This window comes from Nocardia rhizosphaerihabitans (assembly GCF_014646295.1).
In the GTDB taxonomy this organism is placed as follows: domain Bacteria; phylum Actinomycetota; class Actinomycetes; order Mycobacteriales; family Mycobacteriaceae; genus Nocardia; species Nocardia rhizosphaerihabitans.
Genome location: NZ_BMNE01000004.1, coordinates 57,672 through 111,709, shown reverse-complemented (window position 1 = coordinate 111,709; position 54,038 = coordinate 57,672). Strand labels below are relative to the sequence as shown.

Sequence of the window (54,038 nt, the reverse complement as noted above, 5' to 3'; positions counted from 1 at the left end):
CGACCGGCTGGTCGTCGTCGGGACCGGCGACGACATGGACGCCCTCGGCGGTACCGCCTGATGGACAAGCTCACCAAGGTCCTGCACCAGATGTTCGACATCGGCACCACCGCCGACCTGCTCAGCTACGACTTCGTGCAGCAGGCGCTGCTGGCCAGCGCGCTGCTCGGTCTGCTCGCCGGGCTGATCGGGCCGCTGATCGTCAGCAGGCAGATGTCGTTCGCCGTGCACGGCACCAGCGAGCTCTCGCTGACCGGCGCGTCGGCGGCGCTGCTGGCCGGTGTCGGGGTCGGGATCGGCGCGATCGCCGGCTCGGTGGTCGCGGCCGTGCTGTTCGGCTGGCTGGGTTCCCGTGCGCGCGAGCGTGATTCGGTGATCGCGGTGGTGCTCTCGTTCGGGCTCGGCCTGTCGGTGCTGTTCCTGTGGCTCGCGCCCGACCGGGCCGGATCGAAGTTCTCGCTGCTGACCGGGCAGGTCGCCAGCGTCGGCTACGACGGGCTCGCGCTGCTGGTCACCTGCACCGCGGCCGTGCTCGCGGTGCTGGCCGTGGTCTACCGGCCGCTGCTGTTCGCCAGTTCCGATCCCGAGGTCGCGATCGCGCGCGGGGTGCCGGTGCGGGCGCTGTCGGTGGTGTTCGCGGTCCTGCTCGGTATCACCGCCGCGTTCGGCGTGCAGATCGTCGGGGCGCTGCTGGTACTCGCGCTGCTGATCACCCCGGCCGCCGCCGCCGCGCAGCTGACCGCGAGTCCGCTGCGGGCGACGGTGCTGTCGGTGATCTTCGCCGAGGTGTCGGCGGTGGGCGGGTTGCTGTTGTCGCTGGCGCCGGGCGTCCCGGTGTCGACCTTCGTCACCGGGATCTCGTTCACTATCTACCTGGTGTGCCGGTTCGTCGGATACCGCAACCGGCAGCTGGCCGGCGCACGCTGACCCTGTCATGATCGGCCGACTGGGCGCCACCCGTCTGATTCCGGGCTGACGATAGTCCCAAACAGCCGCGACCTGCGCACGCTCGCGCGCAAAATACACAGCATGATCGACTTCAGTGTTCCGGATGATCTGGCCACGCTGCGGGATCGGGTTCGGGCCTTCGTCGCCGAGCAGATCGTTCCGTTCGAACGCGATCCGCGCCTCACTGCGCACGGGCCGACCGACGAACTGCGCGCCGAACTCGTCGAACTGGCGCGGGCGGAGAAGCTGCTCACGGTGCAGGCGCCGGTCGAGTACGGCGGGCTCGGGCTGTCCCATGTCGAGCAGGCGCTCGTCTACGAGGCCGCCGGCTGGTCGACGCTCGGCCCGGTCGCGATGAACTGCGCCGCACCCGACGAGGGCAATATGTTCCTGCTCGGCAAGATCGCCGACCCCGACCAGGTCGACCGGTATCTGATGCCGGTGATCCGGGGTGAGCAGCGCTCGGTGTTCGCGATGACCGAACCCGGCGGCGCCGGCTCCGATCCCGGTCAGCTGAGCACCGAGGCGGTCTTCGATGGGGAGAACTTCGTCGTCAACGGGCGCAAGTGGCTGATCACCGGCGCCGACGGGGCCAAGACCTGGATCATCATGGCGCTCCTTGCCGAGAACCCGCACCTGCCCGCCGGGCCGACGCTGTTCCTCACCGACGGTGACACCGAGGGCATCGTCATCGAGCGGATCATGAACACGATGGACCGCAACTACGTCGGCGGGCACGCGGTGGTGCGGTTCGAGAACCTGACGCTGCCGCCGTCGGCCGTGCTGGGTCGCACCGGGCAGGCCCTGCGCTACGCCCAGCTGCGGCTGGCACCCGCCCGGCTCACCCACTGCATGCGCTGGCTCGGCGCGGCCGAACGCGCCCAGAGCATCGCGCTGGACTACGCGCGCACCCGCACCGCCTTCGGCAAGCCGATCGGCGAACACGAGGGAGTGTCGTTCATGCTCGCCGACAACGAGGTGGCGCTGCACCAGTGCAGGCTGACGATCTGGCACAGCTGCTGGCTGATGGATCAGGGGCAGCAGGCCAGGCACGAATCCTCGATGGCCAAGTCCTATGTCTCCGAGGAGCTGTTCAAGGTCACCGACCGCTGTGTGCAGGTGCTCGGCGGGATCGGGATCAGCGACGAGACGGTCGTGGAGATGCTGTTCCGGGACATGCGCGCGTTCCGCCTCTACGACGGCCCGACCGAAGTCCACAAGTACGCCATCGGGAGACACTTGCTGCGCGAGTGAATCCACTACCACTACCATTCGATCCCATGAGTTCGGAACTGCTCGTCGATGTCTCTGCCGGGGTCGCCGTGCTCACGCTCAATCGTCCGGCGCAGCAGAACGCAGTCACCGAGAAGATGGCGGCCGAGCTGAGCGCCGCGCTGCACCGCTGCGACATCGAGGACGCGATCCGCGCCGTCGTCATCACCGGCACCGCGCCCGCCTTCTGCGCCGGCGCCGATCTGTCGGCCCGCGCGGGCGAGGTGAGCGCCACCCTCGATCCGCCGCCGTGGCAGGTCCGCAAGCCGGTGATCGCCGCCGTCAACGGCCACGCCGTCGGGATCGGCCTGGCGCTGGCGTTGCAGTGCGACCTGCGGTATTTCGCCGCCGACGCCGTCTACGGGCTCAGCCAGGTGCGCCGGGGCGTGCTCGCCGACGGCTACGCGCACTGGACGGTGCCGCGGCTGGCCGGGCTGGCCAATGCCGCCGACATCATGCTGACCGGGCGCACCTTCGACGGCGACGAGGCCAAGTCGATGGGCCTGGCCAATGCCAGCCTGCCCGCGGGCGAGGTGCTGCCGACCGCGCTGTCGGTCGCCCACGACATCGCCAACGGGCCCGCGCCGCTGCCGGTCGCGCTGACCAAGCGGCTGATCTGGGAGAGCCTCGGCATGACGCCGGCCGTCGTCGGGCAGCTCGAGACCGAGCTCAACACCCACGTCGCCAAGAGCGTCGACGGCGGCGAGGCGATGGCCGCGTTCAAGGAACGGCGTCAGCCGAAGTGGACGGGCCGCGTCAGCACCGAATGGCCTGCCTGGGACGTCCCCGAGGAACGTCCCAGCCTGGACTGACGGTCAGAAGTTTCCGTTGCAGGATCCCGCCAGATACAGCAACGCGAACATCACCATCAAGATGGTGCCGATGATGCCCGCGATGTACCCGATCATCACCTGGGAGCGCCCGGACAGCGCGCCGTAGGACTCGTCGATCTGATTGAGCGCCCGCTTGCCGAGCACCCACGCGACCGGCCCGAAGATCCCGCAGCAGAACGGGCTGAGCAGCCCGAGCACGAGGATCAGGTTGGCCTGCGGGTGCTCGACCGTCTCACCGATCGGCTGGTTGGGTATCGCCACGCACCGAATTCTACTGTGCACGAGGGCCACTGACGCCGCACTACGCGCGCAGCGGCAAAACAAACCTGGCCGAGCACGCCCCGACCTCGAGGAGGGGCAGGCCGCGAAGCGGCCGTCGCGGCCGTCCCGCCGGTCAGGCGCCGTTGCGCAGGCGACGAAGGAGCAAGCAACGGTGCCTGACCGGCGGGACGCGAGGGGCCGCGACCTCGAGCGCGCCAGCGCTCAGAAAATTCAGCCCAGACGGCGCTGTCGGGCGATGTCGGCGAGGACGACACCGGCGGCGACCGAGGCGTTGAGCGACTCGACCGGGCCTGCCATCGGGATGCTCAGGATCGAGTCGCAGTTCTCGCGAACCAGGCGCGAGAGGCCCTTGCCCTCGGAACCGACGACGACGACCGTCGGCATGCTGCCGTCGAATTCGTCGAGGGGGGTGTCGCCGCCCGCGTCGAGGCCGACGATCTGGAAGCCCTGCGAGGCCCAGTCCTTGAGCGTGCGGGTCAGGTTGGTCGCCCTGGCGACGGGCAGCCGGGCCGCGGCGCCGGCGCTCGTGCGCCACGCCACCGCGGTGACGCTGGCACTGCGGCGCTGCGGAATCACCACGCCCTGACCGCCGAACGCGGCCACCGAGCGGATGACCGCGCCGAGGTTACGCGGGTCGGAGATGTTGTCCAGGGCGACGAGCAGCCCCGGCTCGCCGGAGGTCTTCACCCGGTCCATCAGGTCGTCCGGGTGGGCGTAGCGGTACGGCGGCACCTGCAGGGCGACGCCCTGGTGCAAACCGTTGGCGCTCAACCGATCCAGATCGGTGCGCGGCACCTCCAGGATCGAGATGCCGAGATCGGCGGCGCGCTGCACGCTCTCGGAGAGCCGGTCGTCGTTCTCGGTGCCGACGGCCACGTACAGCGCGGTCGCCGGCACCTCGGCGCGCAGGCACTCGAGCACCGGGTTGCGGCCGAGTACCAACTCGGGACCGTCGTCGGACTTGCGGCCGACCCGCGGCACACCGGCCTTGCCGGACGGACGCGACTGCGCCGCTTTGGCTTTCGCGGCGGCCGCGGCGCGCTTGGCGGCGGGATGCTTGGTGCGGGCCTCGGCGGGCGGGGTCGCGCCCCGGCCCTCCAGTCCGCGACGGCGCTTGCCGCCGGAACCGACGACGGCACCCTTCTTGGTGCCGCCCTTCCTGATTGCTCCGCGTCGCTGTGAATTGCCTGCCATCAGTTCGCCTTTCCGCTCGATGCGCCCAGCGACCATTCCGGCCCCTGCGGGGTATCGGTGACCTCGATACCCGCTGCGACGAGCCGATCCCGTGCGGCATCGGCTTCTGCCCAGTTCTTGTCCGCCCGCGCGCTCGCCCGGCGATCCAGCTCGGAGCGGACCAGCACATCGAGTGCGTCGAGCGCCGCCGAGTTGTCGGCGGGGGTGTACCAGTGCGCGTCGAGCGGGTCGGCCCCGAGGATGCCGAGCATCGCGCGGACCTGGCCCGCCAGCTCGGCCGCGGTCTCGACTGCGCCTGCCTCCAGCGCGCGATTGCCCTCGTGCACCACGTGGTGAATTTCGGCCAGCGCCTTCGGAATCGCCAGATCGTCGTCGAGCGCGGCGGCGAATCCGTCGGTCCATTTACCGACCGGGACCTCGCCTGCCCGGTCGAGCACGCGATGGACGAATGCCTCGATGCGCTGATACGAGGCGACCGCGTCGTCGAGCGCTTTGTCGGAATATTCGAGCATCGAACGGTAATGCGCGCTGCCCAGGTAGAAACGCAATTCGACCGGGCGGACCCGGCTGAGCACATTCGGCACCGAGAGCACATTGCCGAGCGACTTCGACATCTTCTCCCCGCCCATCGTCACCCAGCCGTTGTGCAGCCAGTAACGCGCGAATCCGTCGCCGGACGCCTTGGACTGAGCGATCTCGTTCTCGTGGTGCGGGAATATCAAATCCATTCCACCGCAGTGGATATCAAATTCGGGGCCGAGATAGAACTCGGCCATCGCGGAGCATTCCAGGTGCCAGCCGGGGCGGCCGGGGCCCCACGGCGACGGCCAGCTCGGCTCGCCCGGCTTGGCGGCCTTCCACAGCGTGAAGTCGCGGGGGTCGCGCTTGCCGCGGGTCGGGGTCTCGCCCTGGTGCACGTCGTCGAGTTTGTGGCCGGACAGTTCGCCGTAGTTCGGCCAGCTCAGCACGTCGAAGTAGACGTCACCGTCGGCGGCATAGGCGTGCCCGCGTTCGATCAGCCGCTCCATCAGCCCGACCATCTGGGTGATGTGGCCGGTGGCGCGCGGTTCGGCCGAGGGCGGCAGGACGCCGAGCATCTCGTAGGCGGAGTCGAAGGCGCGCTCGTGCGTGGCGGCCCACTCCCACCACGGCCTGCCCGCCTCGGCGGCCTTGTTCAGGATCTTGTCGTCGATATCGGTGACATTGCGGATGAACCACACGTCGTAGTCGTGCGCGAGCAGCCAGCGGCGCAGCACGTCGAAGGCGACGCCGCTGCGCACATGCCCGATATGGGGCTGACCCTGCACGGTGGCCCCACACAGATACACCGAGGCACGGCCGGGGACCAGCGGGGTGAATTCCCGCAGGGTCCGCGTGTCGGTGTCAAAAAGGCGCAAGGTCACGGCATTCGATCCTAGTCGGTGGGATGGGCGTGAGGATGACCGGCCGGTTCGTGGCTCGCAACGATTCGCCGAGCGCGGGAAGCGGCGTTGATCAGGCGGAGAATTCGCGGCCCGTCAGGGCTGCGGACACTCCGCCAGCAGACAGGTGGCGATGGCGGCGACACCCTCACCACGGCCGGTCAGGCCGAGCCCGTCGGTGGTCGTGCCCGACACCGAAACGGGTGCGTCGAGTAATTCGCCGAGCACCTTCTGCGCCTCGACGCGGCGCGGGCCGATCTTCGGCCGATTGCCGATGACCTGCACCGCGGCATTGACGACGGTGAAACCTTCCCCGGCCAGCAGCCTGCGGACCTCGGTGAGCATGGCGGCGCCGGTGACACCGGCCCATTCGGGACGGCCGACGCCGAAGACCGCGCCGACATCGCCGAGGCCCGCGGCCGACAGCAGCGCGTCGCAGAGGGCGTGCGCGGCGACGTCACCGTCGGAGTGGCCCGCGCAGCCGTCGGCGTCGGGGAACAGCAGGCCCGCCATCCAGCAGGGGCGGCCCGGCTCGATGGGGTGCACGTCGCTGCCGATGCCGACTCTCATCGCGCGACCGCCTGGTCGGCGTCGGCGCGCAGTGATTCGGCGAGGCGCAGGTCGAGGGGGGTGGTGATCTTGAAGGCCAGGGGCTCGCCCGGGACGGTGCGCACGGCGACGCCGAGGCGTTCGACCAGGCCCGCGTCGTCGGTCGCGCCGACCTCGGTGGCATAGGCACGGCGCAGCAGATCGGCGGCGAAGCCCTGTGGAGTCTGGATGGCGCGCAGGTGGGCGCGATCGGGGGTACCGGTCACCACGCCCGCGTCGTCGACCGCTTTCACGGTGTCGACGACCGGCAGGGCGGGGACGACGGCGGGACTGCCCGCCTGCAGCTCGGCGGCCACCCGCGCGATCAACTCCGGTGGAGTGAGCGCGCGAGCGGCATCGTGCACGAGATAGAACGCGGCATCGGGCGCGGCCGCGATCCCGGCGCGCACCGAATCGGTGCGCTCGGCGCCGCCAACGACGACCTGCACCGGCACAGGGGGCATCGAACCGCCGGTCAGTGAGGTGGTGGACAGCAGAGCGGACGCGGCATCGACCAGATCGGCGGGCACGACCACGACAACCCGGTGCACCGCACCGGACGCGATCAGCCCGTCGACAGCCAACCGGACCATAGGTGTGCCGCCGACCGGAACGAACGCCTTCGGGGTGGATTCACCCAGGCGCACGCCACGACCGGCGGCAGGGACCAGTGCTACGACAGGTCGCACTCTAGGAAGCCGCGGCGAGGACCTCGTCGAGCAGCGATTCGGCCTTGCCGTCGTCGGTGCCCTCGGCGAGCGCGAGCTCACCGACGAGGATCTGACGAGCCTTGGCCAGCATCCGCTTCTCACCGGCGGACAGGCCGCGATCCTGCTCACGACGCCACAGGTCACGCACGACCTCGGCCACCTTGTTCACATCGCCGGAGGCGAGCTTCTCGAGGTTGGCCTTGTAACGGCGGGACCAGTTGGTCGGCTCCTCCGTGTGTGGCGCGCGCAGCACCTGGAAGACGCGGTCGAGACCCTCCTGGCCGACGACGTCACGGACGCCGACATATTCGGCGTTCTCTGCGGGAACCCGAACGGTCAGGTCGCCTTGCGCGACCTTCAGGACCAGATACTCTTTCTGCACACCCTTGATGGTGCGGGTCTCGATTGCTTCGATCAGCGCCGCTCCGTGGTGGGGGTAAACGACGGTGTCTCCGACCTTAAAAATCATGTGTCCCGTGCCCCTTTCGATGTTCACAGTTTAACATGCGACTCGATAACGGCGCGATCAACTGTGCAGGTCAGGGCCACAACGAGGCCATCGTAGGGGTTGACAACGCGGAATTGTTGTGCATTGCGTTGCGCCAGAACGGGTTAACCACCAGCACAGCGAGCCGTCATCGCGCCGCACGCGCCCGGCATCGATCGGGCAACCCCGCTCCGGACACCGAACTGTTACTTCCACGCCCGCGCGTCGCGAGCCCGGACGCCACGCGCGCGAAGCGAACTACTACGCTGCCTAGTTACTACCCTCCGTCGCTGTGTGGACGGAGTGAGCCCGGTCGACATGGAGGACAAACCGTGACTGCCCTGAAAGCTGTGACCGCCCCGCAGGCGCGACGTCGCATGGTGACGGTTGCCGCGCTCGCCGCTGCCGCGGGCATCGCCCTGACCGGCTGCAGCGCCGGCCAGCACACCCAGACGTCGTCGCAGGCCGCCGCCATCAACGGCAACCACGCCGATGTGGGCGCGATCTCCCTGCGCAACGTGCACATCGTGTACCCCGAGGCGACCGCCGAGCACGACAAGGGTGGCAAGGCGGTGATCGCGCTGTCGATCATCAACAACAGCGAAACCGTCACCGACGAGCTGACCAGCGTGACCACCGACCTCGGTCAGGTCAAGCTCACCGGCCCGGCCGGCGACGCCAAGTTCGTGCTGAAGCCGCAGCAGACCGTCGTCGCGGGCCCGGTCAAGGTCGCCGCCGCCGAGTCGGACGACCACCACGGCGCGGGGCCGACCACCACGGCCGCCCCGACCACGACGGCAGCGCCGACCACCACGGCGGCCCCGGCGGGCGACAAGCCGTCCATCGATCCCGAGGCCAAGCCCGGCACGATCGAGATCACCGGCCTGTCCGAGGAGATCCACCCGGGTCTGACCTACAACGTCACCTTCAACTTCAAGGACGCGGGAACCGTGCAGGTGGCCGTCCCGGTCGACGCCGCCTCGGTCGAGCGCATCCAGAACGAGAAGTCCGGCCCCGCCCCCGAGGGCAGCGGCGGGCACTGATTTTCGGTGCAGCAGGAAAGCCGTCGCGGTGATCGCGGCGGCTTTTCTTTTTGTCGGAGCCGATCCGTAGGGTGCGCGTGTGGCCAAGACCAAAGCTGTCTTCCGGTGCACCGCGTGTTCGCACGAGGTGTCCAAATGGGTGGGGAAATGCCCCGAGTGCGGCGCCTGGGGGACGGTGAACGAGACCGCCGCGTCCGCGTCCGCCGCGGCACCGGGGCGGCGGGCGATGCTGCCGACCACGGCGGCGGCCCCGCTGTCGCAGATCGACGCCAAGGTCACCCAGGCGCGGTCGACGGGGGTCAGTGAGCTGGATCGGGTGCTCGGCGGCGGTGTCGTCCCTGGTTCGGTGGTGCTGCTCTCGGGTGAGCCGGGCGTCGGCAAGTCGACCCTGTTGCTCGAGGTCGCCCACCGGTGGGCCGCCCAGCGCAGCGAGACCTCGCTCTATGTGACGGCCGAGGAATCCGCGGGGCAGGTGCGCCTGCGGGCCGACCGCACCGGCGCCGTGCACGACCGGGTGTACCTGGCCGCCGAATCGGACCTGTCGATCGTGCTCGGGCACGTGGAACAGGTGCGGCCGACGCTGCTGGTGGTCGACTCGGTGCAGACGATGCTGGCGCCCGAGGTGGACGGCGTGATCGGCGGCGTCACCCAGGTTCGCGCGGTGACCGCGGCGCTGACCTCACTGGCCAAGGCCAGCGGGATCGCCGTGCTGCTGGTCGGCCATGTCACCAAGGACGGCAATGTCGCCGGCCCGCGCACGCTCGAGCATCTGGTCGACGTGGTGCTGCAGTTCGAAGGCGACAAGAACTCCGCGCTGCGCATGATCCGCGGCATCAAGAACCGCTTCGGCAGCGCCGACGAGGTGGGCTGTTTCGAACTGCACGAGGACGGCATCGCCTGTGTCGACGACCCGTCCGGGCTGTTCCTGCACCACCGCACCGACACCGTGCCAGGCACCGCGGTCACCGTGGCGATGGACGGTAAACGCCCGCTGGTCGCCGAGGTGCAGGGCCTGACCGTCAAGACCGAGATTCCCCAGCCCCGCCGTGCCGTGAGCGGCCTGGACTACAACCGGGTGGCGATGGTGCTGGCCGTGCTGCAGAGCCGCGGCCGGGTGTTCCTCGGCAAGCACGACGTCTACGCCGCGACCGTCGGCGGCATGCGCCTGGTCGAGCCGACCGCCGATCTCGCCATCGCCCTGGCGATCGCCTCCGCCGAGGCCGATATCGCCCTGCCCGCGGGCTGGGTGATCCTTGGCGAGGTGGGCCTGGCGGGCGAAGTCCGCAAGGTCACCGGCCTGGGCAGGCGGCTCGCCGAGGCCGAGCGCCTCGGCTTCACCACCGCCCTCGTCCCGCCCGGTTCGGAGAAAACCAAGATCGGCTCGATGCGCATCCACGAGGTGGGCGACCTCCGCTCGGCGCTGCGGCTGGCCGAACTCCGCAAATCCCGCGCACCCCGCGACCCCGTCCCGGTGGAATAGCCCCGGCAAACCACGGATTTCGCCGAAATTCGGTATTTCCGTGCCAATAACCATTGACGCGCGCATCGATCATGCGAAGGCTGCAAATCGCCTCGAGTTGAACATGTGACTTACAGCGCACCCGCACAATGCACGGTCCGCACCCGGCGCCGGCCGCTCGGCCCGGTCACGCCGCCAGGTTGAACGGCTCGGCCGCGCTGCGAATAGCGCCGAGCTGCGCCACCACCATGTAGGCGCCGGCGGGCACCTGCAATCGCTCCCCGGCGCACTGGGGCTGCGAGGTGGTTCCGAACCAGGTGCCCTTGTAGGACAGCTGTTCGCCCGCCCCGAGCGTCTTCATGTCAGGCGGGCCGTCCGGGTTGCAGTCGTTGCTCGCCCACAGGCGCCGCTGCCCGTCGAGCGTGTACACCAAGAACTGCGGACCCGGCCCAAGATCCCGCGAACACGGCGCCGACGAGATGTTCGTGATGACAGTCCCGAACGCGGGCTGATCCCCCACCCGATAGGTCGGCTGCCCGACCGTCACCTTCAGCGCCAGCGACTGATCGCCGCACGGCGCAGCCGCGGGCTGAGCCGCCGCCGAACTGGCCGCCGGGGCACTGGACGTGGCGGTCGCCGAGCTGCTGCCCGCCGTCGTCGAGCTCGACTCGGCGGAACTGCTACTGCTCGTCTCAGCGGTGGTCGTAGTCGCCGCGGCGGTATTCCCGGACGAGTCCCCGCCGCGCGCGACCATGGTGACGAGCCAGATCACGATCGCCAGCGCGACGACGATGACGCCGATGGCGAGTGCACGGCGACGCCAGTAGATCTCCGGAGGCAGCGGTCCATTCGGTTCCAGCACGCCTCAAAGGTAAGCGCACCGCGCGGGCCCGCGCTCGATGACCTCGGCGTGTCGGCGGCCCAAACGGGTCGATACCCCGGTTCAGACCACCTCGCCGATGTTTCCGACGGCCCGGCGCAGGTGCGCGCGGCCATCGGCCAGCTTGTAGGTGACACTCGCGATCGCGAGCTGACCGGTGGCCACCCGCTGGGAGATGATCATCGACCGCTGCATGAGCAGCCTGCTCGTCTCCTCGACGTGGCGCGCCTCGAACTCGTCGATCGAGGTGAGGCCTTCGCGGCGGCCGACAAGGATCGACGGGGTGACCCGCTCGACGACGCTGCGGATGAACCCGCCGGGCACCTCGCCGCCGTCGAGCGCGTCGATCGTGGCCTTCACCGCGCCGCAGCTGTCGTGGCCGAGGACCACGATCAGCGGCACGTCGAGCACCTCGACGCCGTATTCGATCGACCCGAGCACCGAGCTGTCCACCACGTGACCCGCGGTCCGGACGACGAACATGTCGCCGAGGCCCTGGTCGAAGATCAGTTCGGCGGCGACCCTGGAGTCGCCGCAGCCGAACAGGATCGCGTGCGGATGCTGGCCGCTGAGGAGCTTGGCTCGATCCGCGGCACCCTGGCTAGGATGCAGCAGGTTGCCGTTGACGAAGCGCTCATTGCCTTCGCGCAGTGACTTCCAGGCGCTTATCGGATTGGAACCAGGCATACCGACCATTGTGCACACGCCCTTGGTTACCAGCGAGTCCGCCGCGTTACGCGTCGGCAAATACCGCCTGGCGGAGTGGGAACGGGAGCAGTGAGTATCGACGCCGAAGCCCTGATGGATTGGTTCGCCGACACCGCGCGCGACCTGCCGTGGCGCAAGCCGGAAGCCACCGCGTGGCACATCCTGATGAGCGAGATCATGCTCCAGCAGACCCCGGTCGTGCGCGTAGAGCCGATCTGGCGGGAGTGGGTGGCGCGCTGGCCGGTGCCCTCGGCCATGGCGGCGTCCTCGCAGGCCGAGGTGCTGCGGGCGTGGGGCAAGCTCGGGTACCCGCGGCGGGCGTTGCGGTTGCACGAGTGCGCGCGGGTGCTGGCCGCCGAGCACGGTGACGTGGTTCCCGCCGATGTCGACGTGCTGCTGAGCCTGCCCGGCATCGGCGCCTACACCGCCCGCGCGGTGGCCTGCTTCGCCTATGGTCAGCGAGTTCCGGTGGTGGACACCAATGTTCGCCGAGTGGTCGCGCGTGCGGTGCACGGACGGGAGCCGGGCAATCCGTCCTCGCGCGATCTCGCCGAGACCGAGGCGCTGCTGCCTGTCCCGGTGCCGCGCGCCGCGAAGTTCTCGGCGGCGCTGATGGAATTGGGCGCACTGGTGTGCACGGCCCGCAATCCCGACTGCGCCCACTGCCCGCTGCCTGCCTGTGCGTGGGTCGAGGCGGGCAAGCCTGCCGCCGAGGTGGCCCGCAAGGTGCAGAAGTACGAGGGCACCGACCGTCAGGCGCGTGGACGGCTGCTCGATGTCCTGCGCGACGCGTCCGGGCCCGTGGAACAGGTGCGCCTCGATCTGGCGTGGACGCGCGATCCCGGCCAGCGGGCGCGCGCCCTGGATTCGCTGCTGGTCGACGGGTTGATCGAGCAGACCGAGGACGGGCTGTTCGCCCTGGCCGGTGAAGGTGGCGCAGCGGGATAACCCGCGCGGTTCAGAGCACGCGACGCAGGAAGCGGCCGACGTGCTCGCGATAGGCCTCGGGTTGTTCGTCGTGCACCAGATGCCCGGCCCCGGCGACCCGCACATACTCCGCACCGGGATGCACGTCGGCCATCGTCCGCATCTGACCGGCCGGGGTGATGGTGTGCTCGCCCTCGATGAGCAGCGCGGGCACCTGCAGCGACTTCCATTCGGTCCAGAAGTCGCGCGTGCCCCACTCCTCGGAGATCGCCCGGAACGTGTCGACCTCGCCGTGCAGCCGGTAGCCGTCGGGCGCGGCGGTGAAGGCGCGCAGGAAGTACGCGCCCGCGACCGGTCCGAAGTAGTCGAGCACCGCCTGGTCGTCGGCGAAAGGCTGCGGCCAGGAGTGGATCAACTCGGCCCAGTGCGCGGCGGTGCGGCCGGTGAAATCGGGCGCGATGTCCTCGACGACGATCGCGCGCACCCGCTCGGGATAGGTGGCGGCGAAGACCCAGCCGTGGATCGCCCCCATCGAATGCCCGACGATCACCATCGGTTCGGTGATCTCGGCGGTGAGTGCGGCGAGATCGGCGACGAACGCCTCGGTGCTGAGCTCGGCGGGCGGCACCCGGCCGTGACCCGCGGCGTCGACGGTGTAGACGTGGCCGAATTCGCGCAGCCACGGCAGCTGATCTGTCCAGGTGCGCGCGCTGCCCATCAGCCCGTGCAACAGCAGGATCGGGACGCCGGTCCCGCCTTCGTCGTACAACACCCTGACGATTGTGCCCCAGAGCGGGATGTTTCCCGCGCGGTCGTATTGTCGGCGCTATGGCTGTTGTGAAGATCAATGCGATCGAGATCCCTGAAGGCGCGGGCCCCGAGCTGGAGAAGCGCTTCGCCGCCCGCGCGCACGCGGTGGAGAACTCCCCCGGTTTCCTCGGCTTCCAGTTGCTGCGCCCGGTGGCCGGCGACAACCGGTATTTCGTGGTGACGCAATGGGATTCGGAGGAATCGTTCGCCGCGTGGCGCGACGGTCCGGCCCGCGCCGCGCATGCCGGACACGGTGGGGAGGGCGAGCGGCCCAAGCCGGTGTCGACCGGTGCCTCGCTGCTCGAGTTCGAGGTCGTCCTGGACGTGCCCGCGAAGGCCTGACGACGGCGTTTCCGCTGGACATGCGGATGCGCGTATTGACGCGGGCGCCTCGCGACTGTCACAGTTCGAGGGAACACAAGCGAGGGTGCGCGGTAATTCCGGTGAGATTCCGGAGCGGTCGCGCCACTGTATCCAAGTACCGGGTTCCCGGTGCCGGAGAGCCAGACACCGGCACCTTCGCACCACACTTCGACCGTGGGACGCGTATCCCTGAGGAGGACCCGAATGGCCATCGCGCATTCACCCAGCCGGGAGACCGGCCTTGACACCCTGGCAACCGTGCTCGTCACGGTCGGTGTCGTTCTGCTTGCACTGCTCACCCTGTACCTGGTCGGGTTCGACCAGGGGGCCGTCTCGCGTAGCGGGATGTACCTGCACGAGCTGATGCACGACGGACGTCACCTGCTCGGTGTCCCGTGCCACTGACCGGATCACTCAAGACCCTGCTGCTGCGCGGCCTGCTGGCCGGCCTGATCGCCGGTCTGCTGGCCGCCACAGTGGGCTACTTCATCGGCGAACCCCAGGTGGACGCCGCCATCGCGATCGAAGAGGCCGCCGCGGCACCGGCCGAGCACGGCCACGACGCGGCAGAGCCCGCCGGCCATTCCCATGGTGGCGAAGACGAACCGCTGGTCAGCCGGTCCGGCCAGAAGGCTGGACAGTTCCTCGCGCTCGGCCTGGCCGGAATGGCGTTCGGCGCGCTGTTGGCGGCGGCACTGAACTTCGGACGCCGGTTCACGACGCTGACCGGGCCGAAGCTGTCGCTGTACGCCGCGGGCTTCGCGTGGGCGGCGATCGTCGCGGTGCCGTTCTTCAAGTACCCGGCCAACCCACCCGCGGTGGGTGATCCGGAGACGATCAACAACCGCACCTGGTTGTGGGTCGCGACTGTCGTGCTCGGCCTGCTGGCCGTCGCGGCATCGATCGCGGCCTATCGCGCACTGGCCGGACAGCTCGACACGCTCCGGCTTATCGCGGGCGTTGCGGCATTCGTGCTGGTCACCACGGTCGGCTATGTGCTGCTGCCCGGTGTGAACGAGGTGGCCGACGACTTCCCCGCGACGCTGCTGTGGCGTTTCCGGGTGGCCTCGCTCGCCGAAACCACCACGCTGTGGGTGGCTTTGGGGCTGGCCTTCGCCGCGCTCACCGAATTCGCTTCGCGGCGTAGCACTCCAGTAGTGGAGCAGGTCGCTACCGCAGGGTGATCCTCGCGCGTATCGGCGAAAGGCAGTGTCGGTGTCATGACCGGCACTGCCTTTTCCGTTTCCGCATCCCGACCCCGCGCGGTGACCGTCGCGTTCGGCGGTCTCGTCACCGCTCTGGCCGCAGGCGCCGCCGAAGGACTGCTGCGCGCGGTCCGTGGCGGTGGTGAATTCGGCGCCACCGCAGCGGGATTGCTCCCCCGCCTCGCCATCTACCTGGTCGTCGCGGGTGTGGCGCTGTACATGGTGAACGGCAGCCGGGTTGCCCGAGCACTGCTGACCGTCGGCATCGGCGTGGTCGGCCTGCTCTCGCTGATCATCGAGCCGCTGGCGGTCGTGCTGTCGACCGACGACTTCGCCGCGCTGTTCACCGGCATGTCCCCCAGTTCGGCCGTGCTGGCCGGCTGCCGGGCCGTGCACATCCTGGCGGTGGTGATCGCCATTCCGGCGATGTACACCCCCGCCGCGCATCGCTGGTTCACCCAGCGCTGACCCGGCATTTTCGTGCAGTCCTGCCCCGTCAGTCGGTTTCCGACCGCACAGCGGCGAACTGCACGAAAATGCCGGACGGATCAGATCAGTTCGGCGTCCAGCTCGACCTCGGCGACGCCGGCCAGTGCCTTGCTGACCGGGCAGCCGTTCTTGGCGGCGGTGGCCGCGGTGTAGAAGCCCTCGGCGTCGAGCCCGGCCGCGACGGCACGCACGGTCAGCTTGATCTTGCTGATCTGGAACCCACCGGCCGGGTCCGGCGCGAGGGTGACGTCGGCGGTGACATCCAGGCTTTCCGGGGTGCCGCCCGCATTGGCGATCTCGGCCGAGAGCGCCATCGAGTAGCACGACGAGTGCGCCGCCGCGATCAGCTCTTCCGGGCTGGTGCCCTCGGCGACCTCGGCAGCGCGGCGCGGGAAGGTCACATCGAACTTGCCAGCACCGGAGCTGACCAGTTCGACCTGCCCGGAACCGTCCTGCAGTCCGCCTGCCCAGAGGGTGCGTGCGCTACGAGTCGGCATGGCAATCCTTTCGATTCGGTGGGTGTTGCGTCCGGTGACGAACCTACTCGGATCCCGGCCGGAGTTCGGCGGCTCAGGCGGCTCCGGTGACCTCGTCCAGCCGTTCCAGCATCTCCGGCCAGACCTGCTGGTGCAGATCGCGGATGGCGGCGGTGGGGAAGCCGGAATGGCGCAGGCGCAGGCGGATGCCGCGGGGCTGCTTGCGGAATTCGGCGGCGACCACGGTCTCCACGCCGTCGGTGGCCGCGGTGACCCAGGTGAATTCGACCCGGCGGTCCTGTTCCAGCAGCAGGATGCGGCCGTAGTGCGGGTTGCGCTTGTCGGCCGAGCCGGTATCGAAGTAGAGCGGCTCGTTCACGGCGGGGCGCATGAGGACCGATCCGGGAACGGCCAGCCACAGGTCGAGGCCCTGGGTCCAGGCCGCGTAGAGCAGGCTGGGCGAGGCTTTCATCACGCGCTCGACCGTGAGCTCGTGCGGTCGCGCAGACAGGTCCGGGGGGCGAACTGGCTGGTCCATCAGCCGACCTTACCGGCCCGGACCGGCCGATCGCCGCATCGGGTGTGCGACAGCGTCACTCGGGATTGGTGACGCGGGCGAGCACGATCCCGCCGAGGATCAGCGCCAGCGCCAGCATGCGGCCCGCGCTGAGCGGATCCTTGTGCACGAGCACGCCGAGACTGATCGCGCCGAGCGCGCCGATTCCGGTGAACACCGCGTAGGCGGTGCCGACCGGGAGCGTGTGCATGGCTCGCGAAAGCAGGTACACCGCGAGCGAGCCAAGGGCGATGCAGAGCAGGGTCGGGCCGAGTTTGGTGAAGTTCTCGGTCGGTTTGATGGTCTGTGACCAGATGATCTCGACGAGGCCGGCGAGGCCGAGTACCACCCAGCTCATTTCACGTAATCCTTGGCGAGCAGGCGAACTTCGGTCAGCGCGGCGGCGAGCGAGGCCTCGTGCGCGTCGCGCAGGTGGGCCAAATTCGGGTCCTGCACGGCATTGGCGAGTTCGGCGTGGACGAACACGGTGTCGGTGACGGCGAAATGGCCCGCGAAGAAGTCGCGCAGGTAGCGCTCCTGGTAGTCGTAGGCGGCCTTGGGCGCGCCGGGCGAGTAGGCGCCGCCGCGGGCGCCGACCACCACGAACCTGCGCTCCCCCAGCGACATTCGCGGGAAGGTGATCTGATCGAGCCAGGCCTTGAGTGCGGCGGGGATCGAGTAGTTGTACATCGGGGTGCCGATGAGGATCACGTCGGCGGCGAGTACCTGCGCGAGCAGTGGTTCGACGATCTTCCAAGCGGTCTTCGCCGCGGGGGTGACGGCGAGCTCGGGGAGCCGATCGAGGTCGGTGCTGCCCGCGGCGAGGACGGCGTCGCAGAGTTCGGTCCAGCCCTCGCCGATGAACGGTGTGGGCTGGGCGGTCAGGTCGCGGTAGGTGTACTCGCCGTCAGGTGTCTCGGCGCGCCAGGCCTGGACGAACTCCGCGCCGAGCCTGCGGCTGAGCGACCGGTTGCGAGCGCTGGCGTCGAGGTGCAGCAGGTGTGTCATGGTCGAACCTTCCTTAAGTGGACAGCATGTCCGATTGCCGTGGGCTTGACGATAGAACACAAGTGGACAGCCTGTCCACATATTCGTTTCTGGGCTAGAGTCGACACCATGGAGCCCCGATCCGACCTGCTCACCGGCACGGCGCTGGACGCACCGCAGCCCGCCGAGCGCACCGACGCGGCCCGCAACCGGGCCAAGGTGCTGGCGGCGGCCGCCGAACTGTTCGCCACCCGCGACCCGCGCACGGTCACCATGGACGACATCGCCAAGGCGGCGGGCGTCGGCCGCGGCACCCTCTACCGCCGCTATCCCGACCGCACCGCCATCGCCGTCGCCCTGCTCGACGAACACGAACGCGCGCTCCAGGAGCAGTTGATGCGCGGGCAACCACCGCTCGGCCCCGGCGCATCACCCGCCGACCGGCTCGCCGCCTTCTACGCCGCGATGGTCGAATTGCTCACGGCCCATGCGCATCTGGTGCTCGGCGCCGAAACCGGCGGCGCCCGGTTCGCCACCGGGGCTTACGGATTCTGGTCCGCCCACGTGCACGCGCTGCTGGTCGAAGCTGGTGTCGCCCAACCAGATTCCCTGGTCGACACCGTCCTCGCGCCGGTGGCCGCCGAGGTCTATCTGCACCAACGTGAACGCGGGCTTTCGCCCGGCCAGATCACCGAGGGGCTGGCGGTGCTCGCCCACCGCCTGCTCGACCAATCCTGACCTGTCGGCCCCTGCCGCTACCGTCACGCGGGTGACGACACTTCCTACCGACACCGAAGCCGCTCGATTCTGGGCACTGATCGAAACCGCCTGGGAGCGAACCGGTTCCGGAGCGCGCCGCGCTCTGCTCGATGGCGAATTCGACGACGACATCCTCGACCGGTTCATCGACGCCTTGCTCTCGCTGAGCACCGATTTCACGAGCGCCGAGCTGACCGCGCTGGACCGGGTCGCCGAACGCGCGCTCTACGACATCGATCGCGCCGACATCCAGGAGATCACCGACGGTTCCGACGACGGCTTCCTGTATGCGCGGGGATTCATCGTCGCCATGGGCCGCGAGTTCTACGACGCCGTGCGCGCCGACCCGGAAGCCGCGGTGCCGGACGCCGAATGCGAAAGGATGTGCTATTTCTTCGCCCACCTGCACGACAAGCTCTACGGCGGATTCCCCGAGACGGGTTCGGGCATCTCGCGCGAGACCGCATCGAACCCGGCCGGGTGGTCCTGAGAATCAGGTCAGGTCGCGGCGGCTCATCAGCCAGATGGTGCCGCCCGCGAAGGCCAGTACGTAGGCGGTGAGCAGGGCGAGGGACTCGCCGCGGGTGAGGATGTCGAGGACGCCGGGGGTGGCAGGGCCGCTGACGGTGCGCATCGCGCCTGCCAAGGAGCCTGCGGCCGTTCCGGGCAGCAGGTCGGTGAACGTCTCGATGGGACCGAAGATGGCGGCCACCCCGCGCAGGAGGTTCTCGACGACGAGTACCCAGACCAGACCGAGGCCGACGGCGAGGGCGGGGCCGCGGGCGATGGCGCCGATCAGCGCGCCCGCCAAGGTCCACATGCTCAGAATCGCTGTGCCGGAGATGATTCCGAGCACAGATCGCTCCAGAGACGGCAGGGCGAGCGGCTGGCCCTCACTCACCGCGATGAGCGAGGCGACGCCGAGGTCCACGGCGAAGGCCACGCAGACCAGGGCCACCACCACCACCACCACCAGGCTCACGAGCAGGCCGCCGACCGCCGCCGAGCGGCTCGGTCCCTGGGTGAACACGGTTTTCCAGGTGCCCCAGCCGTACCCGCTGCCGACGGCGAGCGCACCCAGGATGAGCATGAGCGCACCGCCGAACATGGCCATGCCCTGGGTGAAGACCTCCGGGACGGCGGCGGGCATGAGCTGGCCGAGCAGGACGTCGCGGGGCAGACCGTCCGACATGGCGCCGCTTTCCCCGGAGGTGTAGGCGAGGTAGTTGAACAGGTAGGCGAAGGTCAGATTCAGCAGCACCCACACGCCGAGGACGATCCAGAACGCGGGCCAGCGGCCGAGCCGCACCGACTCCGCGCGCATGCTCGCCCACAGATCTCTTGTCAGACCGATCATTTCGCGACCTCCACAGTCGTCATCTCGAAGAACACTTCTTCCAGGGATTTCTCGTCGACGCGCAGTTCCAGCAGGTCGGCGCCCGCCGAGACCACGGCACGCGCGACCACCGGTGCCATCGCGGCAGACGTCTCGACCCTGATCCCGTCCGCGTTCGCCCGGGCGGGAGCGACGGCGCGAATCGCGGCGAGGGCGATGTCGGCAGGTTCGGCGAGCACCAATAGCGCTGCGGTGCCTCGTAATTCGCCGACGGTCGATTCGGCGAGCAGCCTGCCGCCGGAGATCACCCCGACGCGGTGACAGATCTCCTGCACCTCGGCGAGCTGGTGACTCGACAGCAATACGGTGTGCCCGTCGGCGGCGAGATCAACGATGAGCGTGCGCATTTCGGCCAGACCTGCCGGATCGAGGCCGTTGGTGGGCTCGTCGAGGATCAGCAGGTCCGGGTCGCCGAGCAGGGCAGCGCCGACGCCGAGGCGCTGCTTCATCCCCAGTGAATAGGTGCGGAAGCGGTCGCCCGCACGGTCGGCCAGACCCACCCGTTCCAGCGCCTGCTCGACGTCGGTGGTGCTGTGACCGCGGTAGCGCGCCAGGACGCGCAGGTTGTCGCGGCCCGAGAGGTAGGGGTAGAAGCCGGGACCCTCGATGAGGACGCCGATGCGGCGCAAAACCGCGGGATCGCCGGGCGCGCGGCCGCTGACCCGGGCGGTGCCCGCGCTGGGGCGGATCAGGCCGGCCAGCATGCGCAGGGTGGTGGTTTTGCCCGCACCGTTGGGGCCGAGGAAGCCGTAGATCTCGCCTGCGGCGACGCGCATACTCACCGCGTCCACCGCGATGTGCTCGCCATAGCGCTTGGTCAGCTCGTCGGTGACCACGATCGAATCGTTCATGGCACTCAGAATCCGCGCCGATGCGGTGCCGGGGCATCCGTCGCGGAGCGGCTTCGTGGCTACGTCGCGCGGACTACTCGCGCCGTCGTTCCCGACGCTGAATATTCGCCTCGACCGGCCGCTGACCGGCCACCGTGGGGCCGCAGGGTGGCTCGCAGCGGAATTACGGGCGCAGGCCGACGCGGAGGGCGGCCCTACGCAATAGGGTGAGTGAGGTGGGAGCGTCTGCGAAATGGGAGCGTGGCTCGGTCGTTGTGGACTGGGGCCTGGCAGTGGTGGTCGCGGTGATCCAGCTCGCCGGAAGTTCCGGTGCGAATACGCATCAGAGCGGGGTGCGCGCGCTCGACGCGTTCGCGTATCTGTTGCTGCTCGCCGGGCCGATCGCGCTCGGCTTCCGGCGTGTGCTGCCCGAACCGGTGCTGCTGGTCGCCCTGCTCGCGGCGGTGTCGTTTGTGCTGCGCGACTACGGATACGGGCCGATCTTCCTGTCGCTGATCATCGCGTTCCTGACCGCGGCGGTCGACGGATCACGGTGGCGCACCTACCCGGTGGTCGCGGTCGGCTATCTGACGATGGTGTGGCCGTTGCCCGCGCTGCTCGGACGCGACACCGACGCGTGGCAGATCTTCGGCCTGCTGGCCTGGATGGGTGTGCTCGTCGGGATCGCCGAGGGGGTGCGGCAGCGGCGGGCGGTGGTCGTCGCCCGCAGGCAGCGGGCCGAGGCCGCGCGGCGCGACGAGCAGGCGCAGCAGGCCAGGGCGGCCAGCGAGGAGCGGCTCGCGATCGCCCGTGAGCTGCATGATGTTCTCGCGCACAGTCTTTCGCTGATCAATGTGCAGTCCTCGGTGGCGCTGGAGCTCTTCGACCGGAAACCGCAGCAGGCGGCGGCCGCGCTCGCCACCATCAAAACCACCTCCAAAGAGTCGCTGGCCGAGGTGCATACGCTGCTGCACGCCATTCGCAGTGGTGCGGCGGTGGCGCCCGCGGTCGAGGAATACGCTGAGCCCGCCGCCGAATCGCCGGCGCCCACCGCTCCTGTCGCGCCGCCGCGGCCCGCTCCCCGCGCGCCCGCACCGTCGCTCGATGATCTCGAGACCTTGCTCGAGCGCACCAGGGCGACCGGGCTCGGGGTCGACACCAAGATCATCGGTACGCCCAAGAAGCTGCCCAGCGTGATCGATGTGGCCGCGGCCAGGATCATCCAGGAATCGCTGACCAATGTGGTGCGGCACGCGCCCGGCGCGACGGCGATGATCACCCTGCGGTACACGCCCGAATCGGTCGACATCACCATCGACAACACGCGGCCGACCAGCACCGCGGTCCGTACCGGTGCGGGTGGGAACGGGATCATCGGTATGCGGGAGCGGGCGCACGCGCTCGGCGGGGCGTTGACGGCCGGGCCGCGGCCCTCCGGTGGGTTCCGGGTGGCGGCCAGGTTGCCTGCCCGGCCTGCGGGCGCCGCGGCTGAACCGCGCAACAGCGCATCGCGTGCGTCCCAGCGATCCGCGTCCGCCGCGGGCTCTGCCGCTGAGGGTTCAGGCTCCGCCACAGCCGGTGCTGACCATGCAGGCTCCGCGGGGGCCGGCGCTGACCGCTCGGGCTCCGCGGCGGCCGGTGCTGACCATGCAGGCTCCGCGGCGGGTGCTGACGGTAGGGAGTTCTCCACATGAGCGATCCCGGCCAGGTCGGTGCTCGCAAGACGCGCGTGCTGGTCGCCGATGATCAGGCGCTGGTGCGCGGCGGGTTCGTCGCGCTGCTCGACGCCCAGGACGACATCGAGGTAGTCGGCGAGGCCGAGAACGGCGAGCAGGCCGTCCGGATGACCCGCGCGCTCGTCCCCGATGTGGTGCTGATGGACATCCGCATGCCCATCCTCGACGGCCTGGCCGCGACCCGCATGATCGCCGACGAGGCCGCCCTCGCCGAGGTCCGCGTCGTCGTCCTCACCACCTTCGAGCTCGACGAGTACGTCTTCGAGGCGATCCGCGCGGGCGCGGCCGGCTTCCTGGTCAAACACACCGAACCCGCCGACCTGCTCCGCGCCGTCCGCGTGGTCGCCGCGGGCGACGCCCTCCTCTCCCCCGGCGTCACCCGCCGCCTCCTGGCCGAGTTCTCCACCCACGCCAAACAACCCCCACCCGCCGCCCTCGCCGACCTCACCGACCGCGAACGCGAGGTGATGACCCTCGTCGCCGAAGGCCTCACCAACGCCGAAATCGGCGCCCGCCTCTACCTCAGCCCCGCCACCGCCCGCACCCACGTCAGCCGCATCCTCACCAAACTGAACGCCCGCGACCGCACCCAACTAGTCGTGCTCGCCTACGAATCCGGCCTGGTCCGCCCTGGCTGGCAGTAAACGGCTGGAGCTCGGGCTGACGCAGACGCAGCTGGCCGAGCTGTGCCGGGCTGCGTCGGCCCGAGGTGTCGAGACTCGAATCAGGGGGTGGCACACCGACAATCGGCATGCTCGAGCGTCTGGCACACGCACTCGAGGTGCGGTTCGTCGCCCGTTTCGAGAAGGTCGACGCCGCCTGAGCCGAGCCTGTTCCGCTGGTGAGCGCGGCCGATCTGGAACGGCTTGTCGCGGACAGGGAGGCGCGATTCGTCGAACAGGGGTGCATCCGGAGCTTCGCGTGAAGCCTGGCGTTTGAGTCGGCTTCCGTGGCGTTTGGGTCGCGGGCGGGCGCGAGAAGCGTTGTTGCATCGTGCATGACGACGATATCGACCATCGATGCCGCGGCGCCGGAGACCGGCCGCCGCGCATGGCCCGCGCTGCTCACCATGTTCCTCGGGAGCTTCACGCTGGTGACGGCGGAGTTCCTGCCACCGGGGGTGCTGACCGCGCTCGCCGACGATCTGCGGGTACCGGAAGGGGTGGTCGGGCTCTCCGTCAGCGCGACCGCGTTGACCGCGCTGTTGGCCGCGCTCGGGTTGGGCTCGCTGTTTCCGAAGGTCGACCGGCGCACGCTGTTGCTGGTGCTGACCGTCGGGGCTGCCGTGTCGAACGTCCTGGTGGCGGTGGCGCCGAATATCGCGCTGCTGCTGGTCGCGCGACTGCTGCTCGGGGTCGCGGTGGGTGGGTACTGGTCGATGGCGCTGGTGATCGCCGCGCAGCTGGTGCCCGCGCATCGCCTCGGCAAGGCGATGATGATCGTGAACTCGGGGACCACCGTCGCGACCGTCGCCGGGGTGCCGCTGGGGGTGCTGCTGAGCACGTACGCGGGGTGGCGGACCGTGTTCGTCGTGGCGGCGGGGCTGACGGTCGTTGCGGCGGTGGCGGTGCGCATGATGCTGCCGCCGATCGCGCCGAGCAAGGGGATCGGATTCGCGGCGATGGGGGCGGCCCTGCGGGCGCCGGGGGTCGCGTTGGGGCTGGTCAGCGTGGTCGCCGTGATCGGCGGGCATTTCGCCGGGTTCACCTACATCCGGCCCGCGCTGGCCGAGCTGCTCGCGGCGGGTCCGTCGGCGATTCCGGTGTTGCTCGCGCTGTTCGGTGTCGGCGGTCTGCTCGGGAATTTCGTGCTCGGGTCGCTGGCCGATCGCAAGCTCGGCGTCCTCCTGGTCGCGGTGCCGACGGCGATCGGGCTGTCGCTGCTGGCGATCATCGTCTCCGGTGCGGTGCCGGTGCTCGGTTATGTCGCCGTGGTGGTGTGGGGCGGCGCGTTCGGCGGCATCCTCAATCTGGTGCAGGTGTGGGTGTCGCGGGTGCTGCCCGAGCGGATGGAGGCGGGCAGCGGGCTGGTGGTCGGCGGTTTCCAGCTGGCGATCATCCTGGGTTCCGCGGTCGGCGGGCGTGGGGTGGACAGCATCGGCCTGGCGGCGACCTACGGACTCGCGGCGCTGGCGGCGGTGCTCGGCGGCGTGCTGGTGCGGGTGTCACTCAGCCGCGCCGCGCGGTAGTAGCTCAGGCCGAGCGGGCCGCACGTCGCCATTCCGACGGCGTGTGGCCCGTGTGCTTGCGAAAGGCCCGGCCGAACGCGGTCTCGGACCGGTAGCCCAGCCGCCGCGCCACCGCGCCGACCGACATGTCGTGCTCGGCCAGGAACAGCTGGGCCCGCTCGACCCGCAGCTTCGTCAGATACCGCCCCGGCGTGAGCCCGGTGGCCGCCTGGAACCGCGCCGCGAACCCGGACCGCGAGGCCAGCGCGACCCGCGCGAGCGCTTCGACCGTCCACTCCTGACCGGGATCGGCGTGCATAGCGGCCACCGCGCGCGCCACCCCCGGCTCGTGCACCCGCAACAACCAGCGTTTCGGCGCGCACCCGCGCGCGTGCCAGGACTCGATCGCCATCGACGCGATCAGGGTGGCGACCCGGTCGCCCTGCACGCCGAACGGATCGGGGCACTCGCGCACCAGATGCTCGAACATGGTCGCGGCCAGCGGCGCGTGCCGGACGAATTCGGTGAGCAGCACCCGCTGCGGCAGCGCGGCCATCGCGCCGCTGGTCGCGGCCGGCGCGAGCCGCACCCGCAGCACGGTGCCCTCCGACAGCGCGTTGATCACGAAGCGGTCCGCACGCGGGACGAACAGGAAGTCACCGGTCGCCAGATCCTCGGCGGTGCCCAGTCCTTCGACCCGGACGAGGCCCTCGGTCACCACGAGTGCGCTCGGTTCGCCCTCGATGAACTCCCAGCCGCCCGCGGTGAGCGCGAATTCGTCCCGGCCGGCGAAGCGCCATTGCAGGCCCGCGAGCACATCGTCGAGTCCGCTCGCACCAGATTCGATCAGCGTCACCGTGCACATCCTCCGGGTGGATCTCCGACCGGTTCACGGTACCAAGGCAGCTCGGAGCCGGTGCGGGCGTGAAATCGCGCCCGGAACTACGCCCGCAGACGTAGCCGGGATCGGGTCGCGCGGCCGATGTCCGCGGCCGCCGTCGCCAGCAGGCTGAAGTCATGAACACCTTCGACAGCGCGACGACGCCGACCTTCCTGGCCGAACACTACGACGCGGTGCGATTCGGGATCGTGCTGACGCCCCGGTCCGGGGCCCAGTGGACGCGTGCGGTGGTCGACGCCGAGCAGCGGGGGTACGCCACCCTCCTCCTGCCGGACACGCTCTACACCCCGTCGCCGCTCCCCGTGCCGGCCGCCGCGGCCGCGGTGACGACGCAGCTGCGGGTGCGGCCGAACGTTCTCGCGGCACCCTTGCGCACCACCGGTTCGTCGGTGCGGGAAGTCGCTGCGCTGCAACTGCTTTCGGACGGACGTTTCGAGCTGGGCCTCGGCACCGGCCGCCCCGAGGCCCGCGGTGAAGCCGAAAAGCTCGGCATGCCCTGGGGTTCGGCGGGTGAACGACGGCAGCAGCTGATCGACACCGCCACCGCGGTACGGTTCGAGGTCGACCCTGCCCCACCGATCGTGATCGCGGCGAACGGCCCGCGCATGCTCGCCACCGCGGCCACCCACGCCGATCGGATACTGCTGGCCGCCGCCCCGGATGCGACCGAGGACGAACTCGCCCATATGGTCACCACGGTCACCGACCACACCGATCGGGAGGTCCGATTCACCCTCCAATTGGTCGGTCTCGGTGAGCAATTGCCGCACTGGCTCAGCGCCCGACTCGGCTACACCCCGGAGAAACTCCGCGACGCGGGCGCCGCCGGTTTTCTCCCCAGCGATCCCCAGCTGGCTGTGGACATCCTCGAATCCCGCCGCGCGCGCTACGGAATCGACGAACTGATCGTCCCGGGCGAACTGGCCGAGGCGTTCGCGCCGATCTTCGACCTGGCGCTCGGACGTCAGTAGATGGCACTCCAGTAGGCCTCGAGGACGAGACCGACGATATAGCGCGGATTCTGCGGGTCGTCGGTCACCGTGACGGTAGCGCGCCCCCGGATCGCGCCACCCCGGCAATCCGCCCGAACGAAAGAGCGCGCCACCCAGCCGAATTCGATACCCGCGCCGCGATGTCGGTGGCCGCTGCTAGCTTCGGCGGACATTACCGGGAGGAAAAGGAGTTCCGCATGGGGGTGATCATGTCGTTCACCAGGGTGAGCGCCGTGGAGCTGGAGCAGCTGGCGGCGACCGCCGAGTGGCCCGACGATTTTCTCGACGGTCTGGAGATCCACGACGGCGGGCCGAGCGGTTACCTGGACAAGGCGTGGGCGGGCTTGGCGTACCTGCTGGCCCAGGCGAACATCGGGGTCGATCTGGTCGACACCGGCCGTCCGCTGGCCGATGACAACTATTTCGCGTGGCACCCCGACGACGTGTCCGCCACGGCGAAGGTCTTGAGCCGCATCCCGTTCGACGAGCTGGCGCTGTTCTTCGACCCCGCGGCGATGGACGCGGCCGGGGTGTACCCGAACATCTGGGTCCGCGACGGCGAGAGCGGGCTGCACTACCTGCGCCACCACTACGACGGCCTGGAGCAGGTGTTCCGGTACGCGGCCGAGCGCGGATCCGGTTTCCTCCAGCACTTCGGCTGACCGGCACACGAGAAAGCCCGCCCCGACCTGAGGTCGGGGCGGGCTTTTCGGTTCGGCTTCTTACTCGCCGGAGGCGGCCTCGGGCGCGGGGCCCTCGGCAGCGCCGGTCAGGACGACCTCGGGCTTGTCGTCGCCCGCGGGCGCCTTGGTCAGCTTCGCCTTGCCGGTGAAGGTGAACTTGGCGTCCTCGCCAAGGCCCTCGCCGTTCCAGCCCTCGACGTCGACCACGATGGTCTGGCCCGCGCCGATCTCGCCGAAGAGGATCTTCTCCGACAGCTGATCCTCGATCTCGCGCTGGATCGTGCGGCGCAGCGGACGCGCACCCAGGACCGGGTCGAAACCGCGCTTGGCGAGCAGGCTCTTGGCCTGGTCGGTCAGCTCGATCGCCATGTCCTTGTTCTTCAGCTGCTTGGCGACGCGGTTGATCATCAGGTCCACCATCATCACGATCTGCTCGCTGGTGAGCTGGTGGAACACGATCACGTCGTCGATGCGGTTGAGGAACTCGGGGCGGAAGTGCTTCTTCAGCTCGTCGTTGACCTTGAGCTTCATCCGCTCGTAGTTCGAACCCTCGGCGTTGGACTGGGTGAAGCCCAGGCCGACGGCCTTGGAGATGTCGGAGGTGCCCAGGTTCGAGGTGAAGATCAGCACGGTGTTCTTGAAGTCGACCGTACGACCCTGACCGTCGGTGAGACGGCCGTCCTCGAGCACCTGCAGGAGGGTGTTGTAGATCTCCTGGTGCGCCTTCTCGATCTCGTCGAACAGCACCACCGAGAACGGCTTGCGACGCACCTTCTCGGTGAGCTGGCCGCCCTCTTCGTAGCCCACGTACCCGGGAGGGGCACCGAACAGGCGCGACGCGGTGAAGCGGTCGTGGAACTCGCCCATGTCGATCTGGATGAGCGCGTCGTCGTCGCCGAACAGGAAGTTCGCCAGCGCCTTGGACAGCTCGGTCTTACCGACACCGGACGGACCGGCGAAGATGAACGAGCCGGACGGACGCTTCGGATCCTTCAGGCCGGCGCGAGTGCGGCGGATCGCCTTGGAGACGGCCTTGACGGCATCCTCCTGGCCGATGATCCGCTTGTGCAGCTCGTCCTCCATGCGGAGCAGACGGGTGGTCTCCTCCTCGGTGAGCTTGAAGACGGGGATACCGGTCCAGTTGGCCAGCACCTCCGCGATCTGCTCGTCGTCGACCTCGGCAACGACGTCCAGGTCACCGGAACGCCACTGCTTCTCGCGCTCGGCGCGCTTGGCGACGAGCTGCTTCTCCTTGTCACGCAGACGCGCGGCCTTCTCGAAGTCCTGCGCGTCGATCGCGCTTTCCTTCTCGCGGCGGGCGTCGGCGATCTTGTCGTCGAACTCGCGCAGGTCCGGCGGAGCGGTCATCCGGCGGATGCGCATGCGCGCGCCGGCCTCGTCGATCAGGTCGATCGCCTTGTCCGGCAGGAACCGGTCGTTGATGTAGCGGTCGGCCAGCGTCGCGGCGGCGACAAGGGCGCCGTCGGTGATGGACACCCGGTGGTGCGCCTCGTAGCGGTCGCGCAGACCCTTGAGGATGTTGATGGTGTGCTCGACGGTCGGCTCGCCGACCTGCACCGGCTGGAAGCGGCGTTCCAGGGCGGCGTCCTTCTCGATGTACTTGCGGTACTCGTCGAGGGTGGTCGCGCCGATGGTCTGCAGCTCGCCACGGGCCAGCTTCGGCTTCAGGATCGAGGCCGCGTCGATGGCGCCTTCGGCAGCACCCGCGCCGACGAGCGTGTGCAGCTCGTCGATGAACAGGATGATGTCGCCGCGGGTGTTGATCTCCTTGAGCACCTTCTTCAGGCGCTCTTCGAAGTCACCGCGGTAGCGGCTGCCCGCGACCAGGGAACCCAGGTCGAGGGTGTAGAGCTGCTTGTCCTTGAGGGTCTCGGGGACCTCACCGTTGACGATGGCCTGCGCCAGGCCCTCGACGACCGCGGTCTTACCGACACCGGGCTCACCGATCAGGACCGGGTTGTTCTTGGTGCGGCGGCTCAGCACCTGCATGACGCGCTCGATTTCCTTCGAGCGGCCGATGACGGGGTCGAGCTTGCCCTCGAGCGCGGCCTGAGTGAGGTTGCGGCCGAACTGGTCGAGCACCAGCGAAGTGGACGGAGTGCCCGCCTCACCGCGCGAGCCGGAACCCTCGACGGGCTCCTTGCCCTGGTACCCGGACAGCAGCTGGATGACCTGCTGACGGACGCGGTTCAGGTCGGCACCGAGCTTGACCAGAACCTGGGCGGCGACGCCCTCGCCCTCGCGGATGAGCCCGAGCAGGATGTGCTCGGTACCGATGTAGTTGTGGCCGAGCTGCAGCGCCTCGCGCAGGCTCAGCTCCAGCACCTTCTTGGCACGCGGGGTGAAGGGGATGTGACCGGACGGCGCCTGCTGGCCCTGACCGATGATCTCCTCGACCTGGCTGCGCACACCCTCCAGCGAGATGCCAAGGGACTCCAGCGACTTCGCCGCCACGCCCTCGCCCTCGTGGATCAACCCAAGCAGGATGTGCTCGGTGCCGATGTAGTTGTGGTTGAGCATCCGGGCCTCTTCTTGGGCCAGGACAACGACACGCCTCGCGCGGTCGGTGAACCTCTCGAACATCGCTCCCTCACTCTCCTGCTCCGACATTCTGGCAACAGACGCCGCAGTGTGCTCGGTACAACCTAGGGCGTCGGACCGACAACTGTCGCCGTCAGCCTGCCATGAAGCCCGGGGGTTGCGGCCCCCGCCATCCACTCTAGTTGGCAGGGGATCCCGCCGCCGCCGGTCCACCCTATTGATGACCGGCGGCAACATGGTCATTCACTCATAACGCGCACGTCGCGGCATTCGTTTCCCCTCGAGTTTTGCCTACAGCGAAATATGTCGAGCCGATGACGGCACTACCCCGTGAACGGGGGCACAAACTCGCATGGAACCGGGGCCTGACGGGCCGGATCCAGGGCATTGAGGACGTGACCTGCGGCGCGCGGGCTGCCCGCAATGGCCATGTGCTCGGAGTAGTCCTGGGCGCAGCCGTCCTGGACGACGATCGAGGTGGCGTTCGGGCCGGGGACCAGGCCGGAGGTGTGCGGGACGACCAGTTCGTCGATCGAGGAGACGATGTTGGTGTAGGTGACGTGGGGGCTGTACACGCCGTCGGCATTGAGGGCATCGATGAAGTCGTCGCCGGTGAGCATCTGCCCGCAGGCCTGGCACAGCGACGTCGCGACCGCGTCGAAGGCGGGGCCCGCGCCGAGGGCCCGGCTGTAGGCGGCGATGTCGCCTGCGCCCAGCGCGTTGGTGCCCAGCCACGGCGGGGCGATCCCGACCAGCTTGTCGACCTTGGCCGCGCCGCCGAGACGCTTGATGTAGTAGTTGCCGACGATGTTGCCCTGCGAATGCGCGACGAAGTCGACCCGCGCGGCGCCGGTGCGCGCGAGCACCCGGTCGACGAAGGCCGACACCTCGGCGGCGCTCTGCTCGATGGGCCGCATCCCGCCGATCGCCGAGACCGGCCAGGGCAGGCCGTAGGCGCCGAAGGTGAGCGCGTAGACGCAGTAGCCCTCGTTGGCCAGCAGCGGGGCGTACACGCCCCAATTCGTCTGTGCGCCACCGCCGGTGCCGTGCAGCAGCACCACCGGATTCGGATGCTCGGCCGAGGGGACACAGCCGGGATCGTCGGCACCGGGGAGCGACCCGCCGGGATTGGTCAGCTCCGGCGCGATCCCGGCGAAGAAGTTGTAGTCGACCGGATACTCGGCGGCGGCGGTGCCTGCGGTCGCCCAGGTCAGCAGGGCCGCCGCGGCCAGTACCAGCAACGATCTCGAACTACGTCGCATCAACGACTCCTCACTAGAACATGTTCCACCAATCATGGAACACGTTCCAGCGATCGCGTGGCCTATTGGCAGATCGCCATCAGCGCTGGTACGGCGCCGGGGCGAACCCGCCCGCCATGGGCGCCGCCACCGTCTGCGAAACCTGCTGTCCGGCAACCACACCCGCGGCACTCGACTTCCCCTGCTGCACACCGGCGGCGAACAGCGCGCCGCACAGCACCAGGAACGCCGCCGTGTGCAGCACCGCGCGCAGGATGTTCCAGCGGACCCAGGCCGCCTCGTAGTCGGCGCGCACCGCCGCGGTGTCGACGATGGCCGCCGGGTCGCCCGCCGCCGCGAGCGCGTCGTTGAGCGGCACGTTCAGCGCCGCGGTGACGGCGAAGGCGATCACGTTGAGCACCACGGCGATTCCGAGCCAGATCAGCGTCGTGCGGTGCTCCTTGCCCAGACTCAACACCGCGGCCAGCGCCGTGAACCCGACCGTGCCGAGGAAGCCGAGCATGAACCACGGGTTGATGATCACCACGTTGACCTTCTGCATGACATCGATCAACGTGCGATCGCCGGTCCGGGCCAGTGCGGGCATCACCGAGATCGCGTAGGCGTAGAACACGCCGGCGATCAGCCCGGTGCTGAGCACGGCCATCACCATCGCGGCCATCCGAACTGCGAACATGAGATGTCTCCTGACTCGTCTTCCGGAGCTCGATCCCTGTGCTCCGGTGATACGACTCAGTCAACCGTGTAACGCGTACCGCCGACATGGTTCAGACGCTCATGCACCTGCGCGAGCGTCGCCTACAGGTCGTGGTCGGAGATCATCCCGCTCTGCATGGCCAGCGCGGCCAGCCGGGTGCGCTTCTGGTTCTGCGGCAGGTTCTCCACCCCGAACTTCGCGAACAGGGCACGCAAGTGGGTCTTGATCGCGTCGATGGAGAGGAACAGCTCCTCGGCGATCTGCTGATTCGAGGCGGGCGTCGCGAAGCCGGTGCCGTGCTTGTACGGGCGGCACAGCGCGATCAGCACCGCGCGCTGGGTTTCGGTGAGCGAGCGCATGGTCGGTATCGAACCGGAGGCGGTATGGGTCGCGTCGTCGACGACGCCGCCGAAATCGAAGAAATGCACCAGCGTGGTGCCGACGCGGATGCGGTCGCCGGGGCTGAGCCTGCGCCTGCCGATCAGCCGCTCGCCGTTGACGAAGGTGCCGTTGCGGGAGAGACCGTCGTCGACGATGGTCCAGTGCGCGCCGAGGTGCTCGACCGCGGCGTGCAGGCGTGAGACCTCGGCGTCCCAACCTAGGACGAGGTCGGCCTGCACATTGCGGCCGATAGTGAAACGCTGCTGCGCGGGATCAAGCGCCAGCTCATGCTGCCGCCCGGTGTCGTCGGTATACCGCAAAAAAGAACTAGCCATTCCGGTCACTGCGCCGATACCTCATCTCTCCATACCGCCAGTGCCCTCACCTGCCTCGGTGGCCCCCTTCAGCCCACACATTCTATCGCTCGGGCGCCTTGCCCCGGAAAACCCTGCCCACCAGCGACTTCGGATACGCCTGAGGGGCCGAGACCGACAGGGAATCCCTGCCCGATTTCAGCCCCTCAGGCGCGAGTACGAGCTCGGCGCGGCGTGCGCCCGATGTTCAGGCCTTGCCGACTTCCTTGTTGTACGCCTCGGTGATATCGGCCGAGATGCGGCCGCGGGCGGAGACCTTGTGGCCCTTGCGACGGGCCCATTCACGAATTGCGGCGCTCTGTTCCCGGTCCATGGAAACACGGCTCTTGCCCTGCGGCGCGGGGGCGCCTGCCGCCTTCACCCGGCGACGGCCACTCACGCGACGGGCGTTGGCGACCCACTCGTCCAAGCCTTCGCGCAGGCGCGCCGCGTTAGCCTCCGACAGGTCGATCTCGTACGACACGCCATCGATAGCGAACTCGATGGTTTCGTCCGCGATGGACTCACCGTCGACATCGTCGATCAGGCTAACGGTGACCTTCTTTGCCATGAGATGAACGTCCTCTCGAAATCGTCAAGCCTGCCTCCAGGCCGAATACCCGAGGCAAGAATACCTCGATTTACGAAAATTCCAACACGAGGCCTTCGCCCCGCAAATTGACTGGTCAGCGACTAGCCGGACGAACAATCGGGAACAGGATCGTTTCCCGGATTCCCAAACCCGTGAGTGCCATCAACAAGCGATCGATTCCCATACCGGTTCCGGTAGTCGGCGGCATGCCGTGTTCCATCGCGGCTAGGAAGTCTTCGTCGAGCACCATGGCCTCGTCGTCGCCGGCGGCGGCCAGCCTCGCCTGATCGACGAACCGTTCCCGCTGGATCACCGGGTCGACCAACTCCGAATAGCCCGTTGCCAACTCGAAGCCGCGAACATACAGGTCCCACTTCTCCGTGACACCGGACTTGCTGCGATGCTGACGGGTCAGCGGTGAGGTCTCCACCGGGAAGTCACGGACGAAAGTCGGCGCGTAGAGCTTGTCGCCATAGGCATGTTCCCACAGTTCTTCGACAAGTTTGCCGTGTCCGTAGCCCTTGCCCGCAGGAATTTCCAGACCGACCCGATCGGCCAGCGCGAGCAATTCCTCGACACTGGTTTCCGGAGTCACCTCGACACCGATGGACTCCGACAGCGACGGATACATCTCGACCGTCGTCCACTCGCCGCCGAGATCATATTCCGTGCCGTCGGCAAGCGTCACCAGCAGGGTGCCGAATGCCTCCTGCGCGACTTCCTGGATCAATTCCCGGGTCATCGTCGCCGAGTCGTCGTAGGTGCCGTAAGCCTCGTAGGTTTCCAGCATCGCGAACTCGGGCGAATGGGTCGAGTCGGCGCCCTCGTTGCGGAAGTTCCGGTTGATCTCGAAGACCTTCTCCAGGCCACCGACCACACAGCGCTTCAGGAACAGCTCCGGCGCGATACGCAGGAACAACTCCATGTCCAGCGCATTGGAATGGGTGACGAAGGGGCGCGCGGCGGCGCCGCCGTGGATGGTCTGCAGCATCGGGGTCTCGACCTCGAGGAAGCCGCGGCGCTCGAGCGCGGTGCGCAGCGCGCGGACCACGTTCACGCGGGTACGGGCCATTTCCCTGGCCTCGGGGCGCACGATCAGGTCGACATAGCGCTGCCGGACGCGCGACTCCTCGTTCATCTCCTTGTGCGCCACCGGCAGCGGGCGCAGCGACTTGGCCGCCATCGACCAGGAATCGGCCATGACGCTCAATTCACCGGTGCGCGAGGAGATGACCTCGCCGTGCACGTAGACGAAGTCGCCGAGGTCCACATCGGACTTCCAGGCGGCCAGCGCGTCGGCGCCGACGCCGTTGAGGCTGATCATCGCCTGCAGCTTGGTGCCGTCGCCCTCCTGCAGCGTGGCGAAGCACAGCTTGCCGGTATTACGGACGAAAATGACGCGGCCCGCGATGCCCGCCTGGAGGCCGGTCTGGGTATCGGGCTCCAGATCCGGGTAGGCGGCACGGATTTCGGCCAGTGTGTGGGTGCGTGGCACCACCACCGGGTAGGCCTGACCGCCCTCGGCGAGCAGCCGCTCCCGCTTGTCCCGGCGAATCCGCATCTGCTCGGGGACATCACTGTCCACGGCGGAACTGACGGCGCGGCCGGTTGCGGCGGGGTTAGGGGTGCTCACATCCGATAACAGTAGCGTGCGCCGGAAATGTATTAGCGACCTGCCCGTAGACGACTAGACGGAAACCGGACATCGCACCGGCCATTCCTCGGCCGAATGCAATCCACGTCACACCATCGAAACAATCCCCCGCCGCGGCAGGCCCCGAATCCGCACGCAGACAACCCAACTCACCCCACCCGCCACCCCCGACGAGCGGTGGCCGGGCTGCCGGTCAGGCGCCCAGCCACCAGCCGAGGCGCTGCTACAGCGAGGCCAGCGCATTCACCTCACGAGCAAAGTGCGGCGCCCCCACCGCAACAGTCAACAACCCCGCGGACTTCAGCGCCTGATACCCGCCGATCAGGTCGGTCGCCCGATGCAAACCGAGCTGCTGCAACGAGGCCGCGGCCAAACTCGAGGTGTAGCCCTCCGAGCAGAAGATGATCCATTCCACGTCGTGGTCGGCGGCCAGCGACAAACGGGCCGACGAGGTCGGATCGAGGCGCCATTCCAGGACATTGCGTTCGATGACCAGCGCGCCGGGTAGTGAACCCTCACGAACACGCTGCGCGGCCGGGCGGATGTCCACCAGAATCGCGCCCCTGGCCAATGCCGAGGGTAGGTCGTAGACGTAGAGCCTGCGTAGGTCGGCGCGGGCGTTCTCGAGCATCTGATCAATCGTCAAACGACTCATCACAGGTCACCTTCGGGCTGGTCGGTGAGGACGGTTTTGGTTCGCCGCAAGGTGCCGTGACCGGTCACCTCGTAATAGGACATGGCCGACAACGGCGGGGAATAGGCGTGCACGCTCAGCGTGGGGTCGAGCGGGCCGACGGATTCGGCGGCGGCGGGCGCGCGCACCACATCGTGGACCCAGCCGATCGGGAACGAGGCCTGATCGCCCGCGGCGAGCGTGCGCCTGCGCAACTCCGAGCCATTCCAGCGGAATTCCGAGAGCGCGCCGCTGAGCACGGTGAGCGCGCCGAGGGAACCGGCGTGATCGTGCAATTCGGTGGATTTTCCCGGCGTCCAGCTGATCAGCCAGACATCGACCTCGTCGTCGGCGATCAGCCGGGTGGCCCAGCGTTCGTCCGACGGCCAGATGCCGTCGTCGGGCAGCAGGTGGTCGTAGCGGCCCGCGAGGACGTCTTCGGCGCCTTCGTCGGTGAGACGCAGCAGGTCAGCGGGCCGCAATCGGGTCGGCAATGCCGAAGCCACCGCCCGGTCGAGCGGGGGTGTCGCCGAATAGCCGTCGCGCGCGGACGAAAGGGAAAGGACAGAAGAACGCATGAGCGAATCTCCAGGAGGTGTGAATCGGTCGAGGGGAAAACATCAGCCTCGAACGGTCGAGGCAGGTCAGCCTCGACAACACTCCTGGGTGCTCACACGGAAGTACACGAGCGAGAGTTTAGCAGTTGACGCGCGCTACGGCGAAAATGACCTGCACCACAGTCACTTCTTGTTGCGTTCGTAGACGTGGCGCAGGCCGGTCAGCGTCAGATGCGGCTCGTGCTGGTCGATCGTCTCCGATTCCGGGACGATCAGCGGCGCGCCCGCACCGGTGGCGACGACGGTGACATCGGTGCCGGAGAACGCGTCGAACTCGTCGCGAATCCGGTCGATCAGGCCGTCGACCAGGCCGGCGAAACCGAACACCGCGCCGGACTGCATGCACTCCATGCTGTTCTTGCCCAGCACCGAGCGCGGGCGGGTGAGCTCGACCCGGCGCAGCGCGCTGCGTTCGACCAGCGCCTCGGTGGAGATCTCCACGCCGGGTGCGATCACGCCGCCGAGGAACTCGCCCTTGGCCGAGACCAGGTCGACGCAGATCGCGGTGCCGAAATCGACAACGATCGCGGGACCGCCGAAGCGGCGGAACGCGGCGAGGCAGTTGACGATGCGGTCGGCGCCGACTTCCTTCGGGTTGTCGACCAGCAGCGGGATGCCGGTCCGCACACCGGGTTCCACCAGCACGTGCGGCACATGCGCCCAGTAGCGCGCGAGCATCGTGCGCAGCTCACGCAGCACCGGCGGCACCGTCGACAGCGCCGAGACGCCGACCACCTGGTCGATCTCGTCGCCGACCAGGCCACGCACCTGCATGGCGAACTCGTCGGCGGTGAGCAGCGGATTGGTGTGGATACGCCAGTGCCGCACCAGTTTCGCGTGCTCGCCGCTGCCGGAGAACAGGCCGAGTTCGATTCCGGTGTTGCGGACGTCGATCGTCAGCAGCATCGCAGTCCCCCCGCCGCGCTCAGGCGAACGACAGGGAGCGCGGGGAGGTCAGGCCGGAACCCTCGGGCGCGTGCGCCGGGTCCGAACCGAGCTCCACGGGGCGGTTGCGGTCGTCGACGAAGACCACCTTGGGGTCGTAGTCGCGCAGTTCCTGCTCGTCCATCTGGCCGTAGGCGATGAGGATGACCAGGTCACCGGGGTGCACGAGATGGGCGGCGGCGCCGTTGATCCCGATCACGCCCGAACCGCGCTCGCCCGCGATCACGTAGGTCTCGAGGCGGGCGCCGTTGTCGATGTCGACGATGCAGACCTGCTCGCCCTCGAGCAGATCGGCGGCGTCGAGCAGATCCTGGTCGACGGTCACCGAACCCACATAGTGCAGGTCGGCATGGGTCACCGTGGCACGGTGGATCTTCGACTTCATCATGGTGCGCAACATCGTCGTCGCCTTTCTCAGTGCGCCTGCGAGGCAGGCAGGGAGTTCGCGTCGGGGTGCCCGTCGAGCTGGGCGCCGAGGACAATCGGGGCATTGTCGATCAGGCGGGTCTCGCCGACCTTGGCCGCGACGAGGAGCCGGGCGTTGCCCGCGGTGGGTGCGGGGCCCAGGTTGCTGTCACGCAGTTCGAGGTAGTCGACCTCGATGCCGTCGACCGCGTCGAGCACGCCGCGCGCGGCCCGCACGACCGCCTCGGGGCCGAGACCGGCGGCGTGCCTGCCCGCGGCCAGCGCGGCCGACAGGCCGAGCGCCGCCTCCCGCTGGGTGGCATCGAGGTAGCGGTTGCGCGAGGACAGGGCGAGACCGTCGGGCTCGCGGACCGTCGGGTAGGCGACGATCTTGACGTCCATGTTCAGGTCGCGGACCATCTGCCGGATCAGCGTGAGCTGCTGGTAGTCCTTCTCGCCGAAGTACGCCTCGGAGGCGTGCGCGATATTGAGCAGCTTCGCGACGACGGTGAGCATGCCCGCGAAATGCGTCGGCCTGCTGCCGCCCTCGAGCTCGGCGCCGAGCGGGCCGGGCAGCACGGTGGTGCGCGGGCCGTCGGGGTACATGTCGGACACGGTCGGCGCGAAGACCAGGTCGACGCCCTCGTGCCGGAGCAGTTCCAGGTCGGCGTCCAGGGTGCGCGGGTAGGCGTCGAGGTCCTCGTCGGCGCCGAACTGCAGCGGGTTGACGAAGATCGAGACGACCACGACCTGGTTGGTCAGCCTGGCCTGGCGGATCAGCTGCAGATGGCCCTCGTGCAGCGCGCCCATCGTCGGCACGAAACCGACCGTGCGACCGGCGCCGCGCAGCGCCTTGGTCACCGTGTCGAGCACCTCGGGATCGTGGTGGACGGTCAGCACGCCGGGCTTGTACGCGCCGGTCGCCCGCGGACCGCCCTGGTGGTGGTGCACTTCTCTGGGTTCCATCAGTGGCCTTCCTTGGCGAGCAGGTCCAGCAGGGCCGGATTGGTCTTTGCGAGTTCGGCGGTGCGCAGCGACATCGCGCGGTATGCCGCGGCCAGGCGCTCGTCCAGCGATTGCAGTGCGGTCAGGTGCGCGGCGACCGCGTCGACGTCACCGCGGGCGACCGGGCCGGTCAGCGCGGCGCCGCCGCGGCGAAGGGCGTTGTCGAGCGCGGCCGAGACGAGCGGGGCGAGCAGACGTTCGGGCAGGCCGTTGGGCTGGTCGTCGACCACCGGCTGACCGAGCAGGCCGGGGCCCGCCATGGCGGCACGCAGCGCGGAGACCGCGTCGACGATGACCGTGACCAGGTGATTCGCGCCGTGGGCGAGGGCAGCGTGGTACAGCGTGCGCTGCTCCTCGGACACCTTGACCGGTTCGCCGCCCATCTCGATGACCAGCGCCTGGCCGATCGCGTAACCGACCTCGTCGGCGGCGGTGATACCGAAGCAGGCGTTGGCGAGACGATCGATGTCCTCGTCGTGACCGGTGAAGGTCATCGCGGGGTGGATCGCCAGGCCGAGCGCGCCCTGCTCGGTCAGCGGCGCGAGCACGCCGACGCCGTTCGCGCCTGCGGTGTGCACCACGATCGTGCCGGGACGGACGACGTTCGCGCTCGCCAGACCGCGGACCAGGCCCGCCAGCTCGGCATCGGGGACCGCGAGCAGCAACAGTTCACTGCGCTGGGCGATCTGCTCGACCGGCAGGATCTGGGAATCGGGCAGCCGCGTCTGCGCCCGGTGCACCGAGGCATCGGAGATCGCGGCGACACCGAACACCACGTGACCGGCTCGCTCGAGCGCGACACCCAGAGCCGAACCCACCCGTCCCGCCGAGACGATTCCCACCGTCAGTCGTGCGGGCGCAGGGTCGACACCCACGTTCGCGCCATCGGAATTGACACTTCTCGAGGTCAACATTGTCCTCTCGATTGCGTTCCAGTCCCGCGCTGCGGGTACCGGACGTTACGGATCGAGGATATCGGGCGGTCCCCGCGAACCGCCACGGGCCCACCGCGTGATCTAGCTCTCCCGCGACCACTGATTTCGCAATGCACATGGGTAACTCGCCGGGTACGAGCAACCGCAACCCCGCCACGACCGCAGGCCGCCGACGTCACCGAGTCCGCGCCCGAGTCCGGCCAAAAGTCGTGGGGAGGCGGGACAGCTGGACTATCGAGAGCTGGACTCCGATTCGAGGTTCGCCATGATGTCGGCCACCGAGAGGCGTGGGGCGCCCTCTTCTTCGGCGCGCCGACGGCGGCGGGAGCTGGTGCCGACGGTCGGGCCGGTGGTGGGCTCGGCCGAGGTGGCGGTGCCGGTGGGCGCGGGTTCCGTGGTGTCGTTCTGGGCAGGCGCGCCGTCGGCGGCGGGGGTGACCGTCTCGCCCAGGTCGTCGATCTTCCTGGTGTTCGGGGACGACAGGCGCGGCGGCGGGGTCTTCCCGTTGGCCGGGGTCGGCGCCGGCTCGGCGGGTTGCGCGGCGGCGGCTTCGGCCTGCTGGGCTTCGGCGTAGTCGTCGAGCTGGACCGCGGAGGTTTCGGCGGTGACCGGGTCGTCGTAGGGGTCGGCGAAATTGGCCGAGACCGGTTGCATGAAGACCGGTTTCAGTGCGCTGGGGGGTTGCTGCCACGGGCCGAACCAGGCGGCATTGGCATCCACCGGGCTATCGGCGAAATCGTGGTCGGCGTCGTCGAAGGCGTCGAACCCGGCGGCGGGCAGGGCGTCGATGCGGACCGCGTCGGCTTGCAGGGCCAGCTGCTCGTCGGGGAGCGCGCCATCGAACAGGACCTGCAGGTTCTGGCGCAGCAGGGCGAGTTCGGCGCGCAGGGCGGCGATCTCGGAGGCGTCGGCGCCGACTTCGGCGCGCACCCGCGCCTCGATGCCCATCTCGTACTCGCGGCGCGCGTTGATCTCACGTTCGAGCTGCAACTCGTACACCGTCTGGAGATCGCGCACCTTGGCCTTGTCGACCGCGGCGTCCTTGCGATACCGGGTGGCCGCGAGGGCACCGATCACGGCCGCCCACAGGGCCGCTACCAGGCCTACTCGTACATATTGGACGTTCTCGCTGAAGATCAGGAAAACACTTGCCGTCAGACCGAGCAGGATGAGCACGCCGATGAAGAGCTTTCCCGCGTCGTCCCGCCGTCGACGGGGCGGAGTGCTACGGGAGGGTGAAACCATGTGGGCCAGGGTAGCCGGAATATGCTGGTCGGCCCACCAAACTTCGCGGTGATTCCATACGCAAATTGCTAGGTGGTAGCGGGTTCGTCCGGCGGTTCCTCCGGGGCCCGGCAGCAGTACTCCAGCCACAAAGCCGCAGCAACCAGGGCGGAACCGGCCAGCAGGCCGACAACGGCGCCCGGCGAATCCGCCGCGGCCGCGGTCACGGTGCCGCGCTGTGGGAATACCCACAGCAGGAATCCGAGCCAGACACCCGCCGCCAGCGAACCGACCTGCAGCGAGGCCTTCGCCAGCGCGACCGCGCGCGCCACATTGATCGGATGCAGCTCCTCCGGGCCGTCGCCGATCTTCTCGTCGGCGATCTTGGCCTTGATGACGTAGCCGAGCGCCGCCTCGATCGCGGCGACCGGCAGCAGCGAGGCGCCCGCCGCCACCGAGATCGACGGGAAGGTCGAATACGCGAAACGGGTGGCGACCCAGGCGATCGCCGCGGCGACCACCACGTTCAGCGTGAGATCGAGCACCCGGGTCGGTCTCAGCACGGAGGTGCGCTCTCGTCCCGCAACACGAGGTCGGTTCGCACCACGCCGGCGCGCTCGGCCGGGTCGAGACCGGTGAGCAGCTCGGCGATCGGTACGTCGGCGGCGTCGACCCGCAGTCGCGCCGACGGTTCGACGTCGAGCCACGGGACCAGGACGAAGGCCCGGTTGTGCGCCTGGGGATGGGGCAGGATCAGCGCCGGATCGGCGTCGCGGGCGATGGCGGCGCCGGTGGCGTCGGTGCACGTCACCACGTCGACATCGAGAGTGCGCGCACCCCACCGCACCTCGCGCACCCGGCCCGCAGCCTGCTCCAGCTCCTGACCGAAGCGCAGCCAGGCGTAGTCGTCGAAGGCCGGATCCTCGGCCACGACAACGGCATTGAGGTAGTCGTCCTGGTCGACGCCGCCCCACGGGGCTGTCGTGTAGACCGGCGAGACCGCAAGCACCCGCTCCCCCAGCGCGTCGACGACGCCGCGCAGGTGCGCGAGCCGGTCGCCCAGGTTCGAGCCGATCGACAGGACGGCGCGCGTCATCGGCGCGGCCCCGGTTCCACCGTGCGGAAGCGGGTGGCCACCACGCGGACGTCGGCGAAGGTGTGCGGGATCGGCGCCGACGGCTTGTGCACGACCACCTCGACCGCTTCGATCCGCGGATCGGCCATCACGTCGTCGGCGATCTCGGAGACCACCGTCTCGATCAGATCGCGCGGCGGACCGGCCACGATGCGCACCGCGCGCTCGGCGAGGGCGCCGTAGTCGACGGTGTCGGCCAGGTCGTCGGAGGCGGCGGCCGCGGCGAAATCGACCCACACCGTCAGGTCGACGACGAACTCCTGGCCGTCGCGGCGCTCGAAGTCGAACACGCCGTGCCTGCCGAACACACGCAGCCCGCGCAGTTCGATCCGCGAGGTCGCGGGTCGGCCCGCGGGCGGGGGCAGCAGCGGTGAGTTCATCGGGTGACTCCTCGGGCGGCGGTGGCTCGGCGCCACGCGTCGACGACAGCGATCGCGTCCAGGGAGGCACGCACGTCGTGCACCCGGACGCCCCACGCGCCTTGGCTGGCGGCGATCGCCGAGACCGCCGCGGTGGCCGTCTCCCTGCCGTCCGGCGGACGCGGGCCGGACTCGTCGGCCAGCAGTGCGCCGAGGAAACGTTTACGGGAGGCGCCGATCAGGATCGGCAGGCCGCCGGCGACCAGCTCCGGCAGCGCGCCGAGCAGTTCCCAGTTGTGCTCGGCGTTCTTGGCGAAGCCGAGGCCGGGATCGAGGATCAGCCGGTCCGGGTCGACACCGGCGGCGACCGCCAGGTCGACCTGCGCGGCGAGTTCGGCGCGCACCTCGGCGACGACGTCGTCGTAGTGGTCGGCCGGGCCGGTGTGCCGGTAGTCGGCGCCTGCCCGCCAGTGCATGAGGATCCACGGCGCACCGGACTCGGCGACGACCTTCACCATGTTCGGGTCGGCGCGGCCGCCCGAGACGTCGTTGATCACCGAGACACCGGCGCCGAGCGCCGCCTCGGCGACCTCGGCGCGCATGGTGTCGACACTGGTCGGTACACCGGCGGCGACCAGCCCGTCGATCACCGGGGTGACCCGGCCCGCCTCGGTGGCCGGGTCGACCCGGTCGGCACCCGGCCTTGTCGACTCACCGCCCACATCGACGATGTCGGCGCCCGCCTCGTAGAGGGCGATACCGTGCGCGATCGCGAGCTCGGGATCGAGATAGCGACCACCGTCGGAGAACGAATCCCCGGTCACGTTCACCACGCCCATGACCACACACGAGCGGCCGTTGCGCGCGGTCACGAGGGGCTCGCTCATTTGCGCAGGATCAGGTCCAGCGCCTCGGATCGCGAGGCGGCGTTGGTCTGCAGCAGGCCGCGCACCGCCGAGGTGGTGGTGCTCGCGCCTGGCTTGCGGATGCCGCGCATCGCCATGCACAGATGCTCGGCCTCGATCACCACGATCGCGCCGCGCGGGTCGAGCCTGCGCATCACCGCGTCGGCGATCTGGCTGGTCAGCCGCTCCTGCACCTGCGGCCGCTTGGCGTAGAGGTCGACGACGCGGGCCAGCTTGGACAGGCCGGTCACCCGGCCGTGCGTGCCGGGGATGTACCCGACATGCGCGACGCCGTGAAACGACACCAGGTGGTGCTCGCAGGTGGAGTACATCGGGATGTCGCGGACGAGCACGAGTTCCTGATGACCCTCGTCGAAGGTCGTCGCCAGCACCTCGTCGGGCTCGGTGTAGAGCCCGGCGAACATCTCCCGGTAGGCGCGGGCCACCCGGGCCGGGGTGTCCTGCAGACCGGGACGGTCCGGGTCCTCGCCGACCGCGAGCAGCAGTTCCCTGATTGCGCGCTCGGCCCGGTCCTGGTCGAACGGGCGACCGGTCGCCAGCGCCGTCAGGTCCATCGGGCTCGTCGAGCCGAGCTCGCCGTCGGCGATCGACCCGTTCCCTACTGGCTCAGCGACCTTCTTGTTGGCCGACAACTTCTCCGCACCTCCACATGTCGACGCCGGTGATCGTCCGGCATCCGACGGTCGAGCGTAGTTGGCCCGCCGTCAGCGGCGGCCGTTCGGCCCTTCCCATTCGTTGTTCTCCGGATCGGTGCCGGGCGCGGGCTGCTGCGGCGGCGCGGCAGGCGGCTCGCCCCACGGCTGGAACCCACCGCTGGTGTGCCGCGGCTGCTCCGGCTGACCCCACGCGTTGCCCTGACCCTGCGGGGCCTGCGGCTGCGGCTGCTGGGGCTCGTCGCGCGGCGGCCAGCCCGGCGCCGACCAACCGGCCGGGGCGCCGTAGTCGGGCCGCGAACCGTGCGTGCCCGACTGCCGCGGGAACGCCTGGGTCGGCGCGGTGGGCAGCGGGTAGCCCGTGGCGGGCGGCGCGGGCTGGCCGTACTGCGGCGGCTGAGCCGGGTAACCGTTGGCGGGCTCGAGCGGCGCACCGGCAGGCACCGGTGCGGGCTGCGCCGGCTGTGCGGGCGGCCACGGCTCGCCGCGCTCGGCGGCCAGCTCACCCGGGGTCTTCACCGGGGGCTTGTCGGACGGGAGCCGGTCACCGAAGTCGTTGAACGCGGTGATCCGCGGCCGCTTCTCGACACCGGCCAGCACCTCTTCGAGGTCCTTGCGGTGCAGGGTCTCGCGCTCGAGCAGCGCGGTCGCCAGCGCGTCGAGCTGCTCGCGGTACTCGCTCAGGATCGACCAGGCCTCGGTGTGCGCCGCCTCGATCAGGTTGCGCACCTCCTCGTCGATCTCACGGGCCACCTCGTGCGAGTAGTCCGAGGCGACGCCCATCGAGCGGCCGAGGAACGGGTCGCCCTGCTCCTGGCCGTAGCGGACCGCGCCGAGGCGGGCGCTCATGCCGTACTCGGTGACCATGCCGCGCGCGATCTTGGTCGCCTGGTCGATATCGGAGGACGCACCGGTCGTCGGCTCGTGGAACACCAGTTCCTCGGCCGCTCGGCCACCCATCGCGAACACCAGCCTGGCGATCATCTCCGAGCGGGTCATCAGGCCCTTGTCGTCCTCGGGCACCGTCATGGCGTGACCGCCGGTGCGGCCGCGGGCGAGGATGGTGACCTTGTAGACCGGCTCGATATCGGGCATCGCCCAGGCCGCCAGGGTGTGGCCACCCTCGTGGTAGGCGGTGATCTTCTTCTCGTGCTCGCTGATGATGCGGCTCTTGCGGCGCGGGCCACCGATGACGCGGTCGACCGACTCCTCCAGCGATTCGCCGGTGATGAGCGAGCCGTGCTCACGCGCGGTGAGCAGCGCGGCCTCGTTGATGACGTTGGCCAGATCGGCGCCGGACATGCCGACGGTGCGCTTGGCCAGACCCTCGAGGTCGGCGTCGGGCGAGATCGGCTTGCCCTGCGAGTGCACACGCAGGATCGCGCGGCGACCGGCCAGGTCGGGGTTGCCGACCGGGATCTGCCGGTCGAAGCGGCCGGGGCGAAGCAGCGCGGGGTCCAGGATGTCGGGGCGGTTGGTCGCCGCGATCAGGATGATGCCGGTGCGGTCACCGAAGCCGTCCATCTCGACGAGCAGCTGGTTCAGCGTCTGCTCGCGCTCGTCGTGACCGCCGCCGAGGCCGGCGCCACGCTGGCGGCCCACCGCGTCGATCTCGTCGACGAAGATGATGCAGGGGCTGTTCTGCTTGGCCTGCTCGAACAGGTCGCGCACTCGCGAGGCGCCGACACCGACGAACATCTCGACGAAGTCCGAACCGGAGATGGTGAAGAACGGGACGCCCGCCTCACCGGCGACAGCGCGCGCGAGCAGCGTCTTACCGGTACCGGGGGGACCGTAGAGCAGCACGCCCTTCGGGATCTTCGCGCCCAGCGCCTGGTAGCGGGCCGGATTTTGCAGGAAGTCCTTGATCTCGTACAGCTCTTCGACGGCCTCGTCGGCGCCGGCCACATCGGCGAAGGTGGTCTTGGGCATGTCCTTGGACAGCTGTTTGGCCTTGGACTTGCCGAAGCCCATCATGCCGCCACGACCGCCGCCCTGCATGCGCGACATCACGAAGATGAACAGGCCGACCAGCAGCACCATCGGGACGATGAACAGCAGCAGCTGGGAAAGCCAGCTCTCCTGCTTGACCACCGTGTCGTACTTCGCGCCGGAGTTCTGCACCGCGTCGAAGATCTGCGCCGATGTCTCACCGCCGCCCGGGTATTTGGCGACGATCTTGTTGTTGTTGTTCGTCGCCTCGTTGCCGTTGTTCAGTTCGATGCGGAGCTGCTGCTCCTTGTCATCGATCTGGACGTTCTTGACGTTGGCTTTGTCCTCCAGCTGGCTGAGCGCCACGGAAGTGTCGACACTCTCCCAGCCGCGCGTGTCATCGCTGAGAAAGCTGAACAGCCAGATCATGAGCATGATGCCCGAGATGATCGCCAAAGTGCGAAACACTGTCTTGCGGTTCATAGAGCGTCGGCCGGACGGCCCAGTCCTTTCCGGTTATTTCTCCGGGTGTGCCTAGCGAAGCGTCGAGATCGGCGGGTTTCGGATGCGGACATGCCACGTTACCGCGTACGGTCTAGTTCGATACATCGCGCAGTTCGGCTGCTGGTGCAGTTGCACTGGTCAACGTTCAGAGCTGGGGAACGGTTCCCGAAAGCTCCGAACGCGTTGTTGCAAGTGGCCACAATCATGTCATGCCCGGCTTATCGTGGGCGACGACACAACTACAGCGCAGGGGGTATGGACATCGTCGAGCTACGAACACCCACAGCGATTCTGCGCCACGGCCGTGGACGCCTCACCGTTCTGCGGCCGGGTACCGATGGCGAACGGGTTCTCGATGTTCCCATCGCCGACCTGCTCAAGGTGCGGCTGAACCGTCGCGCCGACGACGCGGTCGTCATCGAGATCTTCCTGCGCTATCCCACCCCGGTGCTCACCGGCGTTCCCGCCGACCGCACCCCGCTTCCCGTCCTCATCGCCGAACACGACGTGCCTGCCGCGCTCGGCATCGTCGACCGGATCAACGACCAGATCATGGCCACCCAGCGCATCGATGTCGCTGCGCCGGACCTCACCCCGCCCGCGCCGGAATGGGGCAAGTCGGGGCCGGTCAGGGCCGATGTCGAGCGCGCGGTCCGCCGGATGGCGCCGCGCAAGGAGTCACGCACGGCCGTCAACGCGCTGCACCGCTACGTGACCCCCGACGAATACGTGCTGGAAACCGCGATCGCCGTGGCAACACCGCCGGCCGGCACCGGCACCGGTCTGCTCGCGGCGACCACCACCCGGCTGCTGTTCATCTCCATCGGCAACGGCGAACGCTACGCACACGAGCTGGCCGTTGCCGCGATCCTGGGCGCCCGCACCGTCGACGGCGCTCGCTCGGCGCCCGGCGAGATCGACACAAGGCACGGCGGCTCCGGCATGGACGTCAGCGACGGCAACAGGACACTGCATTTCGCAGGCGCCGACCGCGCCGACACCGAACGGGTGACCTGCGCGGTCAACTTCGCCGTGCGCAGGCAGGCAGCCGACGGCGCGGCAGGGCCCGCCGATCCCGGCGTCTCCCAGCTCTACGCGGAATGGGAATTACTGGTCGAGCGGCACTCGCTCGGCATGGTCGACGACACCCAGTTCCAGCGCTACGGCCGCGGGATCCTCCGCAGCCTGTAGCCACCCCAACCGGCCCCGCACGCCCCGACCTCGAGGAGGGGCAGGCCGACGCAGTCGGCCGTCGCGGCCGTCCCGCCGTTCAGGTGCCGTTGCGCAGGCGACGAAGGAGCAAGCAACGGTGCCTGACCGGCGGGACAGGAGGGGCCGCGACTCGAGCGCGCCAGCGCTCCGACAATTCAGCCCACTTCGGTTTCGGTCTTCTGCTCGGGCTCGTTGAGTTCGATCCGGCGCCACGGGCTGGTCGGGCGGGTCCATAGCCGTAGCAGTTCCATCCGGCGGTCGACGCCGCCGTTCTTCAGTTCGGCGAGGTCCTCGGTGGCCTGCCAGTAGGTCCAGCCGGCGAGGTAGGCGTCGCCGAACTGGCGCCAGTTGCGGTAGCGGCGCTGCGCGGGGGTCAGCGCCCGCATCGCGTACTCCCACGCCACGTCGGCGTCGATGTAGCCGGCGGTGAACGCCATCCTGGCGACCGCGATGACGCGGGCCAGGTCCCAGGCGTGGATGTCGTTGGGCAGCGGCCGGGCCAGGTGGTCGGTGAAACCGATCTTGATGGCCTGGGCCCAGATGTCGTAGTCGCGGACCAGCGCCTCGGGGTTGTCCATGCCGCGGAAGGAACCGACCTGGCGCAGGAAGGCGCGGTGCCGGTCGGCGCGTTCGCCGAAGCGGTCGCGTTCGCTGGCATTGATCGAGGCCATCACCAGTGGATGCACGAGCGCGTACAGGGGCGCGTGCATGCCTTCGAGAAGCTGTTCCATCGACGCGCGCGCCTCGGTGCCGTCGGTGATGCCCCACGCGCCGGTGAGGGTGTCGATGGCGAGTTCGCGGCGGTCGCCGAGCGGGTGCTCGCGCTCGGGGCCGAGCAGCATCGCGTCGTGGAAGGCGTCCCAGCGGGTGGAGTAGAAGGCCCCGAGTGCCAGCGCGCGAAGTTCATCGTCGCTCACACCGGCACCGGACCAGTGGTCTTCCTCGCGCTCGTCCAGTTCCGGGTAGGGAAAGGTGGTCAGCGCTGGTACTCCCCTGGCAGGCATGGGGCCGAGTCTAGTGCGGCGGGTGGCTTCCGGGGCCAAGGAGCGAATCTGCTTTCTTGGCCTGCCGTGATCTGCCACACAGGTCTATTGTTCTGACATGTGTAGAAATATCACCGTCTTGCGTGGTCTGGAGCCTGCCGCCACCGAGCAGGAGATCTACGCTGCCGCCTTGCAATATGTGCGCAAAGTCGGCGGCATCTCCGGGCTGAGCAGCACCACCAAACCCGCGGTCGACAAGGCCGTCGCCGCCATCGCCGCGGCGACCACGACGCTGCTCGCCGAGCTGCCCGATCGGCGGGTGCCACCGCCCACCGAACCGCCGCTGCGCCGCATCGCGGCCAGGGACGGCGCGGTTCAGGAAACGCCGTAGGCGGCGACGCAATCCAGCGCTATCTCCAGCGCCAGTGCTCGCTCGGACACCGGATGTCCGAGGATTTCCTCCACGCGGTGGATCCGGTACCGCACCGTGTTCTTGTGCACGCCCAGCAGGCGCGCCGCTTCCTCCGGGCTGCGCTGCGCGCGCAGATAGGCGTGCAGGGTCGCGCGTAGCCGGGTAGACACCGGATCGATACCGGTGAGCCCGTGCAGCTCCCTGGCGATCAGCCCGCGCATGGCGGCCGTGTCGACACCGGCCAGGTAGGCGATCTCGACCTCGCGATAGCTGGTGACGGCCCGGCTGCCCTGCTCGGCGACCCGGCGCGCAGCCACCGCCTCCCGATGACTGGCGACGAACCCGTCGACGTGCGCGCCCGGCATCCCGAACGCCACCCGCACCGGCGCCGCCACCTCGCAGCGCGCGATCCGCTCGGCGATCTCGGCGTCGTCGTCGAGGGCCGCCCAGGCCCACAGCCCGCTCGCGCTGGCGGCGACGGTGAGCAGACCGGTGGCGCCGAGCACGGTCGCGATCCTCGCGGCGGCCCGGTCGAGCAGTCCGCCCGGTTCGTCCCCACCCGCCTCACCGGTCCACAGCACGAACGCCAGGTGCCGCCGCGAGAGCCGGTAGCCGAGGCCGATCGAGGCCTGGTCCACGTCTACCTCGGTGCCGGTGAGCAGGGCGTGCACCAGTTCGGTCCTGGTGTTGATCGCATCGCGCAGCACCCGTTCCCGTTCGGCCATGAAGGTGCCGGTGAGCGCCTCCACCGACAGCCCGATCCAGGTGGTGGATCGTTCGAACACCCGCAGCAGTACTGCCCGTTCGATCTCCGGCGGCACCTGGCCCTGCGCGACGGTCTCGGTCATCACGGCGAGCACCTCGGCCATGCCGGTCCGGTAGGCCCGCAGCAGAACTCGCACATCGAGGCCCCGCCGGGCGATGGTCCTGGCCAGCGCGTGCGCTTCCTCGGGCAGTGCCAAGTCGACGGTGTCACTGGCCAGTCCACTGAGCACCACCCTGGCGTGCGCGCGGGTGCTGGCCGCCAGGTCGCGGCGCATGTCGGGGTCGTCGAGCTCGGGGACACCGGCGAGCACGGCCGCGTCGAGCCTGGCGACGATGCCCTCCATCGTCTGCGCGCGCAGCAGGTCGAACACGAAGTCGGCGAACCAGTCGCGCAGTTGTTCCCGGTTTTGTTCTCCAGACACCAAAAGACCCGATTTCGTTGACGTGTACGGCCAAGAATCCGCGCTCTTATTGTGCCAGGCTCATAGATGGTGAACTGATTCACACAACGCAGTGGGGAGCACGAAGTGACCGAACTCGACCAGACCGCCGCGGCCGACGCCCAGGTGATCGCGGTGCACAATCCGGCGACCGGCGAACAGACCGGCTCGGTACCGATCGTCGCGCCGGACGACGTAGCGGCCGCGGTCCGGGAACTGCGCCTCTACCAGCCCGAATGGGAGGCGATCGGGCCAGAGGGCCGCAAGAAGTGGCTGCTGAAGATGCAGGACTGGCTGATCGACAACACCGAGCACCTGGCCGCGGTGCTCCAGTCCGAGACCGCCAAGCCGCGCGTCGACGCGCTCATCGACCCGGCCTTCGCCGTCGACCTGCTCGGCTACTACGCGCGCCGGGCAGGCAAGTTCCTCGCCGACGAGCATCCCTCCCCGCACAGCCCGCTGGCCCGGGTGAAGTCGCTGACCGTCGCCTACCGGCCGTACCCGGTCGTCGGGGTGATCACGCCGTGGAACTTCCCGCTCGCGATGCCCGCGATCGACGTGTTCCCGGCGTTGGCCGCCGGTGCCGCGGTGATCCTCAAGCCGTCGGAGGTGACGCCGCTGTCGGCGGTCGAGCTGGCCCGCGGCTGGGCCGAGATCGGCGCGCCGCCGGTGTTCAAGGTAGTCACCGGCGCGGGCGCGACCGGTGCCGCCGTCGTCGAGAACGCCGACTACATCCAGTTCACCGGCTCCACCGCGACCGGCCGCAAGATCGCCGCCGCCTGCGCCGAGCGGATGGTGCCCTACAGCCTCGAGCTCGGCGGCAAGGACCCGGCGATCGTGCTGGCCGACGCCGACATCGACCGCGCCGCGCACGGCATCGCCTTCGGCGGCATGTTCAACGCCGGGCAGGTCTGCATCTCGGTGGAGCGGGTCTACGTCGAGGCGCCGGTCTACGACGAGTTCGTCACCAAGCTGACCGCCGCCGTCGCCGCCCTGCGCCAGGGTGAGGACGGGCGGGAATCGAAGAACGACGTGGGCGCGCTGGCCAACGAGAACCAGGTGCGGATCGTGCAGCGTCACGTCGACGAGGCCATCGCGGCGGGCGCGCGGGCGACCACCGGCGGCAAGCGCACCGGCGTCGGCACATTCTTCGAGCCCACCGTGCTCGTCGACGTCGACCATTCGATGTCGTGTGTCGCCGAGGAGACCTTCGGGCCGACGCTGCCGGTGATGAAGGTGGCCGACGAGGCCGAGGCGATCCGGCTGGCCAACGACTCGATCTACGGCCTGTCGGCGTCGGTGTGGACCGGTGACAAGTCGCGCGGCGAACGCGTGGCAAGGCAGCTGAACGCGGGCGCGGTCAACATCAACGACGTGTTCTCGAACCTGTTCAACCCGGCGATGCCGATGGGCGGCTGGGGCCTGTCCGGTGTCGGCGCGCGCTGGGGCGGGGCGTCGGGTCTGCGCAAGTACTGCCGCGCGCAGGCGATGACCAAGCCGAAGATCCCGACCATGAGCAAAGAGCTGTTCTGGTACCCGTACGACATGAACAAGCTGGTCGTCATGGTGAGCGCGATGCGGGTCGCCGGTGCGCGCGGCATCCGCCGGATCGACCTGCCCGCGGTGTGGCGGCTCAAGGGCGGCAAATGAGCACGGCGGTCCGCGATCTCGTCGTCGTGATCACCGGTGGCGCCCGCGGCATCGGCCTCGCGACGGCCACGCGGCTGCAGGAGCTCGGCGCGCGCGTCGCGATCGGCGACATCGACGAGCCCGCGGTGAAGGCGGCGGGCGATTTCGCGCTGTCGGGCGCGCTCGACGTCACCGACCCGGTCTCGTTCGAGGCCTTCCTCGACGAGGTCGAGCGCACCGTCGGCCCGATCGATGTGCTGATCAACAACGCGGGCATCATGCCGACCGGCCTGGTGGTCGACGAGCCGGACCGGGTGACCCGCCGGATTCTCGAGATCAACGTCTACGGGGTGATCCTCGGGTCCAAGCTCGGCCTTGCCCGGATGCTGCCGCGCGGGCGCGGGCACGTCATCAACATCGCCTCACTGGCAGGCGAGACGCACATCCCCGGGCTGGCGACCTACAACGCCAGCAAGCACGCGGTGCTCGGCTTCACCGACACCCTGCGCGAGGAGTATCGCGGGTCGGGCGTTCGGTTCTCGGCGGTGCTGCCGACACTGACGAAGACCGAGCTGGGCGCCGGGGTACAGGGCAACTGGTTGTTGCGGCCTGCCGAACCGGAGCAGATCGCCGCGGCGATCGAGGGGCTGATCAGATCGCCGCGCTCGAAGGTGCGGGTGTCGGCGTTCGCCGGCTACCTGTCCCGGTTCGTGAACCTGCTGCCCGAGGCCGTCGGTGACGGTCTCGGCCGGGCGCTGGGGTCACGCACGGCCTTCCTCGGTGATGTCGACAGCTCGGCTCGGCGCGCCTACGAGGAACGCGCTCGCGAGAGCTGACTACCCGGGATCCGGCCGCGCGCGGATGGCTCGCCGCGGCCGGATTCCCCACACCGAAACCTCTTTGTGACGAAATTCACTGCGTCGCAGGCCATCCGGCACGAACAGAGGTCAGCGGTCTGTTTCATCGCTCGCCCGCGTCGCCAGGGCGCACGCCACATCGCGCCGAATCGTGTGAAGCCGGACGCATTTCCGCTGGTCAACCGCCCAGCAGCCGCATGCCCGCCGCTCGGCGTCCGCCGACCGCACACAAATGACGCCTCAATGATGCAGCGCACCATGTCAGGCAATATGCTGTGCGTTACCAACCTGGTGACTGTTTTGATCCACCTCCGCGAACTTCCTTGCCCGTTTTGGCTGGATTTTCCCGACCGACTCTGATAGCAAGGTGCTATGGACCCGCATTTGCGCGATCTGCGGTATTTCGTCGCCGTCGCTGAGGAACTGCATTTCACCAACGCCGCCCAGCGGCTGCACATCGCTCAGCCGACGCTGTCACGCCAGATCCGCCAGCTCGAACGCCAGCTCGACGTGGTCCTGTTCGACCGCAACCAGCGCAGTGTCGCCCTCACCGTCGCCGGTAAGGAACTGCTCGAAGGCGCACGCAAGATCCTGGAGCTGTGGGAGGTGACCAACGTCTCCCTGCAGGAAGCCGGTGAAGTGCTGCGCGTCGGCATCCAGTCCGCGCTCGGCCGCGGCCTGCTCAACGACCTGGAGAGCGCCAGCGGCCATCGCCTGGCCCTGCACGCCGCCTCCTGGAACGACCCGTCCAGTGGCCTGGCGGGCCGTCAGGCCGACCTGGCCCTGGTGTGGCTGCCGCTACCCGACCCCAACCGCTACCGCTGGCAGGTGCTGCGCACCGAGCCGCGCTGGGTGCTGCTGCCCGAGACCCACCCGCTCGCCGAGCAGGAGACGATCGAGTTCGCCGATCTGCTCGACGAGCCGTTCATCGCCCTGCCGACCGAAGCGGGCGCGGTCCGTGACTTCTGGCTCGGCAACGACGCCCGCGGCGGCCGGGCCGCCAAGATCGGCGCCGAGGCCGCCACCCCCGAGGACAAGCTCGAGGCCGTGAGCCTCGGCCTCGGTGTGTGCCTGCTGGCCGAGAACAACGTGCCGATGTACCGCTGGCCCGGCCTGACCGCACGCCCGGTCGCCGGTCTCACCCCGTGTGAGCTGGCGGTGGCGTGGCGGGCCGACGACACCCGCCCGACCATCCTGGAATTCGCCGGTCGCGCCGTCGACGGCGGTTTCTCCGAGCCGCAGCCGGTGCAGACCCCGATCGCGGTCTAGTTCGTCAGCTCCAGTTGGGCAGCGAGGCCGAGCAAGGTGGCCTCGCTGCCCGGCGGACCGGCCAGCTGCGCCGCCAGTGGAGTGTGCGCCTCGGGATGGGTACCCATCGGCACCGACGCGGCGGGCCAGCCGACCAGATTCCAGACGCCGGTGAACGGCGCGTAGCGCGCCGAGGCCAGCACATTCGCGGTCCAGCCGCGACCGCTCCACTGTTTGGCCTTGGGCGGCGGAGCCGCGAGCGTGGGGGTGATCACCACGTCGAAGTTCTCGAAGAAGTCGACAAGTCCGGCCTCGATCCGGTCGACCTGGTTCGGCCGCACCAAGCCCAGCCGCCGGATCAGCCTGCCGAGCGCGAGGTGCCGTTTGGTGCGGCGTTGCAGCAGCTCCGGATGCGGTAGCGCCGCGGCGTCGGCCAGGCCGGCGCTCGGCCAGCGCAGCGCCATCGCCAGCGCCGTGTCGCCGTAGGGCAGTTCGACCGGCTCGACCAGGTGCCCGGCCGCCGCCGCCCGCGCACCCGCGGTGCGCGCTGCCGCCGTCCAGTGCCGATCAACCCGG

Annotated in this window: 63 protein-coding genes (2 of these 63 cut by a window edge); 24 read left to right on the top strand and 39 right to left on the bottom strand. The window is 69.2% G+C overall.

Annotated features, from left to right (window positions below):
* From IEY60_RS18070 to IEY60_RS18055, 4 genes are all read left to right on the top strand, one after another.
* Window positions 1–61: the end of a metal ABC transporter ATP-binding protein gene (locus IEY60_RS18070; RefSeq protein WP_189029735.1), read on the top strand. It extends 782 nt beyond the left edge of the window; 61 of the gene's 843 nt are visible here — the last part of the coding sequence; the start codon falls outside the window, past its left edge; the stop codon is at window positions 59–61.
* Window positions 58–927 carry a metal ABC transporter permease gene (locus IEY60_RS18065; protein WP_189031188.1) on the top strand — a complete coding sequence of 290 codons (870 nt, stop codon included), beginning with the start codon at window positions 58–60 and terminating at the stop codon, window positions 925–927. Before IEY60_RS18070 ends, IEY60_RS18065 begins: the two co-directional genes overlap by 4 nt.
* Before the next feature lie 102 nt (window positions 928–1,029).
* Complete coding sequence (locus IEY60_RS18060; protein ID WP_189029733.1) at window positions 1,030–2,202, top strand: acyl-CoA dehydrogenase family protein; 1,173 nt, start codon at window positions 1,030–1,032, stop codon at window positions 2,200–2,202.
* A 26-nt stretch (window positions 2,203–2,228) separates the two neighbouring features.
* Entirely contained in the window at window positions 2,229–3,032 is an 804-nt protein-coding gene (locus tag IEY60_RS18055) for an enoyl-CoA hydratase/isomerase family protein (protein WP_189029731.1), read from the top strand.
* Between the two features lie 3 nt (window positions 3,033–3,035).
* Here IEY60_RS18055 and IEY60_RS18050 read toward each other — a convergent pair whose 3' ends face one another.
* The 6 genes from IEY60_RS18050 to carD all read right to left on the bottom strand — a co-directional run bounded on the left by IEY60_RS18050 (window position 3,036) and on the right by carD (window position 7,717).
* On the bottom strand, window positions 3,036–3,314 hold the full coding sequence (locus IEY60_RS18050; RefSeq protein WP_189029729.1) for a DUF4190 domain-containing protein: 279 nt from the start codon (window positions 3,312–3,314) through the stop codon (window positions 3,036–3,038).
* 231 nt (window positions 3,315–3,545) lie between these two features.
* A complete protein-coding gene (gene rlmB / locus IEY60_RS18045) occupies window positions 3,546–4,529 on the bottom strand; it encodes a 23S rRNA (guanosine(2251)-2'-O)-methyltransferase RlmB (RefSeq protein WP_189029727.1) in 984 nt (327 codons plus the stop codon).
* Entirely contained in the window at window positions 4,529–5,932 is a 1,404-nt protein-coding gene (cysS, locus tag IEY60_RS18040) for a cysteine--tRNA ligase (RefSeq protein WP_189029725.1), read from the bottom strand. The genes rlmB and cysS overlap by 1 nt, the downstream gene beginning before the upstream one ends.
* Before the next feature lie 114 nt (window positions 5,933–6,046).
* A complete protein-coding gene (ispF, locus tag IEY60_RS18035; RefSeq protein ID WP_189029723.1) occupies window positions 6,047–6,520 on the bottom strand; it encodes a 2-C-methyl-D-erythritol 2,4-cyclodiphosphate synthase in 474 nt (157 codons plus the stop codon).
* The gene (gene ispD, locus IEY60_RS18030) at window positions 6,517–7,227 is read right to left on the bottom strand and encodes a 2-C-methyl-D-erythritol 4-phosphate cytidylyltransferase (RefSeq protein WP_189029721.1); all 711 of its coding nucleotides are present in this window, start codon (window positions 7,225–7,227) and stop codon (window positions 6,517–6,519) included. The genes ispF and ispD overlap by 4 nt, the downstream gene beginning before the upstream one ends.
* Window position 7,228: 1 nt before the next feature.
* Window positions 7,229–7,717: an RNA polymerase-binding transcription factor CarD gene (gene carD / locus IEY60_RS18025; RefSeq protein ID WP_019044685.1), complete on the bottom strand. Its 489-nt coding sequence runs from the start codon at window positions 7,715–7,717 to the stop codon at window positions 7,229–7,231.
* Between the two features lie 350 nt (window positions 7,718–8,067).
* Here carD and IEY60_RS18020 point away from each other — a divergent pair, with 350 nt between their 5' ends.
* Both IEY60_RS18020 and radA read left to right on the top strand, forming a co-directional pair.
* A complete protein-coding gene (locus IEY60_RS18020) occupies window positions 8,068–8,778 on the top strand; it encodes a copper chaperone PCu(A)C domain-containing protein (protein ID WP_229739927.1) in 711 nt (236 codons plus the stop codon).
* A 79-nt stretch (window positions 8,779–8,857) separates the two neighbouring features.
* Window positions 8,858–10,258, top strand: a complete 1,401-nt coding sequence (gene radA / locus IEY60_RS18015; protein WP_189029719.1) for a DNA repair protein RadA — start codon at window positions 8,858–8,860, stop codon at window positions 10,256–10,258.
* Between the two features lie 166 nt (window positions 10,259–10,424).
* On the opposite strand, the gene IEY60_RS18010 is transcribed toward radA, so the two are convergent.
* Both IEY60_RS18010 and IEY60_RS18005 read right to left on the bottom strand, forming a co-directional pair.
* Window positions 10,425–11,099, bottom strand: a complete 675-nt coding sequence (locus tag IEY60_RS18010) for a hypothetical protein (RefSeq protein ID WP_189029717.1) — start codon at window positions 11,097–11,099, stop codon at window positions 10,425–10,427.
* A gap of 81 nt (window positions 11,100–11,180) precedes the next feature.
* Entirely contained in the window at window positions 11,181–11,804 is a 624-nt protein-coding gene (locus tag IEY60_RS18005) for a carbonic anhydrase (RefSeq protein WP_189029715.1), read from the bottom strand.
* Between the two features lie 114 nt (window positions 11,805–11,918).
* Between IEY60_RS18005 and IEY60_RS18000 the strand changes: the two genes are divergently transcribed.
* Window positions 11,919–12,773, top strand: a complete 855-nt coding sequence (locus tag IEY60_RS18000) for an HhH-GPD family protein (protein ID WP_189031184.1) — start codon at window positions 11,919–11,921, stop codon at window positions 12,771–12,773.
* 10 nt (window positions 12,774–12,783) lie between these two features.
* On the opposite strand, the gene IEY60_RS17995 is transcribed toward IEY60_RS18000, so the two are convergent.
* On the bottom strand, window positions 12,784–13,524 hold the full coding sequence (locus tag IEY60_RS17995; protein ID WP_189029713.1) for an alpha/beta fold hydrolase: 741 nt from the start codon (window positions 13,522–13,524) through the stop codon (window positions 12,784–12,786).
* 56 nt (window positions 13,525–13,580) lie between these two features.
* Between IEY60_RS17995 and IEY60_RS17990 the strand changes: the two genes are divergently transcribed.
* The 4 genes from IEY60_RS17990 (at window position 13,581) to IEY60_RS17975 (ending at window position 15,598) form a co-directional block, all read left to right on the top strand.
* Window positions 13,581–13,904: an antibiotic biosynthesis monooxygenase family protein gene (locus tag IEY60_RS17990; RefSeq protein ID WP_189029711.1), complete on the top strand. Its 324-nt coding sequence runs from the start codon at window positions 13,581–13,583 to the stop codon at window positions 13,902–13,904.
* A gap of 225 nt (window positions 13,905–14,129) precedes the next feature.
* Window positions 14,130–14,330, top strand: a complete 201-nt coding sequence (locus tag IEY60_RS17985) for a CbtB domain-containing protein (RefSeq protein WP_444543800.1) — start codon at window positions 14,130–14,132, stop codon at window positions 14,328–14,330.
* Entirely contained in the window at window positions 14,321–15,109 is a 789-nt protein-coding gene (locus tag IEY60_RS17980) for a CbtA family protein (RefSeq protein WP_189029709.1), read from the top strand. The genes IEY60_RS17985 and IEY60_RS17980 overlap by 10 nt, the downstream gene beginning before the upstream one ends.
* 36 nt (window positions 15,110–15,145) lie before the next feature.
* The gene (locus tag IEY60_RS17975; protein ID WP_189029707.1) at window positions 15,146–15,598 is read left to right on the top strand and encodes a hypothetical protein; all 453 of its coding nucleotides are present in this window, start codon (window positions 15,146–15,148) and stop codon (window positions 15,596–15,598) included.
* Between the two features lie 80 nt (window positions 15,599–15,678).
* On the opposite strand, the gene IEY60_RS17970 is transcribed toward IEY60_RS17975, so the two are convergent.
* The 4 genes from IEY60_RS17970 to IEY60_RS17955 all read right to left on the bottom strand — a co-directional run bounded on the left by IEY60_RS17970 (window position 15,679) and on the right by IEY60_RS17955 (window position 17,659).
* Complete coding sequence (locus tag IEY60_RS17970; protein ID WP_189029705.1) at window positions 15,679–16,116, bottom strand: OsmC family peroxiredoxin; 438 nt, start codon at window positions 16,114–16,116, stop codon at window positions 15,679–15,681.
* Window positions 16,117–16,189: 73 nt separating this feature from the next.
* Window positions 16,190–16,633: an SRPBCC family protein gene (locus IEY60_RS17965; protein WP_189029703.1), complete on the bottom strand. Its 444-nt coding sequence runs from the start codon at window positions 16,631–16,633 to the stop codon at window positions 16,190–16,192.
* Between the two features lie 55 nt (window positions 16,634–16,688).
* Window positions 16,689–17,009: a DMT family transporter gene (locus tag IEY60_RS17960; RefSeq protein WP_189029701.1), complete on the bottom strand. Its 321-nt coding sequence runs from the start codon at window positions 17,007–17,009 to the stop codon at window positions 16,689–16,691.
* On the bottom strand, window positions 17,006–17,659 hold the full coding sequence (locus IEY60_RS17955; protein WP_189029699.1) for an FMN-dependent NADH-azoreductase: 654 nt from the start codon (window positions 17,657–17,659) through the stop codon (window positions 17,006–17,008). Before IEY60_RS17955 ends, IEY60_RS17960 begins: the two co-directional genes overlap by 4 nt.
* A gap of 108 nt (window positions 17,660–17,767) precedes the next feature.
* Between IEY60_RS17955 and IEY60_RS17950 the strand changes: the two genes are divergently transcribed.
* Window positions 17,768–18,376, top strand: coding sequence for a TetR/AcrR family transcriptional regulator (locus IEY60_RS17950; RefSeq protein WP_189029697.1), 609 nt, complete (start codon window positions 17,768–17,770; stop codon window positions 18,374–18,376).
* Window positions 18,377–18,407: 31 nt separating this feature from the next.
* On the top strand, window positions 18,408–18,887 hold the full coding sequence (locus IEY60_RS17945; protein WP_189029694.1) for a DUF4240 domain-containing protein: 480 nt from the start codon (window positions 18,408–18,410) through the stop codon (window positions 18,885–18,887).
* Between the two features lie 3 nt (window positions 18,888–18,890).
* Here the strand turns inward: IEY60_RS17945 and IEY60_RS17940 are convergent, their stop codons facing one another.
* Entirely contained in the window at window positions 18,891–19,754 is an 864-nt protein-coding gene (locus IEY60_RS17940; protein WP_189029692.1) for an ABC transporter permease subunit, read from the bottom strand.
* Window positions 19,751–20,644: an ABC transporter ATP-binding protein gene (locus tag IEY60_RS17935; RefSeq protein ID WP_189029690.1), complete on the bottom strand. Its 894-nt coding sequence runs from the start codon at window positions 20,642–20,644 to the stop codon at window positions 19,751–19,753. The genes IEY60_RS17940 and IEY60_RS17935 overlap by 4 nt, the downstream gene beginning before the upstream one ends.
* Window positions 20,645–20,859: 215 nt before the next feature.
* Between IEY60_RS17935 and IEY60_RS17930 the strand changes: the two genes are divergently transcribed.
* From IEY60_RS17930 to IEY60_RS17915, 4 genes are all read left to right on the top strand, one after another.
* On the top strand, window positions 20,860–22,317 hold the full coding sequence (locus IEY60_RS17930) for a sensor histidine kinase (RefSeq protein ID WP_229739925.1): 1,458 nt from the start codon (window positions 20,860–20,862) through the stop codon (window positions 22,315–22,317).
* Window positions 22,314–23,003 (top strand): response regulator, encoded by a 690-nt coding sequence (locus tag IEY60_RS17925; protein WP_189029688.1) that lies wholly within the window; start codon window positions 22,314–22,316, stop codon window positions 23,001–23,003. Before IEY60_RS17930 ends, IEY60_RS17925 begins: the two co-directional genes overlap by 4 nt.
* Before the next feature lie 50 nt (window positions 23,004–23,053).
* On the top strand, window positions 23,054–23,182 hold the full coding sequence (locus IEY60_RS36545; protein ID WP_373291740.1) for a helix-turn-helix domain-containing protein: 129 nt from the start codon (window positions 23,054–23,056) through the stop codon (window positions 23,180–23,182).
* Window positions 23,183–23,356: 174 nt separating this feature from the next.
* Complete coding sequence (locus IEY60_RS17915) at window positions 23,357–24,547, top strand: MFS transporter (RefSeq protein WP_189029686.1); 1,191 nt, start codon at window positions 23,357–23,359, stop codon at window positions 24,545–24,547.
* Between the two features lie 4 nt (window positions 24,548–24,551).
* Here the strand turns inward: IEY60_RS17915 and IEY60_RS17910 are convergent, their stop codons facing one another.
* Window positions 24,552–25,391 carry a helix-turn-helix domain-containing protein gene (locus IEY60_RS17910; protein WP_189029684.1) on the bottom strand — a complete coding sequence of 280 codons (840 nt, stop codon included), beginning with the start codon at window positions 25,389–25,391 and terminating at the stop codon, window positions 24,552–24,554.
* Window positions 25,392–25,543: 152 nt separating this feature from the next.
* On the opposite strand from IEY60_RS17910, the gene IEY60_RS17905 reads away from it, so the two are divergent.
* The gene (locus tag IEY60_RS17905; RefSeq protein WP_229739924.1) at window positions 25,544–26,398 is read left to right on the top strand and encodes an LLM class flavin-dependent oxidoreductase; all 855 of its coding nucleotides are present in this window, start codon (window positions 25,544–25,546) and stop codon (window positions 26,396–26,398) included.
* Here IEY60_RS17905 and IEY60_RS17900 read toward each other — a convergent pair.
* On the bottom strand, window positions 26,392–26,592 hold the full coding sequence (locus IEY60_RS17900) for a hypothetical protein (protein ID WP_189029682.1): 201 nt from the start codon (window positions 26,590–26,592) through the stop codon (window positions 26,392–26,394). The genes IEY60_RS17905 and IEY60_RS17900 overlap by 7 nt on opposite strands.
* A 24-nt stretch (window positions 26,593–26,616) precedes the next feature.
* On the opposite strand from IEY60_RS17900, the gene IEY60_RS17895 reads away from it, so the two are divergent.
* On the top strand, window positions 26,617–27,081 hold the full coding sequence (locus IEY60_RS17895; RefSeq protein WP_189029680.1) for a YfbM family protein: 465 nt from the start codon (window positions 26,617–26,619) through the stop codon (window positions 27,079–27,081).
* A gap of 60 nt (window positions 27,082–27,141) precedes the next feature.
* Here IEY60_RS17895 and IEY60_RS17890 read toward each other — a convergent pair whose 3' ends face one another.
* From IEY60_RS17890 to ftsH, 19 genes are all read right to left on the bottom strand, one after another.
* Window positions 27,142–29,706, bottom strand: a complete 2,565-nt coding sequence (locus IEY60_RS17890) for an ATP-dependent Clp protease ATP-binding subunit (protein WP_189029677.1) — start codon at window positions 29,704–29,706, stop codon at window positions 27,142–27,144.
* A gap of 281 nt (window positions 29,707–29,987) precedes the next feature.
* Window positions 29,988–30,926: an esterase/lipase family protein gene (locus IEY60_RS17885; RefSeq protein ID WP_189029675.1), complete on the bottom strand. Its 939-nt coding sequence runs from the start codon at window positions 30,924–30,926 to the stop codon at window positions 29,988–29,990.
* A gap of 79 nt (window positions 30,927–31,005) precedes the next feature.
* Window positions 31,006–31,602 carry an anthrone oxygenase family protein gene (locus IEY60_RS17880; protein WP_189029673.1) on the bottom strand — a complete coding sequence of 199 codons (597 nt, stop codon included), beginning with the start codon at window positions 31,600–31,602 and terminating at the stop codon, window positions 31,006–31,008.
* 122 nt (window positions 31,603–31,724) lie between these two features.
* A complete protein-coding gene (locus IEY60_RS17875) occupies window positions 31,725–32,339 on the bottom strand; it encodes an FHA domain-containing protein (protein ID WP_189029671.1) in 615 nt (204 codons plus the stop codon).
* Between the two features lie 226 nt (window positions 32,340–32,565).
* Entirely contained in the window at window positions 32,566–32,928 is a 363-nt protein-coding gene (locus IEY60_RS17870; protein ID WP_019044650.1) for a histone-like nucleoid-structuring protein Lsr2, read from the bottom strand.
* Between the two features lie 115 nt (window positions 32,929–33,043).
* Window positions 33,044–34,510 carry a lysine--tRNA ligase gene (lysS, locus tag IEY60_RS17865; protein ID WP_189031178.1) on the bottom strand — a complete coding sequence of 489 codons (1,467 nt, stop codon included), beginning with the start codon at window positions 34,508–34,510 and terminating at the stop codon, window positions 33,044–33,046.
* Window positions 34,511–34,826: 316 nt separating this feature from the next.
* On the bottom strand, window positions 34,827–35,249 hold the full coding sequence (locus IEY60_RS17860) for a rhodanese-like domain-containing protein (RefSeq protein WP_189031176.1): 423 nt from the start codon (window positions 35,247–35,249) through the stop codon (window positions 34,827–34,829).
* A gap of 8 nt (window positions 35,250–35,257) precedes the next feature.
* Window positions 35,258–35,854, bottom strand: a complete 597-nt coding sequence (locus tag IEY60_RS17855) for a cysteine dioxygenase (RefSeq protein ID WP_229739923.1) — start codon at window positions 35,852–35,854, stop codon at window positions 35,258–35,260.
* A gap of 162 nt (window positions 35,855–36,016) precedes the next feature.
* On the bottom strand, window positions 36,017–36,799 hold the full coding sequence (locus IEY60_RS17850; protein ID WP_189029669.1) for a type III pantothenate kinase: 783 nt from the start codon (window positions 36,797–36,799) through the stop codon (window positions 36,017–36,019).
* Between the two features lie 19 nt (window positions 36,800–36,818).
* Window positions 36,819–37,238 (bottom strand): aspartate 1-decarboxylase, encoded by a 420-nt coding sequence (panD, locus tag IEY60_RS17845; RefSeq protein WP_110041391.1) that lies wholly within the window; start codon window positions 37,236–37,238, stop codon window positions 36,819–36,821.
* Between the two features lie 14 nt (window positions 37,239–37,252).
* Entirely contained in the window at window positions 37,253–38,209 is a 957-nt protein-coding gene (gene panC, locus IEY60_RS17840; RefSeq protein ID WP_189029667.1) for a pantoate--beta-alanine ligase, read from the bottom strand.
* Window positions 38,209–39,162, bottom strand: coding sequence for a Rossmann-like and DUF2520 domain-containing protein (locus tag IEY60_RS17835; protein WP_189029665.1), 954 nt, complete (start codon window positions 39,160–39,162; stop codon window positions 38,209–38,211). The genes panC and IEY60_RS17835 overlap by 1 nt, the downstream gene beginning before the upstream one ends.
* A 252-nt stretch (window positions 39,163–39,414) precedes the next feature.
* A complete protein-coding gene (locus IEY60_RS17830; RefSeq protein WP_189029663.1) occupies window positions 39,415–40,428 on the bottom strand; it encodes a DUF6779 domain-containing protein in 1,014 nt (337 codons plus the stop codon).
* A 68-nt stretch (window positions 40,429–40,496) separates the two neighbouring features.
* The gene (locus IEY60_RS17825) at window positions 40,497–40,970 is read right to left on the bottom strand and encodes a DUF3180 domain-containing protein (RefSeq protein ID WP_189029661.1); all 474 of its coding nucleotides are present in this window, start codon (window positions 40,968–40,970) and stop codon (window positions 40,497–40,499) included.
* On the bottom strand, window positions 40,964–41,503 hold the full coding sequence (gene folK / locus IEY60_RS17820) for a 2-amino-4-hydroxy-6-hydroxymethyldihydropteridine diphosphokinase (RefSeq protein ID WP_189029659.1): 540 nt from the start codon (window positions 41,501–41,503) through the stop codon (window positions 40,964–40,966). The genes IEY60_RS17825 and folK overlap by 7 nt, the downstream gene beginning before the upstream one ends.
* Window positions 41,500–41,922 (bottom strand): dihydroneopterin aldolase, encoded by a 423-nt coding sequence (gene folB, locus IEY60_RS17815; RefSeq protein WP_189029657.1) that lies wholly within the window; start codon window positions 41,920–41,922, stop codon window positions 41,500–41,502. Before folB ends, folK begins: the two co-directional genes overlap by 4 nt.
* Window positions 41,919–42,788: a dihydropteroate synthase gene (gene folP, locus IEY60_RS17810; RefSeq protein WP_189029655.1), complete on the bottom strand. Its 870-nt coding sequence runs from the start codon at window positions 42,786–42,788 to the stop codon at window positions 41,919–41,921. The genes folB and folP overlap by 4 nt, the downstream gene beginning before the upstream one ends.
* A complete protein-coding gene (gene folE / locus IEY60_RS17805; protein ID WP_189031172.1) occupies window positions 42,785–43,381 on the bottom strand; it encodes a GTP cyclohydrolase I FolE in 597 nt (198 codons plus the stop codon). The genes folP and folE overlap by 4 nt, the downstream gene beginning before the upstream one ends.
* Window positions 43,382–43,531: 150 nt before the next feature.
* Window positions 43,532–45,895, bottom strand: coding sequence for an ATP-dependent zinc metalloprotease FtsH (gene ftsH, locus IEY60_RS17800; RefSeq protein WP_189029653.1), 2,364 nt, complete (start codon window positions 45,893–45,895; stop codon window positions 43,532–43,534).
* A gap of 276 nt (window positions 45,896–46,171) precedes the next feature.
* Here ftsH and IEY60_RS17795 point away from each other — a divergent pair, with 276 nt between their 5' ends.
* A complete protein-coding gene (locus IEY60_RS17795) occupies window positions 46,172–47,107 on the top strand; it encodes a hypothetical protein (protein ID WP_189029642.1) in 936 nt (311 codons plus the stop codon).
* Between the two features lie 176 nt (window positions 47,108–47,283).
* Here the strand turns inward: IEY60_RS17795 and IEY60_RS17790 are convergent, their stop codons facing one another.
* Window positions 47,284–48,132, bottom strand: coding sequence for a DUF1266 domain-containing protein (locus IEY60_RS17790; protein ID WP_189029640.1), 849 nt, complete (start codon window positions 48,130–48,132; stop codon window positions 47,284–47,286).
* A gap of 97 nt (window positions 48,133–48,229) precedes the next feature.
* On the opposite strand from IEY60_RS17790, the gene IEY60_RS17785 reads away from it, so the two are divergent.
* A complete protein-coding gene (locus IEY60_RS17785) occupies window positions 48,230–48,502 on the top strand; it encodes a DUF2277 domain-containing protein (protein ID WP_189029638.1) in 273 nt (90 codons plus the stop codon).
* Here the strand turns inward: IEY60_RS17785 and IEY60_RS17780 are convergent.
* On the bottom strand, window positions 48,487–49,710 hold the full coding sequence (locus tag IEY60_RS17780) for a PucR family transcriptional regulator (RefSeq protein ID WP_229739921.1): 1,224 nt from the start codon (window positions 49,708–49,710) through the stop codon (window positions 48,487–48,489). The genes IEY60_RS17785 and IEY60_RS17780 overlap by 16 nt on opposite strands.
* A gap of 105 nt (window positions 49,711–49,815) precedes the next feature.
* Between IEY60_RS17780 and IEY60_RS17775 the strand changes: the two genes are divergently transcribed.
* The 3 genes from IEY60_RS17775 to IEY60_RS17765 all read left to right on the top strand — a co-directional run bounded on the left by IEY60_RS17775 (window position 49,816) and on the right by IEY60_RS17765 (window position 53,483).
* The gene (locus tag IEY60_RS17775) at window positions 49,816–51,378 is read left to right on the top strand and encodes an aldehyde dehydrogenase family protein (protein WP_189029636.1); all 1,563 of its coding nucleotides are present in this window, start codon (window positions 49,816–49,818) and stop codon (window positions 51,376–51,378) included.
* Complete coding sequence (locus IEY60_RS17770; RefSeq protein WP_189029634.1) at window positions 51,375–52,193, top strand: SDR family oxidoreductase; 819 nt, start codon at window positions 51,375–51,377, stop codon at window positions 52,191–52,193. Before IEY60_RS17775 ends, IEY60_RS17770 begins: the two co-directional genes overlap by 4 nt.
* Before the next feature lie 393 nt (window positions 52,194–52,586).
* Window positions 52,587–53,483: a LysR family transcriptional regulator gene (locus IEY60_RS17765; RefSeq protein ID WP_189029631.1), complete on the top strand. Its 897-nt coding sequence runs from the start codon at window positions 52,587–52,589 to the stop codon at window positions 53,481–53,483.
* Here the strand turns inward: IEY60_RS17765 and IEY60_RS17760 are convergent.
* Window positions 53,480–54,038, bottom strand: the final stretch of a protein-coding gene (locus IEY60_RS17760; RefSeq protein WP_189029629.1) for an amidase. The gene runs 791 nt beyond the window's last position; 559 of the gene's 1,350 nt are visible here — the last part of the coding sequence; the start codon falls outside the window, past its right edge; the stop codon is at window positions 53,480–53,482. The two genes, IEY60_RS17765 and IEY60_RS17760, sit on opposite strands and share 4 nt — an antisense overlap.

Bases quoted from the DNA above. Each gene is read 5' to 3' on its own strand.
- IEY60_RS18005 (WP_189029715.1), bottom strand. From the start codon at position 11,804: ATGCCTGGTTCCAATCCGATAAGCGCCTGGAAGTCACTGCGCGAAGGC.
- IEY60_RS18055 (WP_189029731.1), top strand. From the start codon at position 2,229: ATGAGTTCGGAACTGCTCGTCGATGTCTCTGCCGGGGTCGCCGTGCTC.
- IEY60_RS17835 (WP_189029665.1), bottom strand. From the start codon at position 39,162: ATGTTGACCTCGAGAAGTGTCAATTCCGATGGCGCGAACGTGGGTGTC.
- IEY60_RS17905 (WP_229739924.1), top strand. From the start codon at position 25,544: ATGAACACCTTCGACAGCGCGACGACGCCGACCTTCCTGGCCGAACAC.
- IEY60_RS17960 (WP_189029701.1), bottom strand. From the start codon at position 17,009: ATGAGCTGGGTGGTACTCGGCCTCGCCGGCCTCGTCGAGATCATCTGG.
- panD (WP_110041391.1), bottom strand. From the start codon at position 37,238: ATGTTGCGCACCATGATGAAGTCGAAGATCCACCGTGCCACGGTGACC.
- IEY60_RS17970 (WP_189029705.1), bottom strand. From the start codon at position 16,116: ATGCCGACTCGTAGCGCACGCACCCTCTGGGCAGGCGGACTGCAGGAC.
- IEY60_RS17890 (WP_189029677.1), bottom strand. From the start codon at position 29,706: ATGTTCGAGAGGTTCACCGACCGCGCGAGGCGTGTCGTTGTCCTGGCC.
- folE (WP_189031172.1), bottom strand. From the start codon at position 43,381: ATGGACCTGACGGCGCTGGCGACCGGTCGCCCGTTCGACCAGGACCGG.
- IEY60_RS17965 (WP_189029703.1), bottom strand. From the start codon at position 16,633: ATGGACCAGCCAGTTCGCCCCCCGGACCTGTCTGCGCGACCGCACGAG.
- IEY60_RS17880 (WP_189029673.1), bottom strand. From the start codon at position 31,602: ATGTTCGCAGTTCGGATGGCCGCGATGGTGATGGCCGTGCTCAGCACC.
- IEY60_RS17765 (WP_189029631.1), top strand. From the start codon at position 52,587: ATGGACCCGCATTTGCGCGATCTGCGGTATTTCGTCGCCGTCGCTGAG.
- IEY60_RS17925 (WP_189029688.1), top strand. From the start codon at position 22,314: ATGAGCGATCCCGGCCAGGTCGGTGCTCGCAAGACGCGCGTGCTGGTC.
- IEY60_RS17915 (WP_189029686.1), top strand. From the start codon at position 23,357: ATGACGACGATATCGACCATCGATGCCGCGGCGCCGGAGACCGGCCGC.
- IEY60_RS17770 (WP_189029634.1), top strand. From the start codon at position 51,375: ATGAGCACGGCGGTCCGCGATCTCGTCGTCGTGATCACCGGTGGCGCC.
- IEY60_RS17950 (WP_189029697.1), top strand. From the start codon at position 17,768: ATGGAGCCCCGATCCGACCTGCTCACCGGCACGGCGCTGGACGCACCG.
- folP (WP_189029655.1), bottom strand. From the start codon at position 42,788: ATGAGCGAGCCCCTCGTGACCGCGCGCAACGGCCGCTCGTGTGTGGTC.
- IEY60_RS17910 (WP_189029684.1), bottom strand. From the start codon at position 25,391: ATGTGCACGGTGACGCTGATCGAATCTGGTGCGAGCGGACTCGACGAT.
- IEY60_RS17795 (WP_189029642.1), top strand. From the start codon at position 46,172: ATGGACATCGTCGAGCTACGAACACCCACAGCGATTCTGCGCCACGGC.
- folK (WP_189029659.1), bottom strand. From the start codon at position 41,503: ATGACGCGCGCCGTCCTGTCGATCGGCTCGAACCTGGGCGACCGGCTC.
- IEY60_RS17830 (WP_189029663.1), bottom strand. From the start codon at position 40,428: ATGGTTTCACCCTCCCGTAGCACTCCGCCCCGTCGACGGCGGGACGAC.
- IEY60_RS17870 (WP_019044650.1), bottom strand. From the start codon at position 32,928: ATGGCAAAGAAGGTCACCGTTAGCCTGATCGACGATGTCGACGGTGAG.
- lysS (WP_189031178.1), bottom strand. From the start codon at position 34,510: ATGCGGATTCGCCGGGACAAGCGGGAGCGGCTGCTCGCCGAGGGCGGT.
- IEY60_RS17850 (WP_189029669.1), bottom strand. From the start codon at position 36,799: ATGCTGCTGACGATCGACGTCCGCAACACCGGAATCGAACTCGGCCTG.
- IEY60_RS18000 (WP_189031184.1), top strand. From the start codon at position 11,919: ATGGATTGGTTCGCCGACACCGCGCGCGACCTGCCGTGGCGCAAGCCG.
- folB (WP_189029657.1), bottom strand. From the start codon at position 41,922: ATGAACTCACCGCTGCTGCCCCCGCCCGCGGGCCGACCCGCGACCTCG.
- IEY60_RS17940 (WP_189029692.1), bottom strand. From the start codon at position 19,754: ATGATCGGTCTGACAAGAGATCTGTGGGCGAGCATGCGCGCGGAGTCG.
- IEY60_RS17790 (WP_189029640.1), bottom strand. From the start codon at position 48,132: ATGCCTGCCAGGGGAGTACCAGCGCTGACCACCTTTCCCTACCCGGAA.
- IEY60_RS17935 (WP_189029690.1), bottom strand. From the start codon at position 20,644: ATGAACGATTCGATCGTGGTCACCGACGAGCTGACCAAGCGCTATGGC.
- panC (WP_189029667.1), bottom strand. From the start codon at position 38,209: ATGGAACCCAGAGAAGTGCACCACCACCAGGGCGGTCCGCGGGCGACC.
- IEY60_RS17900 (WP_189029682.1), bottom strand. From the start codon at position 26,592: ATGTCCGCCGAAGCTAGCAGCGGCCACCGACATCGCGGCGCGGGTATC.
- IEY60_RS17985 (WP_444543800.1), top strand. From the start codon at position 14,130: ATGGCCATCGCGCATTCACCCAGCCGGGAGACCGGCCTTGACACCCTG.
- IEY60_RS17895 (WP_189029680.1), top strand. From the start codon at position 26,617: ATGGGGGTGATCATGTCGTTCACCAGGGTGAGCGCCGTGGAGCTGGAG.
- IEY60_RS17785 (WP_189029638.1), top strand. From the start codon at position 48,230: ATGTGTAGAAATATCACCGTCTTGCGTGGTCTGGAGCCTGCCGCCACC.
- IEY60_RS17955 (WP_189029699.1), bottom strand. From the start codon at position 17,659: ATGACACACCTGCTGCACCTCGACGCCAGCGCTCGCAACCGGTCGCTC.
- IEY60_RS17990 (WP_189029711.1), top strand. From the start codon at position 13,581: ATGGCTGTTGTGAAGATCAATGCGATCGAGATCCCTGAAGGCGCGGGC.
- IEY60_RS17975 (WP_189029707.1), top strand. From the start codon at position 15,146: ATGACCGGCACTGCCTTTTCCGTTTCCGCATCCCGACCCCGCGCGGTG.
- ispF (WP_189029723.1), bottom strand. From the start codon at position 6,520: ATGAGAGTCGGCATCGGCAGCGACGTGCACCCCATCGAGCCGGGCCGC.
- rlmB (WP_189029727.1), bottom strand. From the start codon at position 4,529: ATGGCAGGCAATTCACAGCGACGCGGAGCAATCAGGAAGGGCGGCACC.
- ftsH (WP_189029653.1), bottom strand. From the start codon at position 45,895: ATGAACCGCAAGACAGTGTTTCGCACTTTGGCGATCATCTCGGGCATC.
- IEY60_RS18060 (WP_189029733.1), top strand. From the start codon at position 1,030: ATGATCGACTTCAGTGTTCCGGATGATCTGGCCACGCTGCGGGATCGG.
- IEY60_RS17855 (WP_229739923.1), bottom strand. From the start codon at position 35,854: ATGCGTTCTTCTGTCCTTTCCCTTTCGTCCGCGCGCGACGGCTATTCG.
- IEY60_RS17885 (WP_189029675.1), bottom strand. From the start codon at position 30,926: ATGCGACGTAGTTCGAGATCGTTGCTGGTACTGGCCGCGGCGGCCCTG.
- carD (WP_019044685.1), bottom strand. From the start codon at position 7,717: ATGATTTTTAAGGTCGGAGACACCGTCGTTTACCCCCACCACGGAGCG.
- IEY60_RS17875 (WP_189029671.1), bottom strand. From the start codon at position 32,339: ATGGCTAGTTCTTTTTTGCGGTATACCGACGACACCGGGCGGCAGCAT.